Origin of the sequence: Methylobacterium gossipiicola (assembly GCF_900113485.1) — a bacterium.
Classification (GTDB): domain Bacteria; phylum Pseudomonadota; class Alphaproteobacteria; order Rhizobiales; family Beijerinckiaceae; genus Methylobacterium; species Methylobacterium gossipiicola.
Map to the genome: position 1 here is coordinate 1 of NZ_FOPM01000024.1, position 57,671 is coordinate 57,671.

General features: G+C 66.4%; 49 protein-coding genes, 1 tRNA gene and 1 riboswitch (1 of these 51 running past the window's edge). Of the genes, 24 read left to right on the forward strand and 26 right to left on the reverse strand.

The window, feature by feature from the left end:
* From BM249_RS17205 to BM249_RS17215, 3 genes are all read left to right on the forward strand, one after another.
* On the forward strand, window positions 1–354 hold a 354-nt coding region (locus BM249_RS17205), incomplete at its 5' end, for a transposase (RefSeq protein WP_143103788.1).
* Between the two features lie 120 nt (window positions 355–474).
* A complete protein-coding gene (locus tag BM249_RS17210; protein ID WP_091974314.1) occupies window positions 475–1,446 on the forward strand; it encodes a TIM44-like domain-containing protein in 972 nt (323 codons plus the stop codon).
* 398 nt (window positions 1,447–1,844) lie between these two features.
* Window positions 1,845–4,259 (forward strand): bifunctional diguanylate cyclase/phosphodiesterase, encoded by a 2,415-nt coding sequence (locus tag BM249_RS17215; protein ID WP_091974316.1) that lies wholly within the window; start codon window positions 1,845–1,847, stop codon window positions 4,257–4,259.
* 26 nt (window positions 4,260–4,285) lie between these two features.
* Here the strand turns inward: BM249_RS17215 and rsmA are convergent, their stop codons facing one another.
* From rsmA to lptF, 5 genes are all read right to left on the reverse strand, one after another.
* The gene (rsmA, locus tag BM249_RS17220) at window positions 4,286–5,149 is read right to left on the reverse strand and encodes a 16S rRNA (adenine(1518)-N(6)/adenine(1519)-N(6))-dimethyltransferase RsmA (protein ID WP_091974318.1); all 864 of its coding nucleotides are present in this window, start codon (window positions 5,147–5,149) and stop codon (window positions 4,286–4,288) included.
* The gene (gene pdxA / locus BM249_RS17225) at window positions 5,146–6,165 is read right to left on the reverse strand and encodes a 4-hydroxythreonine-4-phosphate dehydrogenase PdxA (RefSeq protein WP_091974320.1); all 1,020 of its coding nucleotides are present in this window, start codon (window positions 6,163–6,165) and stop codon (window positions 5,146–5,148) included. The genes rsmA and pdxA overlap by 4 nt, the downstream gene beginning before the upstream one ends.
* Window positions 6,166–6,247: 82 nt before the next feature.
* Window positions 6,248–8,776: an LPS-assembly protein LptD gene (locus BM249_RS17230; RefSeq protein ID WP_425284845.1), complete on the reverse strand. Its 2,529-nt coding sequence runs from the start codon at window positions 8,774–8,776 to the stop codon at window positions 6,248–6,250.
* Window positions 8,777–8,890: 114 nt separating this feature from the next.
* On the reverse strand, window positions 8,891–9,985 hold the full coding sequence (gene lptG / locus BM249_RS17235; RefSeq protein WP_091974323.1) for an LPS export ABC transporter permease LptG: 1,095 nt from the start codon (window positions 9,983–9,985) through the stop codon (window positions 8,891–8,893).
* Between the two features lie 4 nt (window positions 9,986–9,989).
* Window positions 9,990–11,147 carry an LPS export ABC transporter permease LptF gene (lptF, locus tag BM249_RS17240; protein ID WP_091974324.1) on the reverse strand — a complete coding sequence of 386 codons (1,158 nt, stop codon included), beginning with the start codon at window positions 11,145–11,147 and terminating at the stop codon, window positions 9,990–9,992.
* 215 nt (window positions 11,148–11,362) lie between these two features.
* On the opposite strand from lptF, the gene BM249_RS17245 reads away from it, so the two are divergent.
* The 4 genes from BM249_RS17245 (at window position 11,363) to msrP (ending at window position 16,395) form a co-directional block, all read left to right on the forward strand.
* Window positions 11,363–12,856 carry a leucyl aminopeptidase gene (locus BM249_RS17245; protein WP_091974325.1) on the forward strand — a complete coding sequence of 498 codons (1,494 nt, stop codon included), beginning with the start codon at window positions 11,363–11,365 and terminating at the stop codon, window positions 12,854–12,856.
* The gene (locus BM249_RS17250; RefSeq protein WP_177232444.1) at window positions 12,853–13,581 is read left to right on the forward strand and encodes a hypothetical protein; all 729 of its coding nucleotides are present in this window, start codon (window positions 12,853–12,855) and stop codon (window positions 13,579–13,581) included. Before BM249_RS17245 ends, BM249_RS17250 begins: the two co-directional genes overlap by 4 nt.
* Window positions 13,582–13,652: 71 nt before the next feature.
* Window positions 13,653–15,347 (forward strand): AMP-binding protein, encoded by a 1,695-nt coding sequence (locus tag BM249_RS17255; protein WP_091974326.1) that lies wholly within the window; start codon window positions 13,653–13,655, stop codon window positions 15,345–15,347.
* Window positions 15,348–15,444: 97 nt separating this feature from the next.
* Window positions 15,445–16,395, forward strand: a complete 951-nt coding sequence (gene msrP, locus BM249_RS17260) for a protein-methionine-sulfoxide reductase catalytic subunit MsrP (RefSeq protein WP_091974327.1) — start codon at window positions 15,445–15,447, stop codon at window positions 16,393–16,395.
* A gap of 21 nt (window positions 16,396–16,416) precedes the next feature.
* Here the strand turns inward: msrP and BM249_RS17265 are convergent, their stop codons facing one another.
* From BM249_RS17265 to carA, 8 genes are all read right to left on the reverse strand, one after another.
* The gene (locus tag BM249_RS17265; RefSeq protein ID WP_091974386.1) at window positions 16,417–17,307 is read right to left on the reverse strand and encodes a LysR family transcriptional regulator; all 891 of its coding nucleotides are present in this window, start codon (window positions 17,305–17,307) and stop codon (window positions 16,417–16,419) included.
* A 214-nt stretch (window positions 17,308–17,521) separates the two neighbouring features.
* A complete protein-coding gene (gene trxB, locus BM249_RS17270) occupies window positions 17,522–18,496 on the reverse strand; it encodes a thioredoxin-disulfide reductase (protein WP_091974328.1) in 975 nt (324 codons plus the stop codon).
* Between the two features lie 10 nt (window positions 18,497–18,506).
* The gene (locus BM249_RS17275; RefSeq protein WP_425284844.1) at window positions 18,507–19,541 is read right to left on the reverse strand and encodes a mitochondrial fission ELM1 family protein; all 1,035 of its coding nucleotides are present in this window, start codon (window positions 19,539–19,541) and stop codon (window positions 18,507–18,509) included.
* Window positions 19,542–19,587: 46 nt separating this feature from the next.
* The gene (locus BM249_RS17280; protein ID WP_091974329.1) at window positions 19,588–20,094 is read right to left on the reverse strand and encodes a hypothetical protein; all 507 of its coding nucleotides are present in this window, start codon (window positions 20,092–20,094) and stop codon (window positions 19,588–19,590) included.
* A gap of 7 nt (window positions 20,095–20,101) precedes the next feature.
* Window positions 20,102–20,578 (reverse strand): transcription elongation factor GreA, encoded by a 477-nt coding sequence (gene greA / locus BM249_RS17285; RefSeq protein ID WP_177232445.1) that lies wholly within the window; start codon window positions 20,576–20,578, stop codon window positions 20,102–20,104.
* Window positions 20,579–20,704: 126 nt separating this feature from the next.
* Window positions 20,705–24,190 carry a carbamoyl-phosphate synthase large subunit gene (gene carB, locus BM249_RS17290; protein WP_091974390.1) on the reverse strand — a complete coding sequence of 1,162 codons (3,486 nt, stop codon included), beginning with the start codon at window positions 24,188–24,190 and terminating at the stop codon, window positions 20,705–20,707.
* Between the two features lie 232 nt (window positions 24,191–24,422).
* Entirely contained in the window at window positions 24,423–24,800 is a 378-nt protein-coding gene (locus tag BM249_RS17295) for a hypothetical protein (protein WP_091974331.1), read from the reverse strand.
* Window positions 24,801–24,967: 167 nt separating this feature from the next.
* Window positions 24,968–26,227 carry a glutamine-hydrolyzing carbamoyl-phosphate synthase small subunit gene (gene carA, locus BM249_RS17300; RefSeq protein ID WP_091974392.1) on the reverse strand — a complete coding sequence of 420 codons (1,260 nt, stop codon included), beginning with the start codon at window positions 26,225–26,227 and terminating at the stop codon, window positions 24,968–24,970.
* 198 nt (window positions 26,228–26,425) lie between these two features.
* On the opposite strand from carA, the gene BM249_RS17305 reads away from it, so the two are divergent.
* From BM249_RS17305 to BM249_RS17345, 9 genes are all read left to right on the forward strand, one after another.
* Window positions 26,426–26,887: a GatB/YqeY domain-containing protein gene (locus BM249_RS17305; protein WP_091974333.1), complete on the forward strand. Its 462-nt coding sequence runs from the start codon at window positions 26,426–26,428 to the stop codon at window positions 26,885–26,887.
* Between the two features lie 375 nt (window positions 26,888–27,262).
* The gene (locus BM249_RS17310; RefSeq protein WP_091974335.1) at window positions 27,263–29,263 is read left to right on the forward strand and encodes a methyl-accepting chemotaxis protein; all 2,001 of its coding nucleotides are present in this window, start codon (window positions 27,263–27,265) and stop codon (window positions 29,261–29,263) included.
* 97 nt (window positions 29,264–29,360) lie between these two features.
* Window positions 29,361–31,280, forward strand: coding sequence for a DNA primase (gene dnaG / locus BM249_RS17315; protein WP_091974337.1), 1,920 nt, complete (start codon window positions 29,361–29,363; stop codon window positions 31,278–31,280).
* A gap of 227 nt (window positions 31,281–31,507) precedes the next feature.
* Window positions 31,508–33,505, forward strand: a complete 1,998-nt coding sequence (rpoD, locus tag BM249_RS17320) for an RNA polymerase sigma factor RpoD (RefSeq protein ID WP_091974339.1) — start codon at window positions 31,508–31,510, stop codon at window positions 33,503–33,505.
* 98 nt (window positions 33,506–33,603) lie between these two features.
* Window positions 33,604–34,854, forward strand: a complete 1,251-nt coding sequence (locus tag BM249_RS17325) for an adenylate/guanylate cyclase domain-containing protein (protein WP_091974341.1) — start codon at window positions 33,604–33,606, stop codon at window positions 34,852–34,854.
* A gap of 47 nt (window positions 34,855–34,901) precedes the next feature.
* A riboswitch (TPP riboswitch) is annotated at window positions 34,902–35,030 on the forward strand.
* A 75-nt stretch (window positions 35,031–35,105) separates the two neighbouring features.
* Window positions 35,106–36,317, forward strand: a complete 1,212-nt coding sequence (gene thiO / locus BM249_RS17330; protein WP_091974343.1) for a glycine oxidase ThiO — start codon at window positions 35,106–35,108, stop codon at window positions 36,315–36,317.
* Entirely contained in the window at window positions 36,314–36,526 is a 213-nt protein-coding gene (gene thiS / locus BM249_RS17335; protein WP_091974345.1) for a sulfur carrier protein ThiS, read from the forward strand. The genes thiO and thiS overlap by 4 nt, the downstream gene beginning before the upstream one ends.
* Before the next feature lie 4 nt (window positions 36,527–36,530).
* Window positions 36,531–37,322 (forward strand): thiazole synthase, encoded by a 792-nt coding sequence (gene thiG / locus BM249_RS17340; protein WP_091974347.1) that lies wholly within the window; start codon window positions 36,531–36,533, stop codon window positions 37,320–37,322.
* 248 nt (window positions 37,323–37,570) lie between these two features.
* On the forward strand, window positions 37,571–38,152 hold the full coding sequence (locus BM249_RS17345; protein WP_425284846.1) for a thiamine phosphate synthase: 582 nt from the start codon (window positions 37,571–37,573) through the stop codon (window positions 38,150–38,152).
* A 5-nt stretch (window positions 38,153–38,157) separates the two neighbouring features.
* Here BM249_RS17345 and BM249_RS17350 read toward each other — a convergent pair whose 3' ends face one another.
* From BM249_RS17350 to map, 6 genes are all read right to left on the reverse strand, one after another.
* Entirely contained in the window at window positions 38,158–38,910 is a 753-nt protein-coding gene (locus tag BM249_RS17350; RefSeq protein WP_091974348.1) for a proteasome-type protease, read from the reverse strand.
* 37 nt (window positions 38,911–38,947) lie between these two features.
* On the reverse strand, window positions 38,948–39,775 hold the full coding sequence (locus BM249_RS17355; protein ID WP_091974349.1) for a transglutaminase family protein: 828 nt from the start codon (window positions 39,773–39,775) through the stop codon (window positions 38,948–38,950).
* A gap of 36 nt (window positions 39,776–39,811) precedes the next feature.
* Window positions 39,812–40,756: an alpha-E domain-containing protein gene (locus tag BM249_RS17360; protein WP_091974350.1), complete on the reverse strand. Its 945-nt coding sequence runs from the start codon at window positions 40,754–40,756 to the stop codon at window positions 39,812–39,814.
* Between the two features lie 131 nt (window positions 40,757–40,887).
* A complete protein-coding gene (locus BM249_RS17365) occupies window positions 40,888–42,327 on the reverse strand; it encodes a circularly permuted type 2 ATP-grasp protein (RefSeq protein WP_091974352.1) in 1,440 nt (479 codons plus the stop codon).
* Window positions 42,328–42,544: 217 nt separating this feature from the next.
* Complete coding sequence (gene radC / locus BM249_RS17370; protein ID WP_091974354.1) at window positions 42,545–43,282, reverse strand: RadC family protein; 738 nt, start codon at window positions 43,280–43,282, stop codon at window positions 42,545–42,547.
* 10 nt (window positions 43,283–43,292) lie between these two features.
* Complete coding sequence (map, locus tag BM249_RS17375) at window positions 43,293–44,123, reverse strand: type I methionyl aminopeptidase (protein WP_091974355.1); 831 nt, start codon at window positions 44,121–44,123, stop codon at window positions 43,293–43,295.
* A 182-nt stretch (window positions 44,124–44,305) separates the two neighbouring features.
* Here map and BM249_RS17380 point away from each other — a divergent pair, with 182 nt between their 5' ends.
* The 3 genes from BM249_RS17380 (at window position 44,306) to BM249_RS17390 (ending at window position 45,891) form a co-directional block, all read left to right on the forward strand.
* Window positions 44,306–44,560 carry a zinc-finger domain-containing protein gene (locus BM249_RS17380; RefSeq protein ID WP_091974357.1) on the forward strand — a complete coding sequence of 85 codons (255 nt, stop codon included), beginning with the start codon at window positions 44,306–44,308 and terminating at the stop codon, window positions 44,558–44,560.
* Between the two features lie 32 nt (window positions 44,561–44,592).
* A complete protein-coding gene (locus BM249_RS17385) occupies window positions 44,593–45,768 on the forward strand; it encodes an FAD-dependent monooxygenase (protein WP_091974358.1) in 1,176 nt (391 codons plus the stop codon).
* Window positions 45,769–45,805: 37 nt separating this feature from the next.
* A tRNA-Leu gene (locus BM249_RS17390) sits at window positions 45,806–45,891 on the forward strand.
* 42 nt (window positions 45,892–45,933) lie between these two features.
* Here the strand turns inward: BM249_RS17390 and BM249_RS17395 are convergent.
* On the reverse strand, window positions 45,934–47,049 hold the full coding sequence (locus tag BM249_RS17395; RefSeq protein WP_244528839.1) for a tyrosine-type recombinase/integrase: 1,116 nt from the start codon (window positions 47,047–47,049) through the stop codon (window positions 45,934–45,936).
* A 240-nt stretch (window positions 47,050–47,289) separates the two neighbouring features.
* Here BM249_RS17395 and BM249_RS17400 point away from each other — a divergent pair, with 240 nt between their 5' ends.
* Window positions 47,290–47,577, forward strand: coding sequence for a hypothetical protein (locus BM249_RS17400; protein ID WP_143103789.1), 288 nt, complete (start codon window positions 47,290–47,292; stop codon window positions 47,575–47,577).
* 273 nt (window positions 47,578–47,850) lie between these two features.
* Here the strand turns inward: BM249_RS17400 and BM249_RS17405 are convergent, their stop codons facing one another.
* Together BM249_RS17405 and BM249_RS17410 are read right to left on the reverse strand one after the other, a co-directional pair.
* A complete protein-coding gene (locus BM249_RS17405; protein ID WP_091974361.1) occupies window positions 47,851–48,477 on the reverse strand; it encodes a recombinase family protein in 627 nt (208 codons plus the stop codon).
* Window positions 48,474–48,893 carry a hypothetical protein gene (locus BM249_RS17410; protein WP_091974364.1) on the reverse strand — a complete coding sequence of 140 codons (420 nt, stop codon included), beginning with the start codon at window positions 48,891–48,893 and terminating at the stop codon, window positions 48,474–48,476. The genes BM249_RS17405 and BM249_RS17410 overlap by 4 nt, the downstream gene beginning before the upstream one ends.
* 773 nt (window positions 48,894–49,666) lie before the next feature.
* Here BM249_RS17410 and BM249_RS21860 point away from each other — a divergent pair.
* From BM249_RS21860 to BM249_RS17430, 4 genes are all read left to right on the forward strand, one after another.
* The gene (locus tag BM249_RS21860) at window positions 49,667–50,659 is read left to right on the forward strand and encodes a hypothetical protein (RefSeq protein ID WP_210187003.1); all 993 of its coding nucleotides are present in this window, start codon (window positions 49,667–49,669) and stop codon (window positions 50,657–50,659) included.
* Window positions 50,656–50,940 carry a hypothetical protein gene (locus BM249_RS17420; protein ID WP_091974366.1) on the forward strand — a complete coding sequence of 95 codons (285 nt, stop codon included), beginning with the start codon at window positions 50,656–50,658 and terminating at the stop codon, window positions 50,938–50,940. The genes BM249_RS21860 and BM249_RS17420 overlap by 4 nt, the downstream gene beginning before the upstream one ends.
* Before the next feature lie 64 nt (window positions 50,941–51,004).
* Entirely contained in the window at window positions 51,005–51,760 is a 756-nt protein-coding gene (locus BM249_RS17425; protein WP_091974368.1) for a hypothetical protein, read from the forward strand.
* A gap of 217 nt (window positions 51,761–51,977) precedes the next feature.
* Entirely contained in the window at window positions 51,978–52,601 is a 624-nt protein-coding gene (locus BM249_RS17430) for a hypothetical protein (RefSeq protein WP_091974370.1), read from the forward strand.
* Window positions 52,602–52,704: 103 nt separating this feature from the next.
* On the opposite strand, the gene BM249_RS21380 is transcribed toward BM249_RS17430, so the two are convergent.
* From BM249_RS21380 to BM249_RS17445, 4 genes are all read right to left on the reverse strand, one after another.
* Window positions 52,705–53,211, reverse strand: a complete 507-nt coding sequence (locus BM249_RS21380) for a hypothetical protein (protein WP_143103790.1) — start codon at window positions 53,209–53,211, stop codon at window positions 52,705–52,707.
* A gap of 385 nt (window positions 53,212–53,596) precedes the next feature.
* Window positions 53,597–53,920: a winged helix-turn-helix domain-containing protein gene (locus BM249_RS17435; RefSeq protein WP_091974372.1), complete on the reverse strand. Its 324-nt coding sequence runs from the start codon at window positions 53,918–53,920 to the stop codon at window positions 53,597–53,599.
* A 37-nt stretch (window positions 53,921–53,957) separates the two neighbouring features.
* Window positions 53,958–54,719, reverse strand: coding sequence for a M48 family metallopeptidase (locus tag BM249_RS17440; RefSeq protein WP_091974374.1), 762 nt, complete (start codon window positions 54,717–54,719; stop codon window positions 53,958–53,960).
* Window positions 54,719–57,671 carry the 3' portion of a type I restriction endonuclease subunit R gene (locus BM249_RS17445; protein WP_091974376.1) on the reverse strand. 95 nt of this gene lie beyond the right edge of the window, so the window shows 2,953 of its 3,048 coding nt (coding positions 96–3,048); its start codon lies off the right edge, out of view; it ends in the stop codon at window positions 54,719–54,721. The genes BM249_RS17440 and BM249_RS17445 overlap by 1 nt, the downstream gene beginning before the upstream one ends.

Below are 57,671 nucleotides of genomic sequence, written 5' to 3' on the forward strand. Positions count from 1 at the left end.
CGTGCCATCGCCTTCCGGCTGGCGCCCGGTCAGGCCCATGAGCTGCCCCATGCGGTTCCGTTGCTCGATGGGCTGCCCGGCGTGCCCAAGTGGGTCGTGGGCGACCGTGGCTACACCAGCCACGCCTTTCGCGACCACATCTGGACCATGGGCGCACGGCCTGCGATCCCGCCCCAGCGCCATGAGGCGCCCGTCGCCTGCCCGGACTGGATCTACAATAACCGCAACCAAGTCGAGCGCCTATGGGCCAGGCTCAAGGACTGGCGGGCCATCGCCACGCGCTACGAAAAGACCGCCGCCAGCTTCACCGGCGTCCTCTGCCTCGCAGCCGCCCTCGATTGGCTCAAGCAATGACACGCCCTAGACGGATTCAAAAAATCGACAGACGCGGCGGACTAAAACCGCCGCCCATCCGTCACCATATGAGTGACCGGCGATTCCGCCGGACTCTAGTTTCGTATCAGGGGCGAATCCATGCTCACCTCCCCCACGCGCCGCAGGCGCGCGGCCACCATTCTCTCGCTCACCGCCGTCCTGGCGTTGGGGGCGACCATGGCCGAGGCGCGTCCGGGCGGCGGCAGCGGCGGCATGGGGTCCCGTGGCTCACGCACCTATGCGCCTCCGGCCGCCACCACGACGGCCCCCAGCACGGCGGCGCCGATCCAGCGTTCGCAGACCCAGCCCGGCATGAACAATCCCGGCATGAACCCGGCGGCGGCGCAGCGTCCACGCTTCGGCGGCGGCTTCATGGCCGGGCTCCTCGGCGCGGGCCTCCTCGGCGCCCTCCTGGGCGGCGGCTTCTTCGGCGGCCTCGGCGGCATCGCTTCGTTCATCGGGCTGATGCTGCAGGTCGGCCTCCTGGTGCTCCTCGTCGCCTTCGCCGTGCGCTGGTTCCGTCGCCGCCAGGGCACCCCGGCGGCGGCCGGGCACGCCCGCTCGACGCTGGACGGCAATGGCCCGGGCGGCAGCATGAATCTCGGCGGGGGCGGCGCTCCCCTCGGCGGTATGGGTCGCGGTCCCGCCGCCGTGCAGCCGGTTCAGGCCCGTCCGGTCCAGATCGGCCCCGGCGACTTCCAGAGCTTCGAGATCGCCCTCAACGGCGTCCAGGAAGCTTATGGCCGTGAGGACGTGGCGAGCCTGCGCAACCTCGCGACGCCGGAGATGGCCGGCTACTTCATCGAAGAATTGCGTGCCAACGAGGCCAAGGGCGTCGTCAACCGCATCTCGGACGTAAAGCTCCTGCAGGGCGACTTGTCGGAATCCTGGGGCGAGGGCAACGCCGAATACGCCACCGTGGCTATGCGCTACGCCATCAAGGACGTGACCCTCGACCGCCGCACCAACCGGGTCGTCGAGACCGGCGAACCGGAGGCCGTGGAGCTGTGGACGTTCGTGCGCGAGCGCGGCGGCCGCTGGATCCTCTCGGCAATCCAGCAGGGTCGCTGAGCCCTTCGCATCCGTGGACCAGACGGGCCGCCCGAGCAATCGGGCGGCCTTTTTCGTCCGGGGACCCTCATCGGGAGACACCCTCACCACGCCCACAAAAGTCGGGTCCGCACCGCTTCGCGCCCCTCCAATGAACGCTGCCCTTCACAGGGAATCGCCCAACGTTCTTATGAAACGCTCCTGAGTGTCTCCCTCGAAACTCCCACTGCACCGCCATCCCCACGGCGAGAACCGTTCAGGGGCAAGAAGTTTTGTGAGCACTTTTAACCATTATCTCCGTCGCCCCTCCTGGGATCGGGGCTCGAAGCGATCTTGAAACATTTTTCCTGACTAGTGAGGGACGAACACCCGGGATTTTTGTGAGTCATCCGATGACGAGGGCCGTAGACTGTACGACGATGGAGTACCGATACGGCTTCATCACGTTGTCTGTCGTCATCTGTTTCTTGGTATGCTTCGTCGTCACGACAGCGATTTCGCAGGAAGAGCGATCGACAAATCGTTCGAACGCCCGATCGGATCTTCCTCTATTCCGTTGGGTATACATTTCCAGCGCGATCTTCGGATGCTGCGTCTGGTCACTGCACTTCGTCGCCCTGCTGGCATTCCACAGGGCAACTTACGTCGCCTATGACCTGATCATGGCGCTCGGGTCGATCCTCGTCACCGTGTTCGGCATCATGGCGACGTTCGCCCTGCGCGATCGCCTTCCCCGCACCCGCACAGCCTCCGTTCTGCCTGGGATACTGCTCGGCCTCAGTATCGTCGCCATGCACTACCAGGGCTTGAGTGCGATGTACGCCTGGAGCCACATCACGTTCGATACGATCTCCGTGACGGCATCGGTCGGGCTGACCCTCGGTTTTGCGATTGCGGCTCTGATCCGGGGCCGCACGCTCATCGGGTTGATCCGCCGCATCGAAGTCGCGGCGTGGCTCGCCCTGGCGCTTTGCGGTCTGCACTTCACGGCGACCATCGACGAAGCCGCCCCAACCCCTGTCCCCGTGGACGACGCGGCGACGATCGTCGCATCGACCCAACTCGGCCTCGCCTTCGGCTCCGTCAGCCTCCTCGTGCTCTGCGCGGGTCTGATGACGCTGTTTCTGCAGCGCCACCTTTCGCAACGAAGCTTGATCGAGATGGACAGGATGCGCCTTCTCGGCGATCTCGCCCACGAGGTGCTGCTCATCCACCGCGATGGTCAGGTGCTCGAGGTCAACAGCGCTGGAAGCCGCCTGTTCGGCAGGCCCATCGAGGACATCATCGGACGGCCGATCCTCGATCTGTTTTCCGAGGCGGGTGCGCCAGCCCTGACCCGGCGCGCCCATCAGCGCTCGGAGGATCTGCAGCCGGAGGAATTCGAGGCCCAAACGGCGACCGGTCTCCTTGTCCCCGTCGAGCTGTCGTGCCGTCGCATCGAATTCGGTGGCGAGCCGGCCACGGCGGTCGCCCTTCGAGATCTGTCGGCCCTCCGGCGCGACGAGGCACGGATTCGGCACCTCGCCTTGCACGATGCCTTGACCGACCTCCCCAACCGCTACCTCATGGAGCAACGGATCGGCCACGCCCTCGACGTCGCGACCGCATCGGGCGAGACCATCGCCATCATCTACCTCGACCTGGATCGCTTCAAACCCATCAACGATCTCCATGGCCATGCGACGGGCGACGCGCTCCTGGTCCAGGTCGCCAAGCGCCTGCTGTCCGAGTTGCGCGCCAGCGACACCCTGGCGCGGATCGGCGGGGATGAATTCGTCGTCGTCTTGAGCCCGGTGCCGTCGCCGGCCCATGTCTCGGAGGTCACCGGGCGCCTCATCGCCGGCCTCGCCCGGCCCTTCCACCTCGATCTCCAGATCGTCACGATCGGTGCCTCGGCCGGGATCGCGTTGTATCCGCAGGACGGGCGCACGGTGGAAAGCCTGCTGCGTGCGGCGGACACGGCGCTCTACCGCGTGAAGGACGAAGGGCGCGGGGGATTGCGGTTCTTCGAGGCGTCGATGAACGCCCAGCTTCACGCCCGCCGACAGCTCGAACAGGAACTGAGCGGCGCCATCGACCGCGACGAATTGCAACTGTTCTACCAACCCATCGTGAATGCGAAGACCGGCGAGATCGAGACCTTCGAGGCCCTGATCCGTTGGCGACACCCCGTCCGGGGCCTCGTCTCGCCCGTCGAGTTCATTCCCCTCGCCGAGCAGGCCGACCTCATCGCGGCCATCGGTCAGTGGGTGATCGACACCGCCTGCGCCGCGGCGGCGACCTGGCCAAAGCCCTGGCGCGTCTCGGTCAACGTGTCGCCGAGCCAGTTCCGGCAATCGGACGTCCCGGCCCTCGCCGCCGCCGCCCTCGCCCGCAACGCCCTCGATGCGAACCGGCTGGTGATCGAGATCACCGAGAGCGTGTTCATCCAGGATGCCGCCAACGCCGTGGACGTGCTCTCGCGCCTGCGGCGGCAGGGCGTCCATCTGGCGCTCGACGATTTCGGCTCCGGGTATTCGAGCTTGAGCTACCTGCAGCGGTTCAAGTTCGACAAGATCAAGATCGACCAGTCCTTCGTGCGCCGCCTCGGCCAGAGCAGCGACACGCTCACGATCATCCATGCCATCGCGAATCTCGGACACAACCTCGGCCTCCATGTCACCGTCGAGGGGGTCGAGACCGCCGAGCAGCTGGCGATCCTGAAGGAAATCGGCTTCGACCAGATGCAGGGCTACCTGTTCGGAAAGCCGGCGCCGACCCTCACGGTCACGGATTTCGAGCAGGCTCGGCTGCGGGCGATGTTCCAGGAGCCGGATCTGCGGGCATGGGCCTGATCGAGGGTCGTCGTCGTGACGATGTTTCAGGCCCGCGACACCAGAGCCTGTGCCATGGCGACGAAGCCCGCCACCGGCACCTCCTCGGCCCGGGCGGTCTCGGGGATGCCGGCGGCCTCCAACAGGCGTGTGGGATCGGGTGTCGCTGCCTTCAGGCTCTGGCGCAGCATCTTCCGACGCTGGCCGAAGGCCGCGCGGGTGATTTGCTCAAGGGCGTCCACCGCGCAGGGCAGGGGCTCGGATCGGGGCGTCAGGCGTACCACGCTCGACGTCACCTTCGGCGGCGGCACGAAGGCGGACGGGGCGACGTCGAACAGGATATCGGCCTGCGTGCGCCAGCCGCACAGAACCCCGAGACGGCCGTAATTCGCCCGGTCGGCCTCGTCCGCCACGATCCGCTCGGCGACCTCGCGCTGAAACATCAGGGTCAGGGAATCCCACCATGGCGGCCAAGCCGCGGTGGTGAGCCAGCCCGTCAGCAGGGGTGTCCCGATGTTATAGGGGAGGTTGGCGACGATGCGGACGGGGCCGGTGCCGACGAGGGGCACGGGGTCGAACTGGAGGGCGTCGGCGTCGATGACGTCGAGGCGGCCGGGATAATGGGCCGCGATCTCGGCGAGCGCCGGCAGGGCGCGGGGATCGCGTTCCACGGCGACCACCCGGGCGGCTCCGGCACTGAGGAGCGCGCGGGTGAGGCCGCCGGGTCCGGGGCCGACCTCCACCACGGTGACGCCGTCGAGGGGCCCGGCCGAGCGGGCGATTCGACCCGTGAGGTTGAGGTCGAACAGGAAGTTCTGGCCCAGCGCCTTCTTGGGTTCGAGGCCGTGCCGGCGCACCACGTCGCGCAGGGGCGGCAGGCCGTCATCGGCGAGGGTGTCGATGTCACTCATGCCGAATGGCCAGCGAGGCGGGCCGCGAGGCGCAGGGCCGCCATCAGGCTGTCGGGGCGGGCGACGCCCTTGCCGGCGATATCGAAGGCAGTGCCGTGGTCGGGCGATGTCCGGATGAAGGGCAGTCCGAGGGTCACGTTTACGCCGTCGTCGAACGCGATGGTCTTGATGGGGATCAGGGCCTGATCGTGGGTCGGGGTCAGGGCGACGTCGTAGGTCGCCCGCGCCCGGGGATGGAACAGGGTATCGGCGGGGAGCGGCCCGCGAATGTCGATGCCCTCCGCCTGAAGCTGCGCCACCGCCGGCTCCAGCACGTCCCGGTCCTCAAGCCCCATGGTGGCGTTCTCGCCCGCGTGCGGATTGAGCCCGGAGAGGACGAGGCGCGGCCGGGCGAGGCCGAACCGCTGGCGCAGATCCCGCGCGACGATCCGGGCGGTGGCGACGACGCGGTCCTGCGTCAGGAGATCGGGCACGCTGCGCAACGGCACATGGATGGTCACCGGCACCACGGCCAGGGTCTCGCTCCACAGCATCATCACGGGGAGGGGCGGCGCCTCGCCGGGCGCGACACTGAGGGCGGCGAGGAACTCCGTGTGACCCGGATGCGCGAACCCGACCTGGGTCAGCACGTATTTGGCGATGGGATTGGTCACCAGGGCGGCGGCGGCTCCGTCCCGCACCAGGGCGACACCCGTGGTGATGGATTCGAGGGTGGCCCCCGCATTGAGGGGATCGGGCTGCCCGGCCACGGCGCCGACGCGCATGCCGCTCGGCAGGGGCATCACCGGAAGGGCGCGGGGAAACACCTCCGTCGCGGTGTCCGGGCCGACTTCCGCCACGGGAATCAGGAACCCGAGCTCGCTCGCCCGCCGCTCGATGAAATCCGGATCACCGATGAGGAAGAACGGCGGCAGGCCGGGACCCGTGTCGCGGTCCCGCCACGCCATCAGGGCGAGTTCTGGCCCGATCCCGGCGGGATCGCCGAGGGTGAGGGCGATCGGTGTGTGCTCGGTCACGCGGTTGGCCGTCCTTCCTCTGTCACCCCGTTCCGGTCGCAGGTCGCGGACGCGATGGCAAGGCTGACGGGAGAGAGGTGGATCACCGGACGGCGGCGATGCCGTCCGAGGTCGTGAGGGTGCCGACGTTCTGGCGCAGATCCGCCTCGCCGAGGGTCTTCAGCTCGACGCGCAGCAGCACCGTGCGGTTGCGTTCCGCAGTGCCGAGGGCCGTGGCGATGGGCGACACGATGTAGTTCAGGGACACCGTGGTGCACTCGTCCTGATAACCCGCCCCGAGGCTGATGCCGGACAGATACGACTTGCCTGGATTCACGTAGATCGGCGACGGGCCGACGGGGTTGGCGAGATAGGCGGTGTAGGCATCGGCGAAGTTGTCGCGCACATCGAGGTAGTGGCTGAGATCGACCAGCGCCGAGCCGGTGACGAACCAGTTCGGGGTGATGTGATAGGTGGCGGACGCGGTGACGCCCTCGCGGCGATGCACGAAACCCAGCGCCGGCTGCGCGTCGTAGTAGGAATAGAACACCGACAGATCCAACGGCATGAACGGCGCGAACCGCGCCGTCACGCCCGTCTCGAACCGGTTGACGGCGAAATCGCGCTGGTCGAACCGCGCCCGCGAGATGAAGCTGATGTTCTGGTTCGGCGACAGCTGGAAGCGCCCGACGAAATCAGAGCGGCGATTCTCGAGCCCCGAATCGAGGCCGACATTGGCGATATCGCCGCGCCGGAACGAGTTGACGCCCGCGATCTGAATCGACTCACCGAACAGGACGTTCGCGTACCAGCCGGCCGGGGTCACGACGGAGTATTGGCCACCGAGATTGGCCCGCACGCCGCCCTCGACACGGTCGTAGCCCGAGAACTTGTCCCATTCGAACAGGGAGGTGTCGTCGAACACGAGGCTCTGGGCGTCCTCGTTGGGCAGGCGGCCGATGCGGGTCTCGCTCGGCCGGGCGATCACCTGGGCGATGGGCTCCAGGGTGTGGACGCCCAGCGGCCCGAAATTCGAGACGAACGGATAACGGTAGTCGAGGCCGATGGCCGGCATCACCCGACCGGACAGGTCGGAATCCTGCGCCGTGAGGTTCTGCGCCAGGGCGTTCTGGTAGCCGGAATTGCGCGGGTCGACGAAGAACGCGTCGGTGCGCAGGTAGGCGAATGGCGTCAGAACCTGGCCGATGTCGTCGATGAAGGTCCGGCGCCAGGAGACCTGGGCCGAGGCGCGGGTGTTCGCGCCCGCCAGCCCCCGGATGAGACAGGTGGCGCGGGTGAAGGTGAGACAGGTCTCGTAGAGCGGATAGCTGACGCCGTTGGCGCTCGGGCTCAGGAGATACGCGCCCGTGCGCGGCACGCCCTGGAAGTCCGTGGCCTCGCGGGTCAGGCTCGTGATGTTGGCCTCGAACCGGACTTCGCCGCCGAGCGGCGCCGGGCCGTTGATGCGCTTGTCGTAGTCGATCACCGGCAGGACGAGGGGCTGCTCCTTCTGCCAGTCGAAGCTCGACAGGCCCTTGAAGTAGTAGCCGCGCGCCTCGAACCACGAGCGGTCACCCTGTCCGATCAGGTAGGCCGTCGAGACGGCCTCACGGAAATAATCGGTGGTGATGCTCTGGTTGCGGATGCGGTAATTGTCGAGGAACCATTTGTCGGTCACCCCGACGAGGTCCCAGCCCGTGCGCCAGCGGTCGTTGATGTAGAACTGGCCCTTCGATTCGACGGAGCCCCGGAAATCGCGGTCGCCGGCCCCGAGGGGGCCGGGCAGGAACGCGCTCGGCGTCGTCTGGAAGATGCCCGACAGGCGGATGTTGTAGAAGCCCGAATCGACGCGCTGCCGGAATTCGGCCTGGCCGAGCACGCCCTGATTGCTCAGGAAGGCCGGCGACAGGGTGAGATCGTAATCCGGCGCGAGGTTGAAGAAGTACGGCGTGGCGATGCCGCTGCCGAGCGCCGTGGAGGTGAGAAAGCGGGGCGTGAGGAAGCCGGATTTCCGCTTCACGCTCGGATCGGCCGTCTCGAAATACGGCATGTAGGCCAGCGGAATGCCGCCGATCTCGAGGGTCGATTCCTCGAACGCGATGGTGTGCGTCTCGTTGTTGTGGATGATCTTAGTGGCGCGGATCTGCCAGAGGGGCGGCGTCTCCGGATTGTTCTTGCACGGCTCGCAGGCAGTGTAGGTGCCGTATTCGAAACTGGTGCGGTCGCCGCCGATGCGCTCGGCGCGAGGCGCGGAGAACCGGGTGCGGACGGGCTGCCCCTTCACCTCGATGGTCTGCTGGATGCGCAGGGCGTCGATGAAGCCGTTCTTGAAATCGTCCGTCAGCTCCATCTTGGCGCCGGTCAGGACCGCGCCGGTCTCGTCGGTGAGGCGGACATTGCCCTCGGCGAAGACCCGGCTGGTGTTGCGGTCATAGAGAACGCGGTCGGCCTGAAGGGTACGCGGGCCGTAATGGAGTTCGGCGTTGCCGCGCGCCGTGACGGTATTCTTGTCGTTGTCGTAGACGAGTTCCGCCGCCTCGACGAGAAGGCGCTCGGCCGACTTGGTCGAAGCGGGCTTTCCGTTCGCATCCGCCTGCGCGGCCGGGCGCGATTCCGCCGCCGTGGGAACCACGGCCGGAGCCAACGCCAGCACGGTGGCGGCGAACACGATGTCGGCGACCTTACGCAACGCGAGTCCCAACTCCTGCCACGGCCCCGTTCCGTTTCCCGATCCGGCAGACCGACATCAGCCGTCCTCCTGATAGAGAAGCGTGAGCGTACCGAGAAGACTACCTACCACAGCCGGGAACCACGCCGCCACCGCCGGCGTGACGATCCCGGACGCACCCAACCCTTCGAGGAGCTGCCGCGCGACGTAGAGCGCGAACCCCGCGGCAACGCCGCCGAGCACGAGCTTTCCCACGCCACCAAAGCGGAAGAACCTTAAGGAAACGCTGGCCGCCACGAGCACCATGGCGACGAAGAGAACCGGCCGCGCCATGAGGACATCATACTGGAGTCGGTAACGCGTGGCATCCAACCCCGCCCGCTCGTTGCGCGCGATGGTCTCGGGAAGTTGCCAGAAAGGCACAGATTCAGGAGGGGTGAAGCGCTGGCGCACTTGGCCGGGGTCGAGAGTCGAGGCGATGAGATATGTGGAAAAGCTCTCGGGCGGCGCATCCGGCTTGAGGAGGCGGGCCTCCTGCAACTCCCAATAGCCATCGTGGAGGATGGCCCGGGCGGCGTCGACCTCGGAGACGAAGGCGCCCGCCGCATCGAAGATGTAGGCCGAGACACCCGCGAGCGTCGTGGTCCCCTCGATGGCGGTCTCGGCCCGCAGGATCGCTTGGCCATCGAGGCTGCGCTGCCGGATCCAGATGTCCTTGCCCGAACTGGCCTTGGTGGATTTGGCGAAGATCTTCGCCTCGATCTGCGTGGAGCGCTGCTTCAGTTGAGCCGAAACCGGGTTGTAGACTCCCACCGTGAAGGCCCCGATGGCCAGCGCCACGAACAGGCCGGGCTGGAGGAATTGCCAAGCCGAGATGCCGGCGGCCCGCGCAACCACAAGTTCGAGCTTGCGCGAAAGCTGGAGCAGGGAGGCCATGGACCCGAACAGGATCGCGAAGGGCAGCACACCCTCGGCTACGGCCGGGGTCCGGAACAGGGCGAGCTGGGCCATCAATCCGGCCGAGGCGCCCTCGGCGTCGCCGGCCCGGCGCAGGAGTTCGACGAAATCGAGGGTGTAGACGAGGGTGAAGACCGTGAGGAACACCCCCAGGATCGTGCGCAGGAAGCGCGCCGCGAAGTAACGCCCGAGGGTGAAGCCGATGAGGCCGCTCATGCGCTCAGGCCCGGCCGAGGCGCGGACGGCGCAACAAGCCACCGAGGCCGCGCATGGCCCTGGCGTTCCAGGCTCGCACCCTCGGCCCGTGGAAAATGAGGATGCTCGACCACGCGATGGCGACGAGGGGCACGGCGTAGATCGCCACCACGGCGCCCTGGCTGCGGGTGGCGGCCGAGGTGGCCGCGAACCCCGCGATTCGCAGGACCACCACGGCGAGCACCGCCCCGGCGACGGCGACGCCCCGGCCCTGGCGGGTGGTCCGGGGATCGCCCAAAGCCGCGAAGGCGATGAAGGTCAGCGCTAGGGGATAAAGCCAGGATGACAGGCGGTCGTGGAGTTCCGAACGGAAGCGGCCCTTCTGCAACTGATAGTAGCCTTCCGAGCGATCGGGGAAGAACAGCTGCGTCGTCGAACGCTCGCGCGGCTTATAGGTCACCTCGCCGTCCGGGGGCGTGAAGGCGGCGAGATCCACGGTGTAGCGCTCGAAGGTGATGATCGAGGAATCGCGCGAATCCTTCTGCTGGCGGTGCACGCTGCCCTTTTCCAGGGCGAGGTAGCTCTGGCCGCCATACTCCACGGCCTGACCGCGCTCGGCGAGGTAGACCACGGTCTTGCCCGGCTCGCGCTTGTCCTGAATGAAAAGGCCGAGCAGGGAGCCGCCGGGTCCGCGCTCGCGGAAATGGAAGGTGATGCCGCTGTCGAGCTGCGTGAACTGACCCTCCTTGACCACGTTGGCGATGAAGTCACCGCGCACGCGGGTGAGGACGTCGCGCAGCTCCTGGAACGACGACGGCATCACCTGGATGGTCAGGAACGCCACGGCGAAGCTCACGGCGAGGCCGAGGGTGAGGAACGGGCGCAGGATACGGCGCGGCTTCATGCCCGCCGCCGACATGACGATGAGCTCGGAATCGCCGTTGAGCTTGTTCAGGGCGTAGATCACGGCGATGAACAGGGCCACGGGCGAGATCACGGTGATCAGGGTCGGCAGGGACAGGCCGGTGATGAGGAAGAAGATCACCAGGGTCTGCCCCTTGGCCGTGATGAGGTCGAGTTCCCGCAGGGCCTGCGTCACCCAGATCGTGCCCGTGAGGCCGACGAGGCAGGCCAGGAAGGCTCCGAACGCGATTCGGAAGATGTAGCGCTCGATCTGCGTCATCGATTCTCGCGGCGGAATCGCCGGCCGGGCTCGGCGCGACGATCCGGCCGATGTAGCGCGGGCGCGCGGGGCGCGTCGAGCCTCGCCCTGTCGCGGGAGCGCCGGCCTCGCGTTGCGTTCCACGGCTCAACGGGTACACAGGAAGCCGATACGGGGCGCCCTGCGACGGGCCGCGCCGAGAACGGCTTCACGCACGATTCTGGAAAGCTGCAGGTATGGCGGACGATATCACGATCGCATTCGGCCCCCTCGGCCCGGTGGGCCGGGGCGACCTCGTCGTTTTCGTCGGGGACGATCTGGCGCTCGCTCCCGAGGTGGCCCAGGCCGTCGGGCGCGGGGCCACCGATCTCCTGGCGCGGGCGGCGGCGAGCGAGCGGTTCAAGGGCAAATCCCAATCGGCTTTGGTGCTGCCGGCCCCGGCCGGTCTCGAGGTCGACCGCCTCGTGGTGATCGGCCTCGGCTCCGAGAAGGATCGGGCCAAGATCGATTGGACGACGCTCGGCGGCTTCACCGCCGGCAAGGTCACGGGCCGCACGGCGAGCCTCGCCCTGATCCTGCCGGGCGTCGCCGCCACGGGTGCCAACGCCGCCGAGTTCGCCCTCGGCGCGCGCCTGCGCCACTACAGCTTCGACCGCTACAAGACGAAGAAGAAGCCCGAGGGTGAAGAGGCGCGCGGCACCGCCCTGACCGTGATGGTGGCCGATCCCGCCACCGCCGAGGCCGCCTTCCCGGCGACGGAGGCGGTGGCCGAGGGCGTCATCCTCGCCCGCGAGCTCGTCAACGAGCCGCCGAACGTCCTCTTTCCCGAGGAATTCGCCCGCCGGGCCGAGGCGCTGACGAAGCTCGGCGTCGAGGTCGAGGTGCTCGGCCCGGCCAAGCTCGCCGCCCTCGGCATGGGCGCGCTCCTCGCCGTGGCCCGGGGCTCGGTGAAGGAGCCCCGCGTCGTGGTCATGCGCTGGAACGGCGGCGCCGCGGGCGAGGCCCCCATCGCCCTCATCGGCAAGGGTGTGTGCTTCGATTCCGGCGGCATCTCCATCAAGGGCGCGGCCGGCATGGAGGACATGAAGGGCGACATGGGCGGAGCGGCCTGCGTCGTCGGCACCCTGCACGCCCTGGCGTCGCGCAAGGCGAAGGTGAACGTGGTCGGCGCCATCGGCATCGTCGAGAACATGCCCGACGGCGACGCCTACCGCCCCGGCGACATCGTCACCTCCATGTCGGGCCAGACCATCGAGGTCATCAACACCGACGCGGAAGGACGCCTCGTCCTCGCCGACGTGATCTGGCACGTCCAGGGCGCCTACAAGCCGAAATTCATGATCGATCTCGCCACCCTCACGGGTGCGATCATCGTGGCGCTCGGCCAGGACGTCGCCGGCCTGTTCTCCAACGACGACGCGCTGGCCGCCAAGATCACCGCCGCCGGCGAGGCGACGGGCGAGGCCGTGTGGCGGATGCCGCTGATCCCGGCCTACGACAAGGCCATCGATTCGAAATTCGCCGACATGAAGAACACCGGCGGGCGCCACGGCGGTGCCGCCACGGCGGCCGCCTTCCTCAAGCGTTACACCAACGACGTGCCGTGGGCGCATCTCGACATCGCCGGTGTGGCCATGTCGTCCTCCTCCTCGGAGATCAACCGCAGCTGGGGCGCCGGCTGGGGTGTGCGCCTCCTCGACCGTCTCGTGCGCGACACCTGCGAAGCGTGAGCCCTTTCCCCGCCGCCATCCGGGCTTTCGGCCCGGTGGCGGTCACGGTCCTGGCCGTCGGGCTGGCCTGGCTCACGGGCCTCAGCCAACGCACGGTGCTGCCGGCGGCGATCGAGGCGCGCTTCTACGGCTTCTTCCTCGACCGCTACCCGCTATTCTGCGCCGCCCTCGTGTACGGAGTCGCGCGCCTTCTCCTCGGCGCGGCGCGGCCCGGCCCGGCCGGTCCCGTGCGGCGCCTGGTCGGGAGCGCCATCGCCATCGTTCTGCTTCTTGCCGTCTGCCTCTATCCCACCTTCGGGGGAGGGGTCCTGCGGGCCGGCTTCGCCACGGGCGGCATGGCCTTCCTCACCGGCCAGACCATGCCGATCGCCTACGGCCTCGGCGCGGCCGCCGTCGCCCTGGTGTTCGGCCTCGCCCTCGGACTCGGCGGCCTCCTCGCCATCGGCGCCCCGCGCGGGAACGCCCGATGGGCACGACGCCTGCGCCTCGGCGTGGGACGGATGCTGACGCGGACGCTGGCGCTGTGGTTCGCCTTCGGGATACTCGGCCTCGCCACGGCGACCGGACTCGGCCCCTGGCCCCGTCGTCCGCTCTCGGCCGGCGAAGCGGGCCTCGCCGTCGCCCTGGTTCTCCTCGCCTTCCTGCCCCACGCCAGCCTCGACTGGCTCGACAGCCGGGCGGCGCCTCAGTCACATGGACGGACACAGCTTGATCCCGGCCCCTGAATCCGGGAAGATAGTTTAGATGTGAACGAAAGCGGCACCAAGCCGCTGCGCCACATCACAGGGAGGTTCCAATGGCCCGACTCCGTGGCGCCGAGCACCCGTGGTTGTCCGCCTATCCGCCGGGCGTTCCGGCCGAGATCGATGTCGCGGGCCTCGGGACCCTCGTCGATCTGTTCGAGGACTCCCTGCGGAGCCATTCCGACCGGCCGGCCCTGCAATGTTTCGGCTCCCGCATCACTTACGGGGCGCTCGGCGAATCAGCCCGGGCCGTGGCGGCGTGGCTCGCGAACCAAGGCTTCGCCAAGGGCGATCGCATCGCCCTGATGATGCCGAACGTGCCGGCCTATCCGGCGGCGATCCTCGGCGTGCTGCTCGCCGGCTGCACCGTGGTCAACGTCAATCCGCTCTACACCCCACGCGAACTGACGGCGCAACTCGTCGATTCCGGCGCTCGCGCCCTGTTCGTCCTCGAAAACTTCGCCCACACGGTCCAGGCGTCCCTCGCCGAGATGAGCCTGGAGCGCATCGTCGTTGTGGGGCCGGGCGACGGCCTCGGCCTCAAGGGGCGGGCCATCGGTTGGGCCAGCCGCCACCTGAAGAAGGCCGTACCCCCCTATGCCCTGCCGGCGGACCGGACGGTTCGGTTCGAGCAGGTGCAGCGCCTCGGCCGGACCCTGCCGCGTCCCGCCGTCACCGTCGCGCCCGACGACCTCGCTTTCCTGCAATACACCGGCGGCACCACGGGCATCGCGAAGGCCGCGATGCTGACCCATCGCAACATCTTCGCCAACGTCGTCCAGTCGCAGACATGGTTCAATATCGACAAGACGGACGCCAGCGGGCGGGTGATGATCACGGCACTGCCCCTCTATCACATCTTCGCCCTGACCTGCTGCTTCTTCCTGTTCTTGAAACTCGGCGGCTGCTGCCTGCTGATCCCGAACCCGCGCGACGCCGATGGGTTCATCAAGACCCTGAAGGCCAACCGCTTCACCCACCTGTCCGGGGTCAACACCCTGTTCAACCTGCTGGTGAATCATCCGGGTATCGGCGACGTGGATTTCAGCCACATCGATTTCATCATCGCCGGCGGCATGGCGGTGCAATCACCCGTGGCGGCGAAGTGGAAGACGGTCACCGGCACCACCATCGTGGAGGGCTACGGCCTGTCAGAAACCTCGCCCGTGGTCTGCGTGAACCCGCCGGGACTGACCGAATGGTCCGGCACCATCGGGTTTCCCCTGCCGTCGACGGACGTCGCCATCCGCCTCGCGGACGGGCGGGACGCCGCCCCCGGCGAGGCCGGCGAACTCTGCGTGCGCGGCCCCCAGGTGATGGCCGGCTATTGGGGACGCCCAGACGAGACCGCCCGCGCCACGACGACGGACGGATACTTCAAGACGGGCGACGTCGCGGTGTTCGAGCCCGACGGGCAGGTCCGCATCGTCGACCGGATGAAGGACATGATCCTCGTCTCCGGCTTCAACGTCTATCCCAACGAGATCGAGGAGGTGCTGGCCGGGCATCCCGGCGTCGTCGAATGCGCCGTGGTCGGCGCGCGCAACGACGAGACCGGCGAGATGGTGGTGGCGCACGTGGTCCGGCGCTCGGGCGAGACCACGCCCGAGGATCTCAGGGCCTTCGCCCGCACCCAACTCACGGGCTACAAGGTGCCGCGCCGGGTGGTGTTCCACGACACTCTACCGAAGACCAATGTGGGCAAGGTTCTAAGGCGAGCCCTGCGCGACGATCCGCCGGCATCGTGACGCAGGCCGGCTTGTAACCAACCGGCCGTCCGCTCCGTATGGTACGGCATGGGCTGACCGGTGCGCGCACCGGCGGCCTTCGCGGAGGGACCCCGACATGCACATCAAGCGCCCGCGCGGCTGGGAAATTCCCGAGAGCCACGCCACTCCCGAAAGCATCTTCCTCAACCGCCGCGCCCTCATCGGCGCCGGGGCGGGCCTCGCGGCCGCCTCGCTCCTCGCCCCCCGGATCGCCCACGCGGCCCCGGGGGCACGACTGTACCCGGCCCAGCGCAATGCGGCCTATACCCTCGACCGCGCCGTGACGCCCGAAAAATACAGTGGTGACTACAACAACTTCTATGAATTCGGCATGTCCAAGACGGTCCTGCCGGCTGCCAACGCCCTCAAGACCGATCCCTGGACCATCGCGGTCGACGGCTTGGTCGAGAAGCCGTTTCAGATCGGCTTCGAGGATCTCGTCCGCAAGGTCGAGCTCGAAGAGCGGCTCTATCGCCACCGCTGCGTCGAGGCATGGTCCATGGCGGTGCCGTGGACGGGCTTTCCCCTGTCGAAGCTCGTGGCGCTGGCCAAGCCCACCTCAGGGGCGAAGTACATCCGGATGGAGACGTTCAACGATCCGGCGATGGCACCGGGTCAGCGCTCGTTCCTGTATCCGTGGCCCTACGTCGAGGGGCTGACGATGGCGGAGGCGAACAACGATCTCGCCTTCGTGGTCACGGGCGTCTACGGCAAGCCCCTGCCGAAGCAATTCGGTGCGCCGATCCGCCTGGCGGTGCCATGGAAGTACGGCTTCAAGTCGGTGAAATCGATCACGAAGGTCTCGTTCGTCGCCGAGCGGCCGAAAACCTTCTGGGAGGGCCTGCAGTCGGCCGAATACGGCTTCTGGGCCAACGTGAACCCCGCCGTGCCGCATCCGCGCTGGAGCCAGGCGACGGAGCGGGTGCTCGGGACCGAACAGCGGGTGCCGACCCTGATCTACAACGGCTACGGCGAGCAGGTGGCCGGGCTCTACAAGGGGTTGGAGAAGGAGCGCCTGTTCGTGTGATCGACCCTCAAGGCGCAGTGCTCAGTAGGTCCAGCGCTGCGCCTTGGCGACCAGGAAGTCCCGGAACGCCTGGACGCGGGCCACCGTCCGCATCTCCTCGGCATAGACGAGGTAGCTCTCCATGTGCGGCATCTCGCTGTCGCGCATGACCTGGACGAGGCCGGTGCCGCTCTCCACGGCGTAGTCGGGCAGGATGCCGATACCGGCGCTCGTCTCCATGGCCTGCTGCAGGGCCGAGATGTTGTTGACGGTGAAGTGAATTGTCCGGCGCTCCTGGCCCTCGCGCCCCACCGTGGCGAGCCAGTGGGTGGCCAGGAGATAGGACGGCTCGTTGCCGCCGAACGAGATCAGGCGATGATTGTCGAGGTCGGCGATGCTTTTCGGCTCGCCGAAACGCTTGACGTAATCCTCGGACGCGTAGGCGTGGTAATGCACCGTGAACAGCCGACGCTGAATGAGATCCGGCTGGGCCGGGCGGCGCATGCGGATGGCGACATCGGCCTCGCGCATGGCGAGATCGAGTTCCTCGTTGGTGAGGATCATCTCGACGCGCACATCCGGATAGAGATCGAGGAATTCGGCGACGCGCTGGGCGAGCCACGAGGTGCCGAGGCCCACCGTCGTCGTCACCTTGAGGTCGCCGGAGGGGCGTTCGCTCGTCTCCACGAGGCGGGCGCGGGTGTTCTCCAGCCGCTGTTTCATGTCGCGGGCGGCCCGGAACAGGAGATCGCCCTGCTCCGTGAGAATGAGCCCGCGGGCGTGGCGATGGAACAGGGGGGCCTTCAGCTCGCGTTCGAGGGCGCTGATCTGACGGCTCACGGCCGATTGGCTCAGGCCGATATCGTCACCGGCCCGCGTGAAGCTGCCCGCCTCCGCGACGTTGAGGAAGATGCGGATCTTGTCCCAGTCCAAGGCGTCCACTCCCGTACGCACCCAGGACGGATCCCGCCAAGCCGTTCCCGGCCCGGAACCCGCCACGCGCCGCACGGGAGGCGCGGCGACGTAGCCACGATACCGTCCTCCCATGCAAGAAGCGCCGACGACTCATGCCGTCAGCGCTCAGGTTAGGACTTCGATCTTGCGATTGTGTTGCCGCTCCGCGCAAGTCGCGGTGGACAAAAAACCGCTATTCGGCCGCAGCTTGCTGTGGGGTTTCGCCGACCTCGAGGGCGGCGAGGAACTTTTCGGCGTCGAGGGCCGCCATGCAGCCCATGCCGGCCGCCGTGATCGCCTGACGATAGACGTCGTCGGTGACGTCGCCGGCCGCATAGACGCCCGGGATCGCCGTGTGCGTGGTGCCGGGCTTCGTTTCGATATAGCCGCCCTCGCGCAGGGCGAGCTGGCCCTCGAAGATCGCGGTGGCGGGCTGGTGTCCGATGGCGACGAATACCCCGTCGGCCTTGCGCTCGACGATCTCGCCGGAGCGCACGTCCTTGAGGCGCAGGTGCGTCACCGATGGCGGGTTCTGCGTGCCGCAGACCTCCTCGACGGCGTGGTGCCACAGCACCTCGACGTTCGGGTGCTTGAAAAGGCGCTCCTGCAGGATGCGCTCGGCCCTGAACTCGCCCCGGCGGTGAACCACCGTGACCTTGGCGGCGAGGTTGGCGAGGTAGAGCGCTTCCTCCACGGCGGTGTTGCCGCCGCCGACCACCACGACCTCCTTGCCCCGGAAGAAGAAGCCGTCGCAGGTGGCGCAGGCCGAGACGCCGAAGCCCTGGAACGCCGCTTCCGAGGGCAGGCCAAGCCATTTCGCCTGGGCGCCCGTCGCGATGATGAGGGCATCGCAGGAATAGGTCTCGCCGGAATCGGCTTCGAGCCGGAACGGACGCACCTGAAGATCGGCCTTGGTGATGTATTCGGACACGATTCTGGTGCCGACATGCTCGGCCTGGGCCCGCATCTGCTCCATGAGCCACGGTCCCTGGATCGCCTCGGCGAAGCCCGGATAGTTCTCGACGTCGGTGGTGATCATGAGCTGGCCGCCGGGCTGGAAGCCGGAGATCATCAGGGGCTCGACCATGGCGCGGGCGGCGTAGATGGCGGCGGTGTAGCCGGCCGGCCCCGAGCCGACGATGACGAGCTTGGAATGCGTATGTGCCATGCTGTCTTCCTTATGGTTGGCCCGGGGCCTCGGCGGTGAACTGCGCCATATGGACCGCGTAAGCCCGCGCCATCGCGTTGGCGATGGACGGCGTCGCGTCGATGGGTTGGTAATTCAGGGTCTCCAAACGCCCGATGAAAGGCTTCAGAGCCCCCGCCATGGCGAGGCCGGCGAACATCCGCCGATGCCGGATATAGGTCTTCGGCAGATCGAACAGGAGGACGGGGGCGCCGGTGCTCACCGCCTCGCCGACCATATTGGCCGAATCCGAGGTGACGACGATGGATTCGGCGAGCGCCAGCATGGCGACGTAGGGGTTCTCGCCGGTTCCATCCCAGAAGAAACCGCCCTTGGCCGCCACCAGGCGCTCCAGGGCATCGCGCAGGGCCGGCGGCGTCCGGCGTGACACCGTCAGCATCAGCGAGCATCCGCCCTCTGCGAGCTTGGTGAGGTCGCGCACGAGACGACGCATATCTGCATTGCGATAGCTGAGGTGACGGCTGTCGCCACCGACGAGCACGGCGATGCGCGGCCAGGGCAGGCGGGCGAGGCGCGGATCGGGCGCGGCCCGGGCGGCGGCGAGGCGCGCGGCCGAGACCTGATGCGGTGCGGTCAGCGTGGTGAAGACGTTCGGTCCGCGCAGGTCGTCGTAATCCGGAACCCAGACGAAGTTGGCCGTCTCCGGCCCCGTGCGCGGGTCCTTCAGGAACGCCGTGAAGGTCCGTCCGCCCGAGGCATCGCGCACGGCCCGCAGGTAGGGTACGGCGCGGCGGCCCGAGGCGATCAGCAGGTCGGGGAGGGGGCCCGACAGAATACCACGGGCGCGACCGGGCCGGTCGCCGGGGTCCACCGGCCCCCAGGGGGCCATCCAGCCGAAGGGCGGTCGCGGCGCGATGCGGCGAACTTCGAACGGAAGGCCAAGGACCTCGGCGAGGCCAAGGCACTGGTTCTCGTCCCCGGCCTTGCCGTCGGTGACGATCCAGGTCCGGGCACGGGTGAGGTCGGGGAGGGGGGCGGACACCGGACGGTCGGGCATTGCGGTCATGGCGCAGGCTTTCGCCATCGGCGCCGCCACGTCAATGCACGGACGTTCAGTTCGACGGCAGGGCGCGGCGCAGCCAGCCGGCATAATGCGCCGCGATGGCCGTCACGCGACGACGCTCCGAGTCCGCATCGTACCAGGCGCCGCCGGAACTCGCCGGCACCACGGAGAGCTGCGGGTGCCGGGCCAGAACTTCGCCGCGCCGCCCGATCAGCAGGGCTTCACCGTCGAGGTAATCGGAATCCATGCTGCCGCCGAAACCGCCGCGTCCCTGATTGCCGACGTAAGGATTCATGGAGAGGCTGCGCAGGCGCACCACCAGGGTGGGGCCGCGCCCCCCCAGGACATCGGCGAACTCCGACCGCAGGGCCTTGGTGAGATCGGCCTGGAGCGCCTGCGCCCGGGGACCGTCGCCCTGCGCCACGAGGCCCCCGACCTCGACACGGATGCCGGACAGGCGCTCGCCGTGAAGGCTCGGCAAGCCCTCGGCCGAGACAGTGAAGGAGAGCAGGCCGATGAGACCCGCTCCCACGATCCGGCGCAGCAGACGGCGCATCCCGGTTTCAGGCGCCGTACTGGACGGCAACGACCTCGTAGGACTTGCCGCCGCCAGGCGTCGTGACCTCGACGGTGTCGCCGACGCCCTTGCCGATGAGGGCACGGGCGATGGGCGAAGTGATGGAGACCAACCCGGAGCGGACGTCGGCCTCCGGCTCGCCGACGAGCTGATAGGTCTTCTCCTCCTCGGTGTCCTCGTCGACGAGCTTCACCGTGGCGCCGAACTTGATCTTGGTACCCGAGAGCTTCGTGACGTCGATGACCTCGGCGCGCGCGATCATGCTCTCCAACTCCATGACGCGGCCCTCGTTGTGGGACTGCGCCTCCTTGGCGGCATGGTACTCGGCATTCTCGGAAAGATCGCCCAGGGCCCGCGCCTCGGAGATCGCCTGGATGATGCGCTGACGCTCCACCTGCTGGCGATGCTTCAACTCCTCCTCCAGCGCCGCGTATCCGCGCACGGTCATCGGAACCTTGTCTATGCTCATCGTCTCGCGCCACAATGAAGAGGCCCGAAGAGAGCGAAACCGCTCCCCCCGGGCCAGAATAAGATCGTCTGGAACCTAAGGCGCCGTGGCCGTGACACAAGTCACGCGCACGGCGGAGATTCAGGCCGCGAAGTATTCCTGCAACGCGCGAACTTGGAGATCGCCTTCGAGATAGGCCTTGATCCCCTCGGCCGCCGCCATCGCGCCCGCGAGAGTGGTGTAATAAGGCACTTTATGCAAGAGGGCCGCCCGGCGCAGGGACCGCGAGTCCGAGAGGGCGCCCGCGCCCTCGGTGGTGTTGAACACGAGCTGGATGTCGCCGTTCTTGATGGAATCGACCACGTGCGGCCGACCCTCCAGAACCTTGTTGACCCGCTCCGTCACCACGCCCTCGTCCGCGAGGTAGCGCTGCGTACCACCCGTCGCCACGATGGTGAATCCAAGCTCCACCAGGAGCCGGATGGAGGGCAGGATGCGGGCCTTGTCGGCATCCCGCACCGAGACGAACACCGCGCCCCCCTTCGGCACCTGGGTGCCGGAGCCGAGCTGGCTCTTGGCGAAGGCGACGCCGAAGCTCGAATCGAGGCCGATGACCTCGCCGGTGGACCGCATCTCGGGTCCGAGGAGCACGTCCACGCCCGGGAAGCGCGCGAACGGGAACACCGCCTCCTTGACGGCGACGTGGTCGAGGGACTTCGGCACGAGGCCGAAGCCAGACAGCGGCTCGCCGGCCATGATCCGGGCGGCGATCTTGGCGATGGGCTCGCCGATGACCTTGGCGACGAACGGCACCGTGCGGGAGGCGCGGGGGTTCACCTCCAGCACGTAGATCGTGCCGTCCTTGATGGCGTATTGCACGTTCATCAGGCCGCCGACCTTTAGCGCCAGGGCCATGGCCTTCGTCTGCCGCTCCAACTCCGCGACAATCTCGGGCGAGAGCGAGCGGGTTGGCAGCGAGCAGGCGGAATCGCCCGAATGGATGCCCGCCTCCTCGATGTGCTCCATGATACCGGCGATGAACACATCCTTGCCGTCACACAGGGCGTCGACGTCGATCTCGATGGCGTCCGAGAGGTAGCGGTCGAACAGGAGCGGATTCTTGCCCAGCACCGTGTTGATCTGCCCCGTCTTGTCGTTGGGGTAACGGGCCTTGACGTCGGACGGGATCAGGCTCGGGAGGGTGTCGAGGAGGTAATCGGCGAACTGCGCCTCGTCGCGGATGATCGCCATGGCGCGGCCGCCGAGCACGTAGCTCGGGCGCACCACGAAGGGTAGGCCGAGATCGGCGGCGACGAGGCGGCTCTGCTCGACGGAATAGGCGATGCCGTTCTTCGGCTGCTTCATCCCGAGCTTGTCGAGGAGACGCTTGAACTGGTCGCGATCCTCGGCGAGGTCGATGGCGTCGGGCGCGGTGCCGAGGATCGGCACACCGGCGGCCTCAAGGGCGCGGGCGAGCTTCAGGGGCGTCTGGCCGCCGAACTGCACGATGACGCCGTGGAGGGTGCCGGCCTGCCGCTCCGTCTCGATGATCTCGAGGACGTCTTCCTCGGTGAGGGGCTCGAAGTAGAGACGATCGGAGGTGTCGTAGTCGGTGGAGACCGTCTCGGGGTTGCAGTTGACCATGATGGTCTCGTAGCCGGCTTCCGTCAGGGCGAAGCAGGCGTGACAGCAGCAATAGTCGAACTCGATGCCCTGGCCGATGCGGTTCGGACCGCCGCCGAGGATCACCACCTTCTTCGCTTCCGTCGGCCGGGCCTCGTCCACGACGGTGCCGGCGAAGGGCGCGACGTAGGTCGAGTACATATAGGCGGTGGGCGCCTTGAACTCGGCCGCGCAGGTATCGATGCGCTTGTAGACGGGGCGCACACCCGCGCTGCGACGCAGCGCCCGAACGGAGGCTTCGTCGGTCTTCGCCAGCACGGCGAGGCGGGCATCGGAGAAGCCGGCGGCCTTGAGCTGGCGCAGCGCCCCCGGCGTCGTCGGCAGGCCGTGGGCCTTCACGCGGTTCTCGAGGTCGATGATGGCCTGAAGCTGCTCCAGGAACCACGGGTCGATCTTGCACGAGGCGTGAACCTCCTCGTGGCTGATGCCGAGACGAAGGGCTTGGCCCACCTTGAGGAGGCGGTCGGGCGTCGGGGTACCGAGCGCCGCCTTGATGGCGTTGTGGTCGTCCCCCTTACCGAGGCCCTCGATCTCGATGTCATCGAGGCCGGTCAACCCCGTTTCCAGGGAACGCAGGGCCTTCTGCAGCGATTCGGCAAAGCAGCGGCCGATGGCCATGGCCTCGCCGACGGACTTCATGGCCGTGGTCAGGGTCGGCTCGGCGCCGGGGAACTTCTCGAACGCGAAGCGCGGAATCTTGGTGACGACGTAGTCGATGGTCGGCTCGAACGAGGCCGGGGTGGCGCCGCCGGTGATGTCGTTGGCGATCTCGTCCAGGGTGTAGCCGACGGCGAGCTTGGCCGCGACCTTGGCGATGGGGAAGCCCGTCGCCTTGGAGGCGAGGGCCGAGGAGCGCGAGACGCGCGGGTTCATCTCGATGACGATCATCCGGCCAGTGGCCGGATCGATGGCGAATTGCACGTTCGAGCCGCCGGTCTCGACGCCGATCTCGCGGAGCACCGCGAGGGATGCGTCGCGCATCACCTGATATTCTTTGTCGGTGAGGGTGAGCGCCGGCGCGACGGTGATGGAATCGCCCGTGTGGACGCCCATGGGGTCGATGTTCTCGATGGAACAGACGATGATGCAGTTGTCGTTCTTATCGCGAACGACCTCCATCTCGTATTCCTTCCAACCGAGGACCGATTCCTCGATCAGCACCTCGTTGGTCGGAGAGGCGTCGATGCCCCGCTCGACGATGTCGAGGAATTCCTCGCGGTTGTAGGCGATGCCGCCGCCGGTCCCACCCATGGTGAAGCTCGGTCGAATGATCGCCGGCAGGCCGACTTCGGCGAGCGCGATGAGGGCCTGGCCGAGGGCGTGCTCGCCGTAGCGCTTGCGCCGGTCGGACTCGCCCCGGTGCCAGCTCTTCTCGAAGGCGGCCAGCGCGGCCTTGCGGCTCTCGCCGGGATTGGCGGCCTCGATCCGGGCGATCTCGGCGAGGTACTTCTCGCGGTCCACCTTCTTGGCGGCGGAGGCGTTGGCGACGGCCGATTTCGGCGTCTCCAGGCCGATTTTGGTCATGGCATCGCGAAACAGCTGCCGGTCCTCGGCCTTATCGATGGCCTCGGCCGTGGCGCCGATCATCTGGACATCGAACTTCTCGAGGATCCCGAGGCGCTTCAGGGACAGGGCGCAATTCAGCGCCGTCTGTCCGCCCATGGTCGGCAGCAGGGCGAAGCCGCCCGGCACCGCATGGCGCTCCTTCTCGATGATCTTGGCGACGACCTCCGGGGTGATCGGCTCGACATAGGTGGCATCGGCCATGTCCGGGTCGGTCATGATCGTGGCCGGGTTCGAGTTGACCAGCACGATCCGGTAGCCCTCCTCACGCAGCGCCTTGCAGGCCTGCGTTCCGGAATAATCGAACTCACACGCCTGTCCGATGACGATCGGCCCCGCACCGATGATGAGGATCGTGGAGAGGTCGGTGCGTTTCGGCATCGGGCGCCTTGGCTTGCGGGCGCGCGCCCAGGCGAACACGGCGTCCCATCGGGGCTGCCATGAGCGGGCGCGAGCGGCGTGGATTGTCGTTAGGCTTCGCGTCTACACGCCGCCGTTCGGTTTTGGAAGGGCGCAGCGTCGGCCCTGGGGACGCCCAGGCATGAACCGTGCCCGGACGGACGAAAGTTCCCTGTGAACATCGTGTCCCCGGTCCGAGCGTCGCTTTTCCCGCTCACATCCCGGCGTAGAGCGCGGCCACGGCCCGGTCGATGGAAAGTGTGAACACCCCGAAGGCCACGACGGCCGCGGCGGCGAACTCGAGGGTCGCGTTGGGGAGGGTCTGGCTGCGGCGCAGGATTTCACGGCCGAAGAACAGGCTCACCCATGCAACGGTGAGGAGGACGGGCAGGACAAACAGGAACGACAACGTGCTCTCGATCCGGTCGAGGCCGGCGGCGGGATCGATGAGCGGACGGATATTGCGCACCCACGGGGCGTAGCAGGCCGCGGTGAGCGTCGTCATCCAAGACAGGCCGACGGCGACACCGAAGTGAAAGGTGAACAGGCGGTGCAGGCGCGAGAAATCGTCGCGCGCGTCGTCGAACGTCATGTGGATATCCCCGAAAGCATCCTTGAGGGGCGCCGGAACGCCGTCCCGAACGCGCCGCCAACGGGCTTGGGGATGCCGGGAAATGCCGGACTTTTTGTGACCCGCCCCGGCCCCAATCGGGGCGGGGACGGGGCGAAAGCGCGGAGACCGCGCCGGGTTTCCCGCTGTCAGTCGAGAACGGCGTGGATCGTCTCGGGCTTGCCGGCGCGCATGAGGGCGACGAAGCGCTCGAACAGGTAGTGGCTGTCGCGCGGCCCCGGCGAAGCCTCGGGGTGGTGCTGAACGGAGAAGGCCGGGCGGTCCGTGAGCGTCAGGCCGCAATTCGAACCGTCGAACAGGGAGATGTGGGTCTCCACCGCCGTCTCGGGCAGGCTCGCCGGATCGACGGCGAAGCCGTGGTTCATCGACACGATCTCGACCTTGCCGGTGGTCTTGTCCTTCACCGGATGGTTGGCGCCGTGGTGGCCCTGCGCCATCTTCACCGTGCGGCCGCCGAGGGCCAGGCCCATGAGCTGGTGCCCGAGGCAGATGCCGAAGGTCGGCACCTTCTCGGCGAGCAGCTCGCGAATCACCGGCACAGCGTATTCCCCCGTGGCCGCCGGATCGCCGGGACCGTTGGAAAGGAAGACGCCGTCGGGCTTCATCGCCATGATCTCGGCCGCGCTCGTGGTGGCCGGCACCACGGTGACGTCGCAGCCGGCTTCCGCGAGCAGGCGCAGGATGTTGCGCTTCACACCGTAATCGATGGCCACCACCCGCAGCCCCTCGCCGGCGGGGCGGTTGCCGTAGCCGGTCTTGACGCCCCACGTCGTCTCGGACCACGCCGACTGCGTCCGGCTGGTCACCGGCGGCACGAGGTCGAGCCCCTCCATCGGGGCGAGCGCCGCGGCGCGGGCCTTGAGGGCATCGCGATCGAACGTACCGTCCGGGCTGTGAGCGATGACGGCGTTGGGCATGCCGTGGTCGCGGATGAGGGCGGTGAGCGCCCGCGTGTCGACCCCGGTGATGCCCACGATGCCGCGCGCCTCGAGCCAGGCGTCGAGGTGGCTCGACGAGCGCCAGGACGACGGGTTCGTGACCGCCGAGGCGATGACGGCGCCACGCACGCCCGAGGCCGGAGCGGCGTCGAGGCTTTCGAGATCCTCGTCGTTGGTGCCGGTGTTGCCGATATGTGGGAACGTGAAGGTGACGATCTGGCCGGCATAGGACGGATCGGTGAGGATTTCCTGATACCCCGTCATCGCCGTGTTGAAACAGACCTCGCCGTCGGCCGCGCCAGTCCGGCCGATGCCGAAGCCTTCGAGGATGGTGCCGTCGGCGAGCACCAGCAGGGCGGTGGCGACGGGCTCGGCCCAAGGAGCAGGGTGCGGGGCGGACTGGCTCGCGGGGCGGGCGGCGCGCGCGCGGGCGCCTTCATCTTGCAGCATCGGCGTGATCTCGCTTATGTCCGGCCGAACCCGGCGCCGCGACACGGCGATGCCGTGCGACACGGCGCACGCGGGTGGCTTGTCGTGCGGCGCTCATACCGAGCGGGCGGCGATGGGGTCAATGTGGCTCCGGCGCCCGTCCGGCTCAAGACGCGCGACCCACTCAGCAATTCACAGACCAGTCTTCAGGAGAGTCCCATGCTGCGCGCCCGCCTCACCACCGAGATGAAAGAGGCCATGAAGGCCGGCGACAAGGCCAAGCTCGCCACCGTGCGGATGATCCAGGCCGCCTTGAAGGACAAGGACATCGAGGCGCGCGGCCTCGGCAAGGAGCAGCTGTCCGAGGAGGACATCCTCGCCCTCCTTCAGAAGATGATCAAGCAACGCAACGAATCGGCCGGTGTCTACGACCAGGGCGGCCGCCCCGAACTCGCCGAGAACGAGCGCGCCGAAGCGACCATCATCGCCGGCTACCTGCCGCAGCAGATGGACGAGGCCGAGACCCGCGCGGCCATCGAAGCCGCCGTCGCGGAAACCGGTGCCGCCGGCCCGAAGGATATGGGCAAGGTCATCGCCGCCCTGAAGGCCGCGTATGCGGGCCGGATGGATTTCGGCAAGGCGAGCGGCTTGGTTAAGGATGTGCTCAACGCCAAGGCATAATGCCGCCCGACACACCGCGCGCGAACGGCATCGTCGGACGCGCGCGGTGTTCGGCGCCCGCCCCACCGATCACGACACCCGGTCGTCACGGGAACGAGAATAAGCATTCCCTATAAGACGCTTGAAGCCCGATCGAGCCTCCCCCTCGGCAAGCTCTTGATATATCTTACTTCACCAATACCATTTCACATGTTTGGAACGCGAAAATCATCGCACAAGAAGACCGACACACGCCGCACACATCAAATGGGGAACGACCGATTGATCATAAAATATTAATAGATTTTAATGTCCTGAGACAAGAAATATTAACGTATTTTTAGGCGCACATTCAGCATCGTCCGCCACAATTCTCTGACAGTGCGGTCGATATCCATGAAATTTGGCATCCGGTCCCGTCTCTACGGTGGCTTTGCGACCCTCATGGTGCTGGGGGGACTGCTCGGCGGGTTCTCGAACCTGCAACTCGGTCAATTGAGCGAGCAGAACGATCTGAAGAACCGGATCCAGCACAATGCCCTCAACCTCTACAGCTTCAATGGCCTGACCGAACGCTTCATCGCCCAGAGCGGCGCGTTCCGCGCGAACCCGACGCCGGAGGCCACCTCGGGCATGCAGGCCAGCCTCACCGAGATGCGGGCACTGGCGGCGGAACTCCATGATTCGGCCGTCAATCCGGAGCGCCGCGCCCTCTACGGTGAGCTTCTCGCGCAAACCGACGCCCTGTCGGCGCAGGTGCCGGTCATGATCGAACTCGGCACGCGCATCCGCGAGAACAAGGCCGGGGTGTTCACGGGCGGCGACGCCCTGACCAAGGCGGCCGCGACCCTCGCGACCCTGCTTCGCTCCGGCGACGAGGCCGCCGCCCTCGCGCCGGCGGCGGCGGAAGTCGAGCGGACCGTCCTCCTGTTCCGCGTCATGAACTGGCGCTTCCTCGCCACCCGCGATCCGAAGGGACGGGCCCTTTCGGCGACGGCGTTCACGAATGCCGAGGCCGCCGTCAACGCCCTCAAGACCGCCGACCTGACCGCCGCGCAGCGCCAGGGCCTGAAGGCCGTCGAGGAAACCATGAAGACCCTCAACGTGAGCTTCAAGGGGGCTTCGAGCGCCATCATCGAGGGTGAGGACCTGTTCGAGCAGTCCCTCAAGGGCAGGGCGAACGCCATCCATCAGACCGGCCTGCAGGCTCGAAGCCAGCTGACGGCCGCCGTCGACGCGATGACCGCCGAGAGCCGAAGCACCATGGGCGTGGCGCGGACCGTGCAATCGAGCCTGCTCGTCCTGCTTCTCGCCGTCGGCGCCGCCGCAGCCCTCCTCATCGCCCGCAGCATCATCGGCCAGATCGAGGGCATGACCCGGGCCATGACGCGCCTCGCGGCGGGCGAGACGGCCCTGACGGTTCCGTCGCAGGACGCCGCCGACGAGATGGGCGAGATGGCCAAGGCCGTCGAGGTGTTTCGGCAGAACGCCGTAGCGCGCGATGCCCTGGAGGCGGATCAGGTGGCCCAGCAGAGCGCCCGCCAACGCCGCGCCGACCGCGTCGACCAACTGGTACGAAGCTTCCAGCAGAACGTCGCCGGCTCCCTCGACATCGTGTCGTCCGCCACGGCGGAACTCGATGCCACGGCCCGGTCCATGAGCCAGGTCGCCGGCGAAACCAACAGTCAGGCCGTGGCATCGAGCGCCGCCGCCGAGGAAACTTCCGCCAACGTCCAGACCGTCGCGGCGGCGGCGGAGGAGATGGTGTCGTCGCTCCAGGAGATCGAGCGTCAGGTGATCCATTCCCGCGAGGTGGCCACGGGTGCGGCCCGCGAGGCGGAGGCGACCAACACGGCGATGGCGAGCTTGGGGACCGCCGCCAACCAGATCGGCGCGGCCGTCACCACGATCGCGGCCATCGCCAGTCAGACGAATCTCCTGGCGCTCAACGCCACCATCGAGGCGGCGCGGGCCGGGGAGGCGGGCCGCGGCTTCGCCGTCGTCGCCGCCGAGGTGAAGGAACTGGCGAATCAGACCGGCCGGGCCACGGAGGAGATCAGCGGACAGATCGTCGCGATCCAGGCCGGAACCGAGCGGGCCAGCGCCGCCATCCGGCAGATCGCCGACACCATCGCGACCATGAACGACATCAGCAGCATGATCGCCGAAACGGTGGTGCAGCAGACCGCCGCCACGAGCGAAATCTCGCGCAACGCCAGCGAGGCCGCCCACGGCACCCAGGACGTCTCCGCCAACGTCGCCCGGGTCCTGAACTCGGCCGACCAGACCGGCCTCGCCGCCACGCAGGTCCTGGCCGTGGCCAGCGAGGTGGCGGCCCAGTCGCGCAACGTCAAACGGGATGTCGACAGCTTCCTCGGCGAGATCCGGGCGGCGTGATCGCGTCGCGGGGACCGGAGACCGAGCCGGGCTGCGACGCGCCCGGTTCGGGACTCCTTAAGCCTCCTGCGCTAGACTGGGCGGCCGCGGAGGTCCCATGCGCTACCCGCCCCATATTCTCGAAGAGATCCGTGCCCGCCTGCCCGCCTCGGACGTGGTCGGGCGGCGCGTCCGGCTGAAGAAAGCCGGGCGCGAATGGCGCGGCCTGTCGCCGTTCAACGCCGAGAAGTCGCCGTCCTTCTACGTCAACGATCAGAAGCAGTTCTATCACTGCTTCTCGTCGGGCAAGCACGGCGACGTGTTCACCTTCCTGATGGAAACGGAGGGGTTGAGCTTTCCCGAGGCCGTCGAACGGCTGGCCTCGGAGGCGGGGGTCAGCCTGCCGACCCCGAGCGCCGACACGCGCGAAATGGAGACGAAGCGCGCCGGCGCCCTCGAGGTGATGGAGATGGCCGCCACCTTCTACGAGGCGCAGCTGACGGGCAAAGCCGGCCTCGAAGCCCGCGCCTATCTCGACCGACGCCAACTCGGCCTCGACATCCGGGCCCGCTTCCGCCTCGGCTATGCACCGAACGACCGTTACGCCCTGCGCGATCACCTCGCCGCCAAGGACGTCTCCAAGGAGATGATGGCCGAACTCGGCCTGCTGGTGACGGGCGACGACATCAGGGTGCCGTACGACAAGTTCCGCGACCGGGTGATGTTTCCCATCACGGATTCGCGCGGACGGGTCATCGCCTTCGGCGGCCGGGCGATGCAGAAGGATGCCAAGGCGAAGTACATGAATTCGCCCGAAACGCCGCTCTTCCACAAGGGGCAGCTGGTCTACAACCTCCACGGCGCCCGCAAGGCCGCCCATGATCGCGGCACGATCATCGCGGTGGAGGGCTATGTCGACGTCATCGCCATGACGCTCGCCGGGCACCCCAACGCCGTGGCGGGCCTCGGCACGGCGCTGACCGAGGAGCAGATCGCCCTTCTCTGGCGCCACGGCGACGAGCCGATCCTATGCTTCGACGGCGACGGCGCCGGACAACGCGCCGCGTTCCGGGCCCTCGACGTCGCCCTGCCGGGGTTGACCCCGGGCAAGTCCCTACGCTTCGCCATGCTGCCCGAGGGTCAGGACCCGGACGATCTTCTGCGCTCGGAGGGCAAGGCCGCCATCGACCGGGTGCTCGACGGCGCCCGCCCCCTCGTCGAGGTGCTGTGGTCGCGGGCCACCGAGGGCGCGCCCCTGGATACGCCGGAGCGCCGGGCGGGCCTCGCCAAGACCCTGCGCGAACTCGTGGGCGGCATCCGCGACGAGACAGTGCGGGGGTTTTACCGCGACGAGATCGAAGCGCGCCTGCGCGCCCTGTCACCCCAGGGGAGCCAGGGCCGACGCGGGCCGTGGGAACCGCGCCAGGGTGGCGCCGGTGGCGCCGGTCGCCCGCCCTTCCAGCGCACGCCGCGCCCCGGCGACCCGCCGCCCTCGCCGGTGTTTCACGGCAAGGCCAGCAATCACCTGGCGCAATCGGCCGGGTTCACCGGCGCCGAGGCCCTGCGAGAGGGGATGATCGTCGGCACGCTCCTCACGCATCCCGCCCTCCTCGACGACTGGGCGGACCCCTTCTCGGAACTCGACTTCGAGACCGAGGACGCACGGGCGATCCAGGCGTTTCTCCTCGACACCGTGGCGGAAACGTCACCCGTCGACGCGGCGGTCTTGAGCGCGCGCCTGGAGCGGGCCAGATTGACCGAGGCGGCGGAACGCGTCCGGGCCCTCGGACGCCGAAAAGACCCGAAAGCCCTTGACGTGCATGCCGATCCTATGCGTCTCGAAGACGCGTTGCGTCAGGCCGTGATCTTGCACCGGAAGTCGGGCGCGCTAAATAGCGAACTCCGCCTCGCCGAGCGGGCGCTCGCCGAGGATTTCACCGAGGCGAACTTCGCGTGGCTGTGCGACGTGAAGCAACGCATGGCCGTGGTCGCGGGCGCGGAGGAGGACGAACCGGCTGCCGAAGAGGCTGCGGGCTAGTGGCCAGGGGCGAGGCCCGAGCCGCGCGGATCGCGAGGCCACGACATTCGCGCGCCGAAAGCGGCGCATGGTTAACATTCGGTCAAGCGTCTCGCTTGCATACCGAAATCTGAGATCGACGCGGGCGCCTTCTGGCGCTCCGCACACCATATGATTTGCAGCGTCGGCGACGCGGCGTGAGCCCCACGCTCCCCGCGCGACACGGCTACGACAACCATAGGCGGACCATGGCGACGAAGGCAACGGAACGGGACGAGACCGATGCTGCCCCCGAGGCACAGACGGACGGGCCGCTCCTCGATCTGACGGATGCCTCCGTCAAGCGGATGGTGAAGCTCGCCAAGAAGCGTGGCTATATCACCTACGAAGAGATCAACGAGGTCCTGCCCGACGGCCAGTCCGACCCCGACCAGATCGAGGACGTCCTGTCCCAGCTCTCCGAGATGGGCATCAACGTCGTCGAGGCCGAGGAGACCGAGGAGACGACGGAGGCCAAGGCCAACGGCGAAGCCGGCGACGACGAGGACGCCGCCGAGGGCAGCGAGGTCGCCGAGATCGCGCCGACCAAGGCCCCGGCCGTGCGCGAGACCACGGCCAAGGAGCCCACCGACCGCACGGACGATCCCGTGCGCATGTACCTGCGCGAGATGGGCTCCGTGGAGCTCCTGTCGCGTGAGGGCGAAATCGCCATCGCCAAGCGCATCGAGGCGGGCCGCGAGGCGATGATCGCCGGCCTGTGCGAGAGCCCGCTCACCTTCCAGGCCATCATCATTTGGCGCGACGAACTCGTCGACGGCCGGGTGCTCCTGCGCGAGATCATCGACTTGGAGGCCACCTATGCCGGCCCCGACGCGAAGAATGCGATGCAGATCGCGGAGGGCGCGGAGGAGTCCGAGGACGGCGAGGGCGATGCGCCGACGCCGCCCGAGGGCGACGACGAGGACGACATGGAGAACAACGTCTCCCTGGCGGCCATGGAGACCGAGATCAAGCCGCGCGTCCTCGAGACGTTTGACAACATTGCCAACAACTACAAGAAGCTGCGCAAGATTCAGGCCGAGCACGCCGAGGTGAAGGCGGCGGGCGGGACGCTCACCGACGCCCAGAGCGCCAAGCGCGATGAGCTGAAGGACATCGTCGTCACCGACGTGAAGTCCCTCTCGCTCAATTCCAACCGTATCGAAGCCCTCGTGGAGCAGCTCTACGACATCAACAAGCGCCTCATCTCCCACGAGGGTCGCCTGATGCGCTACGCCGAGACCCACGGCGTCGCCCGTGACGAGTTCCTGCGCCATTACCAGGGCTGGGAGCTCGATCCGAACTGGATGGAGCGCGTCGGCAAGCTCGGCGGGCGTGGTTGGAAGAACCTCGTCGAGAAGGGCCAGAAGGAGGTCGTGCGCCTGCGCGAGCAGATCCTGACGCTGGCTTCCGAGACCGGCCTGGAGATCGGCGAATATCGCAAGATCGTCAACATGGTCCAGAAGGGCGAGCGCGAAGCCCGTCAGGCCAAGAAGGAGATGATCGAGGCCAACCTCCGCCTCGTGATCTCCATCGCCAAGAAGTACACCAACCGCGGCCTGCAGTTCTTGGATCTCATCCAGGAGGGCAACATCGGCCTGATGAAGGCGGTGGACAAGTTCGAGTACCGCCGCGGCTACAAGTTCTCGACCTACGCCACGTGGTGGATCCGTCAGGCGATCACCCGCTCCATCGCCGATCAGGCCCGCACCATCCGCATCCCGGTGCACATGATCGAGACGATCAACAAGATCGTTCGCACCTCGCGCCAGATGCTGCACGAGATTGGCCGCGAGCCGACGCCGGAGGAACTGGCCGAGAAATTGGCCATGCCCTTGGAGAAAGTGCGAAAAGTTCTGAAGATCGCCAAGGAGCCGATCTCCCTCGAAACCCCCATTGGTGACGAGGAGGATTCGCATCTCGGCGACTTCATCGAGGACAAGAACGTCGTTCTGCCCATCGACGCGGCGATCCAGTCGAACCTGCGCGAGACCACGACCCGCGTGCTCGCTTCGCTGACCCCGCGCGAAGAACGCGTCCTGCGCATGCGCTTCGGCATCGGCATGAACACCGACCACACCCTCGAAGAGGTCGGCCAGCAATTCTCGGTGACCCGCGAGCGCATCCGCCAAATCGAGGCGAAAGCCCTGCGCAAGCTCAAGCACCCGAGCCGTTCGCGCAAACTCCGGAGCTTCCTCGACAACTGAAGCATTCACCACCACCGGTCGCGACTTCACGGGGTCGCGACCGGCTCGCGGACGATGCCGAATACACGGCTGCCGATCCTGCGCTCAACCGAGGCTTCATGCTCGATCGCGGCCCGCCCCAGTCTGCGCCCACCGCCGAAGCCGACGGCTCCGAGGCCAACGCCGTGCCGTTCGGCGCCCTGCAGCAATGCGTGGCCCTGCGAGACTGGCTGCTGAGCGAGGGTGCGCGGATGCCCAATGCCGAGGACCTGCTGTCGGGCCTCGCTGAGCGGCTCATCGACCTCGGCGTTCCGGTGGACCGGGCCACCACGGCCATCGATGCCCTGCATTCGGAGTATTCCGGCGTCGGCCGGTTCTGGACCCGCGAGACCGGCTCCACGGTGCGGCTGTTTCCCCATGGGGAAGCCTCCGACAAGGCCTATCGCGAGAGCCCGTTCCAGGCGGTCCACGAGACCGGTGAGTGGCTGATTCTCGACCTGTCCGAGACACCCGACCACGCCTTCGCGGTGATCCCGGACCTCAAGGCCGAGGGCTACCGCCACTACATCGTGGCGCCGCTGTTCTTCACCAACGGCACCCGCAACGGCATCACCTTCGCCACCCGGTCCGAGGAGGGATTTCGCGACGAGGACGTGGCGATCCTTCGCTTCGTCATCCCGACGCTCGCAGCCGTGATGGAGATGCGCAGCATCAACAAGCAGCTCGACCACGTGCTGCGGATCTATGTCGGCGACGAGCCGCACAAGGCGATCCTGGCGGGCTCGATCCGGCGCGGCCATGTCCAGCGCATCCGCTCGGCGATCCTGTTCGCCGACATGCGCGACTACACCAGCATCTCCGCCGAGATGACGCCGGAAGAGGCCGTGGACCTCCTCAACATCTTCTTCGACTGCCTCGTGCCCGCCATCGAGCGCGAGGGCGGCGAGGTGCTGAAGTACCTCGGTGACGGTCTCCTGGCGATTTTTCGCGAGCGCGGCGACGACCTCGGCGGGGCGGCCAAGGGGGCGCTCACGGCGGCCCAGAGCGCACTCGCGGCCCTCGACGAGGCCAACGATCTCAGGCGCTTCGCCCAGCCCGTGGCGGCCGGCATCGCGCTCCATCACGGCGAGGCCGCCTACGGCAATGTCGGCTCCGGGGCGCGCCTCGACTTCACCGTGATCGGCCGCGACGTGAACCTGGCGAGCCGGCTCGCGCGGCTGAACCGCACGCTGGGCGAGCCGCTCCTCATGTCGAAGCCCTTCGTGGACTTTCTCTGGGGCGATCCGGTCTCCCTCGGGCAGCACACCCTCGACGGGTTCACCGAGCCCATGGGCGTGTTCCGCCCCGGCCGCCCGCCCGCGGCGGCGTGAACTTGTGAGCCGGGTGTTGACCCCGGCGTGATCCCGGCCCACATCGGAGGTGTTCAAGGGAGATCCCCGGCAAGGGGCTGAGAAACCGATGAGTCGCCCGAGGCCGGGCGGCGGCGCGGAAATCCTTCGAACCTGACCCGGTTCATACCGGCGTAGGGATTGGACCGCCGCGTTCCGCGAGGAGCCGGCACGCTGCGTGACCGGACGCGCACTGGCCCGCCAACCCCGAGCGCCCTGTCGCGGAGGTTGCCTTGGCCCCGAGCCCCACCCGTCCCATCGATCTCCGGCGATCCCCCGCCGCCCCACGGGCGCCCGTTGCCCCGCCGGCCCGCTGCGACGTCGCCATCGTGGGCGGCGGCCTCATCGGCCTGTCCATCGCGTGGCTGCTCGCGCAGACGGGCCGCGCCGTCACGGTGGTGGAGCGCGAGACGTTCGGCGCCGGAGCGAGCCTGGCCGCCACCGGCATGCTGGCCCCCACCGCCGAGCACGAACCCGGCTCCGATCCGCTCCTGCCCCTGGCGCTCACGAGCCTCGCCCGCTGGCCGAGCTTTCGCGATGCCCTCCAGGCGGCGTCCGGCCTCGACATCGACTACCGGGAGGAAGGTACCCTGGTCCTGGCCATCGGCCGCGACGAGGTCGAGCGCCTGCGCTTCCGCCACGATCTCCAGATCCGCTCCGGCCTCGCGGCGACGTGGCTCAGCGGGCCGCAGGTGCGCGCCCGCGAGCCGGCCCTGCGCCCCTCCGTCACCGCCGGCCTGTTCTGTGCAGCCGACCACCAGGTCGATCCGGCCCGCGTCATGGCCGCCCTGGTGCGGGCCTGCGAGGGAGTGGGCGTCACCCTGGTCGAAGCCTGTCCCGTCGATGCCCTTGATTGGCAGGCCGGCCGGGTCATCGGCCTCACGACCGGACAGGGCCGGATCGCGGCCGAGACCGTGGTTCTCGCCGCCGGAGCCTGGAGCGGGCAAGCGGGGCTCCTACCCGACCATCTCAGCCTGCCGGTGCGGCCCCTGCGCGGTCAGTCCGTGGCCCTGCGCACCACGGCCCGCACGGGCACGCTCAATCACATGGTCTGGACCGAGCAAGTCCACATGGCGCCGAAAAGCGACGGACACCTCATCGTCGGCGCAACGGTGGAGGATTGCGGCTTCACCCCCGGCGTCACGGCGGGCGGCCTCTATGCCCTGTTGGAAGGGGCGCGGCGCGTCCTGCCGGGCATCGAGGAGATGGCCTTCGAGGCGGTGTGGAGCGGCTACCGCCCGACCTCCGACGACGACGCGCCGATCCTCGACACCCTGGCCCCCGGCCTCGTCGTGGCGACGGGCCACCACCGCAACGGCTACCTTTTGGCCCCGGCGACGGCCGACGCCGTGGCGGCGCTGCTGACCGACGGCGCCCTGCCGGACTACGCCCGGGCCTTCGGCCACGCCCGCTTCACCCCCCCGCCCCAGAGGGCAACCGCATGAAGCTCACCGTCAACGGGCGCCCGCACGAGAGCGACGCCCCCGACCTCGACACCCTGTTCCGCCGTGAGGCCGAGGAAACCGGGATCGACAGTCCGCAGGGCATCGCCATCGCGGTCAACGGTGCCGTGGTGCGCCGCCGGGACTGGGCGGCGACGCCCCTCGCGGAAGGCGACCGCGTCGAGATCGTCCGCGCCATGCAGGGAGGCTGACACCATGACCCAATTTCCCGACGATCGGCACGACGACCCCCTCGTCATCGCCGGTATCTCCCTCGGCTCGCGCCTGTTCATCGGCACCGCCGGCTACCCGACGCAGGCCATCATGGCCGAGGCCGTGGCGGCGTCGGGGGCCGAGGTGGTCACGGCCTCGATCCGCCGGGTTTCGCTCCAGGGCCACGGCTCCGACACGGTGCAGAAGCTCAAGGGCTATCGCTTCCTGCCCAACACCGCCGGCTGCGAGACGGCGCGCGACGCGATCATGACCGCCGAACTCGCCCGCGAGGCCCTCGACACCACTTGGATCAAGGTCGAGGTCATTGGCGACCGCGAGACCCTCTATCCCGATGTCGCCGAACTCCTGGAGGCCTGCCGCCACCTCGTGGAAGAGGGGTTCACGGTGCTGCCCTATTGCAACGACGATCCGGTGGTGTGCCAGCGCCTGGCCGATCTCGGCTGCGCCGCCGTGATGCCCATGGGGTCGCTCATCGGTTCGGGCATGGGCATCGCCAACCCGGCCAACCTCGAACTCATCTGCCGACGCTCGCCCGTGCCGGTCATCGTCGATGCGGGCATCGGCACGGCCTCGGACGCGGTGATCGCCATGGAGCTGGGTGCTGCGGGCTGCCTCCTCAACACGGCGGTGGCGAAAGCTGACGATCCCATCCGCATGGCTCGTGCCATGGGCCACGCCGTCGCGGCGGGCCGCCTCGCGCAGCGGGCCGGGCGCATCCCCCGGCGCGGCCGGGCCGAACCGTCGAGCCCGCAACTCGGCCTCGTCGGCTCGTGAGGCCGCTGCCGTCGCGCGTGCTGGTGGTGACGGATCGGGTGTCCGTCCGGCTGCGCGGTTCGGTCGATATGGTGCGTGGGCTTCCCCACACGAGGCACGACCGTCTCATATCATCACACGAGTATCGCTGGTCCGCTCTCCTGGGAGGAGAGGGACAGGGTGAGGTGTGTGACCTCTCCGGAGATGGACCACACCTCACCCCAACCCTCTCCTTCCAGGAGAGGGAGCCTGTTTCAGCTTGTTCGACGATCGATTGCGCCACTGAAGAGTTCGCCCTCCTCGCCCGTATCGACACCCTGCTGGCGGGAGGCGCCCGCTGGGTCTGGTTCCGCGAGCGTGACATGGCGTCGGGGCCGCGCGAGATCCTGGCCCGAACGACGATGGAACGGGTCCGCGCCGGGGGGGGCACCTTCAGCCTCGGGGGCGACGCCAGTCTGGCCGCTCGCCTCGGCGCCGATGGGGTGCACCTGCCCGGTGGGACGACGCTGGAAGAGATCGGCCAAGCGCGTCGGCTCCTGCCGAACGGCCTCATCGGCGTCTCGACCCATTCCGTGGCGGAGGTGGAAACCGCGGCCCGGCACGGCGCCGATTACGCGACCCTAAGCCCGATCTTTGCCACAGTGAGCAAGCCGGGCTACGGCCCTGCCCTCGGGCCGGAAGCCATCGCGGCGGCGCATGTCCACGGCCTGCCGGTCCTCGCCCTCGGGGGCATCACCCCCGAGACGGCCCACGCCTGCTGCGAGGCGGGGGCCGCCGGAATCGCCGTCATGGGCGACCTCATGCGCGGCTCCGATCCCGGACCGACCTTGCGTGCCCTCTTGTCGGTCTAAAAAAACTATTTCGGCTCGGCGGGGCCGTAGGGCGGGCGCGGGATCGCCCGGTGGGCGGCGCGCAGGGCCGCCGACCAACGCTCGCGCAGATCGTGGAAGTAGCTCTCGCCGGCCTCGATGCGGTGGTTCACTTCCAGGACCAGGGCATTGCGGCGCGCCACCGCGAGATCGATGGGCAGGCCGACGCCGAGGTTGGAACGCATGGTCGAATCCATCGACACGAGGCCGACCTTGAGGGCGTCGTAGAGGTCGGTCTCGTATTTCACCGCCCTGTCGAGGATCGGCTTGCCGTATTTGTGCTCGCCGATCTGCAGGAACGGCGCGTCGCCGCTGCACTCGATGAAATTGCCGGCGGAGTAGATGAGATAGAGCTTCATCGGCTCCGTGCCGATCTGGCCGCCGAACAGCAGCGACACGGAGAAGCGGAGATTCGCCGCCTCGAAGCCGGCCTTCTCGATCTCGCGGACCCGGCGGATGGCGCGGCCGACGAGCTGCGCCGCCTGGAACATGGTCGGCGCCTCGACGAGGCGCATCTTCGGCTCGCCGGCCTCGCCCTCGACGCCTTCGGAGAGCAGGCTGAGCACCGACTGGGTGATGGAGAGGTTGCCGGCCGAAGCCAGCATCATCACGCGCTCGCCCGGCACGTTGAAGTGGTGGAGCTTGCGGTAGGTGGAGATGTCGTCGAGGCCCGCGTTGGTGCGGGTATCGGCGATCATCACCAAGCCGTCCTCGACCAGGACACCGACGCAGTAGGTCATCGTCTCAAGCTTTCCTCGCGTCCGAGCCCCCGGGGAATCAGGACTGGACCGTCGCCTGTGCTTGCTCGACGCGGAGCGTCACGTCGAGGGTTTCCGTGCCTCCACCCAAGCGGCTGCCACGGATCGGAGCAGCCCCAAGATAGTCGAGGCCGATGGCGACCCGGATATGCGCCTCCGTGGTGGCGATGCCGTGAGCCGGATCGAACCCGACCCAGCCGAGATTCGGCACCAGGGCTTCGACCCACGCATGACCGGCCTCCTGGCCGGTGATCCCGTCGGCGTGGTGATAATACCCCGACACGTAGCGGGCCGGAATTTCGAGGTGGCGGGCGGCGGCGATGAAGACGTGCGCCACGTCCTGACAGACACCGGTCCCGGCCTCGAAGGCCCTGGGCGCCGTGGTGCTGGCGCTCGTCGGCCCCGGCTCGAACACGACCCGCTCGTGCACTGCTGCGAGGAGTCGGTGCAGGCAGGGCAGGGGCGTGGGATCGCCGGCCGACCTGACCTCGTGGGCGAAGGTTTGGATCGCCTCGCTCGCCAGGGCGAGGTCGGAATCCCGTAGGTAGAACTCGTCGGGCAGGCGCTCGACGGTGCCGCGCACGACGCCGTGCATTTCGTTGGTGTCGACCTCGCCGGTGACCCGGATGGTCAAGGCTTCAGCCGGCTCGTCGGCGGTGAACCAATGCACCACGTTGCCGAACCCGTCCTCGCGCTCACTGATGCGGCCGTCGACGGACGGCTCGATGCGCCAACGCCGAACATATTGCCCGTCATGGTCGCGGGGGCGCAGACGTAGGACCTGGATCAGGTTCCGGGCGGGCTGCTCGTAGGTGTAGTTGGTCTCGTGAAAGACGCGGATTCGCATGCGGCGACCTTTTCGCGGGTTCCGGCCGGAAAGCCCCTACACCAGATATTGCTCGATGACCGCTGCCCCGAGGCGATTGTTCTCGGCGATGAACGCCGTGACGAACTCGTGCAGGCCGGAGGTGAAGATCCGATCGATGTTCTCGCCCTCCAGCCGCGCCAGGGTGTTGCTGGCGAAACGCTGGCTCGCGCCACGTCTGCCATAGGCGTCGGCGATGAGGTCGAGGTTCTCGACGAGCATGCTGTAGCAATTGGTCAGCGACCGCGGCATCTGCCGGTTGAGGATGAGGAGATCAGCCACCAGCAGGGGCTTCACGCTCTCGCGGTAGACCCAGTGATAGGCGTTGAAGGCCGAGACCTCGCGCAGGATCGTGGTCCACTGGAAGTAATCGAGGCTGCCCCCCACGCGCTCGTTGGCGGGCAGGAGGATGCGGTACTTCACGTCGAGGATGCGGGCGGTGTTGTCGGCCCGCTCAATGGCCGTGCCCAGCCGGGTGAACCAGTAGGCGTCGTTACGCAGCATCGTCCGGTAGGCCGAGCCGTCGAAGGCCAGGGAGACGCCCTTCACCCATTCGAGGAAACGCGAGAACTCGTCTCGGTTGAGATCGCGCCCCTCGTAGTTGCGCAGTTCCAGCCACGCGCCGTTGATGGCGTCCCACATCTCCGTAGTCAGGGCCGTGCGAACGCTGCGGGCATTCTCGCGGGCGGTCTCGATGCACGAGCGGATCGAAGAGGGGTTGTGCCGGCTGAAGGCAAGGAAATCGCAGACGGTCGCTTCCGTCACCCCGTTGTACAGGGGCTTGAACACCTCCGGGTCCCCGGCGGAAGCGAGCGCCGAGGCCCATTCGTTGGTCTCACCGCCGCCGTAGCTCGACGGCAGGGCCGCGAGCCGATGCGCCGCATCGAGGATGCGAGCGACGAACTCGGCCCGTTCGACGTAGCGGGAGAGCCAGTAGAGGTTGTCTGCGGTCCGGGACAGCATGGGCTTCCGTTGAGACGCCGGACACCCGCGCGACGCGACGGGGCCGTTGGGCTGAGGGGAGGGACTATGCGAAGGGGGAAACGGGTTGGAAAGCGGACCCGGACCGGCCCGCTATCGAAACGGTCGCGCTGTCAGGCGTCGAGGACCCAGGTGTCCTTGGTGCCGCCGCCCTGGCTCGAATTGACCACGAGCGAACCCTCCTTCAGGGCGACGCGGGTGAGGCCGCCCGGCACGATGCGGATCTCGTCGGAGCCGCACAACACGAAGGGGCGCAGGTCCACGTGCCGGGGTGCGACGCCGGAGGCGACGAAGGTCGGGCAGGTGGAGAGGGCCAGGGTCGGCTGGGCGATGAAGCCGTCGGGCGCGTGGCGCAGCTTGCGTCCGAACTCCTCGATCTCGCGCTTCGTCGCGTGCGGCCCCACCAACATGCCGTAGCCGCCCGAGCCGTTGACCTCCTTCACCACGAGATCGGCGAGGTTGTCCATGACGTAGGCGAACGCCTCCTTCTCGCGGCAGCGATAGGTCGGCACGTTGTGCAGGATCGGCTCCTCGCCGGTGAAGAACCGCACGATTTCCGGCATGTAGCTGTAGACCGCCTTGTCGTCGGCGATGCCGGTGCCCACCGCGTTGGCGAGGGTCACGGTGCCGCGCTCGTAGGCGTTCATGAGGCCGGGCACGCCGAGCACCGAATCGGGGCGGAACACAAGGGGATCGAGGAAGTCGTCGTCGAGGCGGCGATACAGAACGTCGACCCGGCGCGGCCCCTCCGTGGTGCGCATGTAGACCACGTCGTCCTTGGTGAAGAGGTCGGAGGCCTCCACGAGATCGACGCCGAGCTTGTCCGCCAAGAACGAGTGTTCGTAGAACGCCGAGTTGTAGCGACCGGGCGTCAGCAGGGCGACGGTGGGGTCGCGGGTCGCCGTCGAGGGGGCGAGCGACCGCAGGGTCGCCAGGAGCGCGTCGGGATAGTTCTCCACCGGCGCCACGCGGTGCCGCGAAAACAGTTCGGGGAACAGCCGCAGCATCACCTCGCGGTTCTCAAGCATATAGGAGACGCCCGACGGGGTGCGGGCATTGTCCTCCAGCACGAAGAAATCGTTCTCGCCGGTACGGACGATGTCGATACCGGCGATGTGGACGTAGAGGTCGTGCGGCACCCGGAAGGCGCGCATCTCCATCCTGTAATGCGGGTTGCGATAGACGAGATCGGCCGGGATGATGCCGGCCTTGATGCAGTCCTGCGCCCCGTAGATGTCCTTCAGAAAGGCGTTGATGGCGGTGACGCGCTGCTTCAGGCCCCGCTCGAGGAAGCCCCATTCGGGCTTGGTGATGACGCGGGGGATGATGTCGAAGGGAATCAGCCGCTCGGTGGATTCGTTGGCGCCGTAGACCGCGAAGGTGATGCCGATGCGGCGGAACAGCATCTCCGCCTGGCTGCGGCGGGTGTTGAAATGCTCCGGCGGCGTGGTGTCGAGCCAGGTTTTCAGGCTGCCATAGGCCTCGCGCACGGAGGCATCGTCGAGCGCCCCCTGGGGCAAACCCGTCATCTCGTCGAACGCAGCGAGCGCCATCCGCGCCTCCCTTAAACGCCAGGCTTCAGGCAAGAGGCGCGCCAGGGGCGGGCGACCGGCCGTGCGGGATCTCGATCGGACCCCTTGGACCCACGCTAACACGCCCGGCGCGAGGGGACATCGGATCTCTCCGAAAACGCGCGGCTCGCGCGGGCAACGTCTTCGTGTGCGGTTGTGCGCCCGAACGTTAAGTCCCACTGAACGGCGCGAAGGGCGGTCAGATCAGCTTCAGGCCCTTGAGACTCGCATGGCCCTCGCGCCCGAGGATCACGTGGTCGTGGACGACGACGCCGAGGGGATCGAGAACGCCGACGATCTCGCGGGTCATGCGGATATCGGCCGCCGAGGGCGTCGGGTCGCCGGAGGGATGGTTGTGGGCCAGGATGATGGCCGTGGCCGACAATTCGAGGGCCCGGCGCGCCACCTCGCGCGGATAGACCGGGGTGTGATCGACGGTGCCGCGCCCCTGGATCTCGTCGGCGATGAGGTGGTTGCGCCGGTCGAGGAACAGCACCCGGAACTGCTCGCGGGCAGCAAACGCCATGGTGGCGCGGCAATAGTCGAGCACCGCGCTCCAGGAGGACAGTAGCGGCCGGTCGGCGATGGCGCCCCGGGCGAGGCGCTGACCTGCCGCTTCCATGAGCTTCAAATCGGCGATGACGGCGGCACCGATGCCTTCGATTTCAGCAAGTCGCGCCGGTTCGGCCGAGATCACCTCGGCGAAACTTCCGAATCGGCGGATCAGTGCCTTCGCGAGAGGCTTCACGTCGCGCCGGGGAATGGCGCGAAACAAGGCAAGCTCGAGGAGTTCGTAATCCGGCAGGGCGTCGGCGCCGCCTTGCGCGAAGCGCGCCCGCAGGCGGTCGCGATGGCCGAGATAATGCGGCTCGGTCTCCGTCGGCCCAGGTGCCTCGCCGGCCAACAGGGAAGGGTCGGGAGGTCGGCGGGCGCCCATGGCGGCGGTCTCAGGCGGCCGGATTGACCGGCTGATGCAAGCCCTTGGGTGAGAACGTGAAGATTTCCACCCCCGTCTCCGTCACCCCCACGGTGTGCTCGAACTGAGCCGAGAGCGACCGGTCCCGCGTCACCGCCGTCCAGCCGTCGGACAACACCTTCACGGCGGGGCGGCCGAGGTTGATCATCGGCTCCACGGTGAAGAACTGGCCGGGCTTGAACACAACGTCGTAGCTCGGCTCGGCGTAGTGCAGGATGGTGGGGGCGTCGTGATAGGTCCGCCCGAGGCCGTGGCCGCAGAAATCGCGCACCACGGAGCAGCGCTCGGCTTCGGCGTAGGCCTGGATCGCCCGGCCGATATCCGTGGTCGAGCCGCCGGGCTTGATCGCCGCGATGCCACGCATGAGGCATTCGTGAGTGATCTCGCACAGGCGCTGGGCCTTGCGCGGCACCTCGCCGACATAGGCCATGCGGCTCGAATCGCCGTGCCAGCCATCGACGATGAGGCAGATGTCGAGGTTGACGATATCGCCCTCGCGCAGGGGCTTGTCGTTGGGGATGCCGTGGCAGACAACGTGATTGATGGAGGTGCAGATCGATTTCGGATAGCCGCGATACAGCAGCGAGGCCGGGTACGCGCCGTGGTCCATGGCGAAGGTGTAAGCGAGGTTGTCGAGGTACTCGGTGGTCACGCCCGGGGCGGTCGCTTCCATCAGCACGTCGAGGGCCTCGGCCGTGAGGCGTCCGGCCTTGCGCATGCCCTCGAAGCCCTCCGGCCCGTGGATGGGCGGCTCGGGCGAGCGGCGCCCGCTGTCGGAGACGGCCTGATCGTTCTGGGTCATGGGCGGGCGTTTCGTGGCTGGCCGGGAAAGGCCCTCTGTACGACCCCACGCGCGGGAGGCCAACCCTGCGCGGAGGCCGGCCGGACCTGGTTCACCCCTAGGCGCCGGGGCGGGGAGGGGTTAGACAGCACTTCGATGAACGCCCGCGCGGGTTGCGACGGGCCGGCAGGCAGGACGGGACGATGGCTGACAAGGCGGTGCCGCACTTCCATAACGATGCGGGCGTGGCGGTGATCCATGTCGGATCGCGGGAATTCATGTGCATCGGCGCCCGGCCGCCCTTCGATCATCCGCATGTGTTCCTCGACATGGGTTCGGACGACGAAATCATCTGCCAATATTGCTCGACGCTCTACCGCTACCGGCCGAGCCTGAAGGCCGGGACCGCCGATCCGGCGGCCTGCATCTGGGACGACCGGACCCCAGCGGCCGCCTGAGCCTCCGCTTGGCCCCCGCGCAGCCTTCCCCGATGGTCCACCACGTCGCCATCGTGGGTGCCGGAATCGGCGGCCTCGCGGCGGCGTTGGCCCTGGATGCCGCCGGGCACACCGTCACCCTCATCGAGCGCCGCACCGGGTTCAGCGAGGTCGGGGCGGGGCTGCAGCTCTCCCCGAACGCCAGCCGGGTCCTCATCGGCCTCGGCCTCGGCGCCGCCCTACGCCGGGCCGCGAGCGAACCGCCGGGCGTGACCGTGCGCGCCCTCGGCACCGGACGGACGCTCGGGACGGTTCCCCTTGGGGCGACCCATCGCGAAGCGTTCGGCGCGCCCTATTACGTGATCCACCGGGCCGACCTGCAGACCCTGCTCCTCGACGCCGTGCGGAGCCGGACCGGTATCCGCCTCCTCATGGGTCGTGACGTCGTCGGCCTCGCCGAGACGACCGAGGGCGTCGACCTCACCTTGGAGAGCCACGACGGCGCCCGCTCCGAGACCTTCGCGGCCGACCTCGCTGTGGGCGCCGACGGTGTACGCTCGCGCCTGCGCGGCCACCTCGACACCGCGCCCCTGCGCCCCTGGAAGGCGGCGGCGTGGCGGGCTCTGGTGCCGCGCGAGGCGCTGCCACCGGAATTCGATTTCGACGTCACGGGCCTGTGGCTCGGCCGCGACCGCCATGTGGTGCATTATCCGATCCGGGGGGGTAGCCACCTCAACGTCGTCGCCGTGGTGCCGGAGCGGGCCGGCACCGACGACTGGGGCCAGCTCGGTGAGACGGCGGTCCTGCGCGCGCGCTTCCCCGATGCGGCGCCTCCCTTGGCTGCGGTCCTGAGCCAGCCCGATTCCTGGCTGGTCTGGTCCCTCGTCGACCGCCCCGCCGCCGATCCCCTGGCCCGTGGCCGCCTCGCCCTCCTGGGCGACGCCGGCCATCCGATCCTGCCCTTCCTGGCCCAGGGCGCGGCGCTCGCCATCGAGGACGCGGCGGTTCTCGCGCAGGTCCTGGGCACCGCCCCCGTACCGGCGGCACTCGCGGCCTACGCCGAAGCCCGTCGAAGCCGCGTCCGAAAGGTCCGCGCCGCCGCCCGCGCCAACGGCCGCAGCTACCACGCCGGCCCCCTCGTCGGCGGCGTCCGCGACGTCGTGATGCGCCGCCTCGGCCCCGCCGGCATGACCCGCCGCTATCGCTGGCTCTATGGCTGGATGCCTTGATCTCAGAGCCCGCGCCCGCTACCGCAGATCCCGGAATGCGGACGTGGCGAAATCGGTAGACGCACGAGACTTAAAATCTTGCGGCCTTTGGCTGTGCGGGTTCGAGTCCCGCCGTCCGCACCAAACTGCCGATCCAGGCTAAGCCCCTGCTCTCGATGATCTTTCTTAGCCATATCGGTACGGTTCATCGCTGTCGCCTACCGGCTCGGTAGCGGCAGTCTGGCGATCTCGTGTCCGTTTTTGTGCCACGCGTTCGATCTCTTCGTGGAGGTCGTCAGTTCGGAGGTGACCGTAGCGGGCTGTCATTTGCAGTGTTGCGTGGCCAAGAATGCGACTCAACCGGTAGAGGTCGCCGCCGTCCTGCACCCACCAGGAGGCGAAGGTGTGCCGCAGATCATGCCATCTGAAGTCTTTGATCTTCGCGCGTTCACAGGCGCCCTCGAATGCCTTGCGTGGATCGCCGACACGACGGCCGTCCGATCTGCACAAGAGGTACGGCGACCGTGGGCGTGAACGTTGCTCCAGCATCTCTCGAATCACGACGAGCGCCGCCCGCGATAGAGGCACCAGTCTCGGACGGCCCGACTTGGTCACCTCCAGATGCAGTTCGCGGCGTCGCAAGTCGATACTCGTCATCGTGAGGCTGAGCAGTTCCTCCTTACGCAAGCCAGTCTCGACGGCTAGCACTAGGATCGGCTTCAGGCTGGCGGACGCGGCATCGTGCAGGCGGACGAACTCGTCACGCGTCAGATAGCGAGTACGCGGGCGGCTTTCCTTCAGGGCTTTCTTGACCGCCTTCGTGACCGGTGATGTGACCACCCATCCCCAGCGTTCAGCCATCGTGAACACCGACCCCAAAAATGCGAGGTCCCTGCGGATGGTCGCGTCGGCAACCTCTGTACGTTTGCGGATCGTCACGAACTCGGCGATCACCCGCCGGTCGATCTCGTCGAGGTGCAACGGGCCAAGAATGCGAGTCAGGGTCCTGGCGTTATAGCGGTACGTCTCGATCGTCCCTGTTTTGAGCCGAACTTCCTCAAAGAAACGCTCTATGGCCTCAGTCAGTAGGTGCCGGGGCAACACCTCGCCACGAGCGGCCTGGGCGTGCTCCTCCATCAACTTCGCCAGGAGGGCTTGGGCCTCGCTCTTCTTCGAGGTTTTGGCCGACCGCCGGATGTGAGCGCCGCCCATGCGGAAGCGCACCCACCAGACATCACCACGTCGGTAGACCGTCGCCATTCCACCCTCACCGAGATCATCGTCGAGGACGGACCCCAGCACGATCCCGGAATCCCGCAAGCGAATGGTGGGGCCAAGGCTGGGTGCCGATCGCCGGTCAGGCTCGGCAGCACTGCATCGCGGCGTCAAAGCTCGTTCAAACTGCGGAAACGGCACAGCAAGCTGTCAATAAATCTTTTGCTAAAAATCTAGCAAAAAAATAGTGAGGTCTCATCAGACGGGATTTATGTTGATCATATCAGCCGCTGTGGCCGATTTTGATTTGTAGGACTATAATTTTACATGGCAAATAATTACACTTACATTGTTCATTCCAATGATAAGCAGTCTCTGGAAGAGCATATCTATTTTGCTCGCGTGTGGATGGATGTGGCAGATATTATCACGAAGGGTCAGGATAATCGCTGGACATTCAAGACCGATTGCAAAGACCTTGAGTTCGCGTTCAAGAACAAGCTTCATCGCGACCGCTTCGCCAAGCGCGTCAATGATATCCACATGGCGATCCGTAAAAAAAATCATGCATTCGCCTGCGCGCTGCTCCCACCAAAGGCATACAGCCGCTCCTGAACTGGCTAGCCTGCCAGCCTCGACGGACAGGCAACAGGGTCGTTCCGGGCAACAGGTCTGGAGCGGCCCGGCTCCTTATCACCACGTGGCGAACGCTATCGGTTTTGAGTGTCGCCGCCAGTCGGTGTGCCAGCGAACGGCAAGCGTTCAAGTTGATGATGCCGAAGGCGCTGGAGAAGAAAAACGTCCGGCGCCGGACGTTCGATATGAGCGTGCTGGTCGGGAGGGGCGCTAGTAGGAACGATCGCAGCACGATCGACGCCAGACCCGACGTCAGGCTGCCTCGACGATCTCGCCTTGTCCCTGCGCGGCCAGCATGGCGGTCCTGATCCGCTGCACGGTGGCCGTCCCTGCGCCCGTCCGGCGGGCCGTCTCCCGAACGCCAGTGCCTGCGATCAGCAGTGCGCGGATCGCCTCGACCTTGGCAGCATCCATCGGCGGGCGGCCCAGGCGAGTGCCCTTAGCCTTCGTGCGCTCAAGCCCAGCCAGGACCCTGTCGCGGATCATAGCTCTCTCAAACTCCGAGAACACTGCGATCATACCGAACAGCGCTCTGCCCGAAGGGGTCGTCGAGTCGAGCGCCTGCGTGTGGCAGTAGATGCCAACGCCCCGAGCTTGCACCTCCGCCAGAAAGCCGACGAGGTCCTGGAGCGAGCGCCCAAGGCGGCAGATCGACCAGACCGCAACGAGATCGAACTCTCGACGTGCGATCCCTCGCAGCACCGCGTCAAAGCCAGGACGTCGGTCGCGCCCCTTGGTGCCTGAAACGCCCTCGTCGGTGTGAACCGCCACGATGGTCCACCCGAGCCGCAGCCCCACTTCGTTCAACTGCCGCAGTTGGTTCTCGACCGTCTGGTTCTTCTCGGTCGATGTCCGGGCGTAGATCGCCACGCGCATCATGGACGGTCGTCCAAACCGAGGGTGGTCAGGAGGACAAGACCTGTCGCGGTGATCCGGAACCGCACAAGGCGATCGTCTTCCAACACAGGAGCGAGATAGGCGTGCCGCAAGCCCTGCTTGATGATGTCCTTGTCCGGCCTACCCCAGCCATCTCGGAAGGCGAACTCGACCGGGAACTCGTCGTGTGGGAGCGGCTCAACAGCATGCTGTGCGAGATCGCGGTAGGTCGCCAGGGCAGCAGCATCGCGCCGTCCGCGCCATCCTCGGTCGCCTCTACCCCCGCGATCCGACCGCCACCATGCCTCAGAAGCTGTGTTCTCGACTGCCGACCGACTCACGGTCAGCACGTCACTGTCGCCGTCATAGCGTCCATGGGCCAGCGACATCGCCTGCCGGAGTTCAAGAGTGATCTGCATGCCCTCAGGCTCTCACGTCCCGAAGAACCGTCAAGCCAATCCTGTCCCACAAACAGATGGTTCTGGATCAGCCGGATTTGGGCGACCGCTCGAAGGGAAATCGGGGCGAATGACGGAAGGGTTTTTGGGACAGGGCGAGTGGCGGTCGCCGATACCCCTGCCACCCGCAACCCTCATCCTGATCGTCGATCAGAATCAGCGAAGCACGGACTGGAGAAGGCGCAAACGAATGGTGGGTTTGGATCGGAGAACTTCACGCGGGATGGTCGAGGCGAAGGGCGAGCCGGAACGTCACGAGAAGGTCCTGCCTGATCTTCGACAAGGCAGCTTGAAGGCGTTTGACTCAGTATCTCGGTGGCCCCCGGAGCCTGCGCATGGTCGAGCCCTGACTCAAGGTCTACGCGGTCATCTCCGATGATGGACGCCTCGTCACCGCTGCGCGGCGACAAGGACACCACCGTCGATGAAGGTTCGGCGTGATAGTGGCGACCGTTGGCCGACGAGACTGATGGATCACTGACTGTCACCAACGACCCCCGCTCGTTCGCCTGCTTCTGGGTCAAACGTCCTCTCCAACGCATCACTCACCCCTAAGTCCGATGGGTGTGTGAATGAAGGTGTCGCGTCTCATTCCCCCTCTACCCCCCGATCCGCTTTCGCTTCGCCAAAAAACGGGACAAATTTCATCCTTTCATCATCGATGTTGACTCAAACGCAGCGCTGTGCGAGTTAATGGTCATGGCGCTGGGACGCCTTTTGTCACGGGGATTGAAATGGACGCGGATTACAAGGCACGCCAAGAGGAATACGGCGCAGGGTACGAGGGCGGTGAGCCCCGAGAAATGAACGATCTCATCGTCGCGACGGGCGAATGGTTGGAGAAGCTCGTCTGGTCGCCCACCGCCGCCGATGCCGCGATGAAGGCGCTCTATGCCGAGATCGTTGGCTCGGAGGACATCGACGCCGATCCGAGCGCCTCCTGGCGTGATCTCTGGCGCGATGGGGTCGAGCGGCATTGGGACAGCGTCACCCTACAGGTGGTGATCGAGCTTCACGCATTCGCCTTCTGGGGCCTGCGGCCGGACCTGAACTTTCTTGAAGTGCAAGAGAGCGACAGCCTCGCCGCCTCCATCGAGCGGACAATCGCGAAGCTGCGCGCGCTCCTCGACGCGGCGCCGCCCGGATGGGCGAACCTCGCGGAGATCGAGCGGACGGTCGCGGCGGCGGAAGCGCGCATTCGCCTTGATACGGGCCATGACGTGACCCTGGAACAACTCGCGGCCCTGGCGGAGGTTAGCGTCAAGAGCATGAAGAACCTCCTCGCCCCCAAGGGAGGGTCCGGCGACCTCAAGCTCGATGCCAAGGACGAGATCGCACGCTCGGCGGCCCTTCACTGGCTGGGTCAGCGTCCGAAGTTCAAAAGCTCGCTCTGGAATGCGGCGGGAGACCTCCCCGATACGTCATCGGCGTCCGAGGAGCCCCTCGACGAGGTGGTCTTCGTGCCCGTGGCCAAGGATGGCTCGTGCTTCGATCCCGCAACCTGCCGGACGTCGCGCGGCTACACGATCGGCGCCAAGGGGGCCGAAATTCACGTCAGCGACTATCGCGAGGCGCTCGACCAACTCGCCCGGATGAAGACGCCGCGCTGGCGGCGGCTCAACGCGGCGGGCGGCTGGGGGCTCGTGACCGGAACGACATGGCAGCGCCGGGAGCTTCGCGAGCTTGCGCTCCTCAAGTCCCCCTACGCCGGGAGCGCGTCCGCATGATCGCGAGCACCTTGACCCTGCACGCCGAGGCCCGCCTCCAGCAGCGGGCGATCCCGCTCTACGTGGTCGAGCTTCTGGAGCAATTCGGATCGGTCGCGCGCTGCGGTCAGGCCGAGCGTCTGACCTTCGACAAGCAGGCCAGGAAACGCCTCGCGCGTCATCTGGGCGGCCCGAGGAGTCTCCGCGTGATCGACCGCTGGCTCGACGTCTACGCCGTGATTGGCGACAGCGGTCATCTCATCACCACCGCGCATCGCACCGGTCGGTTCCACCGGCCCTGACACCGGCAACGCCGGTTCGGTCCTCCCTCCGTTCATCTTCCAAAAAATCGAGGCATCAAAACCAATGGACACTCAGTCCACGCTTCCGCACGCCCCATTCCCGGCTCACGGCCCCATCGCCTGCCGGAAGTGCTTCACCAACGCCGCGCCAGAACAAGACTTCGGCCCCTGGCGCGCCGTCAACGATCCCGGCGCCTGGGGCGCGGCCTCGCCCGAAGTCCTGGTCCTGGGATTTTCCAAGGGGTTCACCCAGGCACAGGCCGTCCAAAGCGGTCCCTTCGAGGCCATTCCGTTCAAGCGAATGCGTCCGCGCCTCTCGGAGGTCCTTCAGGTGCTTGGTGTTCTCGAAGAGGATCAGCAGGTCGATACCCGGATGGTCGCGGAAGAGCGGACCATCGCGTTCGGCTCGCTGGTACGATGCAGCCTTTCCCGGTTCGACGCCAAGGCTGGGAAGCACGCCTGCACCGGGCCGATCATGGCCAAAGCGTTCACGGAGGCGGGCGCGGCGCCAATTGTGAAGCGCTGCGCCGAGACCTACCTCAATCATCTGCCGCGTAGCGTGAAGCTAGTGGTCATGCTCGGGACGGGCGACAACTACATTCAGGGCTGTCGAGAAACGGTTCGACGCCTGCATGGGATGAGCTTCGGGTCCATCAACACCGTCGCCTATCGAACAGGCGAGGTAACTTGGGTCCATGCCAGTCACCCCTCTGGGATCAATGTCTCCCATCATAAAGTTTGGATGGCCGGTGATCCAGCTACAAAGCAGGGGCGGAAGCGTCTTCTCGCCATGGACGCGGCTCGCGGCGCTGGGTTTTAGTCCTGCGTGTCGAAACTCTGAACAGGCCCACCCGCTACGTCCCTAGCCGGAACGTCGATGGCATGTATTCACGCCCGCAACATCACCGACTGCCTGCAAGCGTATCATCACCAAAATCTCAACGCGTTGAGAAAATGCGAAGGAGATCGTTGCTTGGGGAGGGAAGAGTTAACGTTTAGGTTTGTACGCCAACATCACTCTTAATGCGATGTGGAATATGCGCAAACCCGGTTCGGTCAGTAGCCTAGAAACCCTCGGTCGGGTCCGGCTATCGAAAAACTTCTTCATGCGTGATTTTCTCTACTCAGAGATCGCGAACCTTCACGGCATCCCAAATATTCCTGACGATCCAGACCTTGCTGTCAAATCCGGCAAGCAACTCTGTGAACAAATCCTCGAGCCGCTTCAGGCGACGTTCGGACGGATCGGAATACGTTCGGCCTACCGTTCGCCAGAGGTGAATGAGTACGGCAATCAGCATGGCTACAACTGTGCTTCAAACGCTGCGAATGCCGCTAGTCACATCTGGGACGCACTCGACAAGAACGGATGCATGGGGGCAACTGCTTGCGTTGTCGTGCCCTGGTTTGCCGATTGCTACACGGGCGAAGGTGACTGGACGCGAATGGCATGGTGGATTCACGACCATCTACCCTATTCGACGATGTGCTACTTCCCGACACTTAGTGCGTTCAATCTCTCGTGGCACGAGCGCCCCGAACGCACCATATCCAGCTACGTTAAGCCGAAGGGCTACTTGACGAGGCCAGGAATGGCGAACCACGAGGACGATCATAGCGCCGAGTACGAAGGATTTCCCACGCTATTTCGTGAAGGTTGAAGACCAATGGCAAAGGCCATTACCGGTCGAAGCACTCTTCATCCAGCTTCTGGATCGTCAAATTTGGTTCAATTCACCATACAACGCGATGCCAGATCATCGTCTATAATAGATCGAACCATTTCTTGAATGGAGTCCATTCAGTAATGGTCGCAAATTTCCTGGCGTCGAATGTGGGAACGCTCAATGTAACGGGCGCCACCTTTTCCATGTCGAAGTAGGAAAATTTGACAGCAGAACTGTCCGTGAGCTTTATCCAAACAAGCACACCCGGTAAAGGAAGCTTGTCTTTGATAAGGCTCGTTTCGAACTTTCTACCAGTTCGCAGGTGTTCAATCTCATGGCGGAACGACTTCGTTCTCAGAATTCGAAAAATCTTCCAGCCACCTTTTTCATCAGGTAGCTTTGGCTTCGCCTTAGCTTCGTACTTCGTTCGAAACTCATCCATGCGCAGTTGATTATAGAACGTGGATGTCGTTTTTGCTCGATCCGTGCAACGATGTTTGGGCCATGGCGGGCCAATATCATCGAAGAAGACACGGCTGCCAAACGAATTCGAGTAAAAATACACTTTGACACCGCAAACAGGACAGTTTGCATTTGGTGTCATGAAGGACGTAGACACCTCGGGAGAGAAAACATACTCGTTTTTCGATGGAGCAGAGGCAACGTAAGTTCTATTATTTTTGGTTGAACCCCATGCAGTGTTTCCGTGCCACTTTCCTCCCCAGCCGCAATCACAGCCAAAAGAGTGATTACTGGCATTACAAGGCATGACACAAACCTAAGCAGACGCAATCTTAGATGAGGTAGCGCGCGCCCATTCTCCGCGTAAATGCCCTAATCGCGTGCGCGCGATTGAACGCGGCTTTGGACGAGCTTTGGTGTGGATAGGCAGACACCCCGTGCTGCTTCGTGAAGTCGGCCGTCGTGCCATTCGACCCAGCCGTGCCCTCAACCTGCTCATCGGGGCCGTCCTGCACAGAGCGGAACGCCTAAAACTCTGGGAACCGCGTCAGGTACTTGATGTCGATGCGATCGGGCGGCTGAGCCAGGACCTCGCGCCCACGTGCGGTGATCCGGAAGTGTGCCCTACGAGTGAGTTCGACGATTCCAGCCTTCCCCAGATAGCTCTTGGCCCAATGGACGCGATTGGCGAAGGTGGTCTGGCGTCCGGATGGCAGGAGGTGCGAGCGCTCCTCGGAGGTGAGGTGGAAGTTGTTTGTGAGACGCTCGACAACATCCCCGATTCTTACCTCGTCCGCTGCGGCCTCTCGCAAAACCGGCAGCATCAAAGTCTGGACGTCCCGGATTGCCATCGTGTTGGTCTCTTGATCCGGCAAAAATGCGGGCGCTTCACGTTGCCTTATCTACAGGCTGCTTTGAGGTGAAAACCTCAGCATCCAAGCTGCTCTGATTACGATCAAGCCAGTTTTTGGATCGCGCGTAATCTGGCATCAACGTCGCCATAAGTGCCCAGAATTCCGCCCCGTGCGATCGGATAGAAAGGTGAGCTAATTCGTGGGCGACGACGTATTCCATCACCGCCTTTGGGGCGAACACGAGCCTCCAGTTGATCAGGATCGAACCGGTCGGGCCACAGGCGCCCCAGCCGGTCTTCATGTCGGCGACGCGGATCGTGCGGGGCTTCAAGGCGAAGCGACGCTGGTAGGTGCGGGCAAACGCTATGACGTCGCGTCGGACCCGCCGCTTCAGCCAAAGCTTGATCTCGGCTGCAACAACGCCGTCCTGATCCTTCTCGCGTACCCATGACGGTAGGTCCACGAGGAAGCCGTTCTGGTAGCTGATGTCGATGTGCGGCCCATCATGGCGGCGCACGGTGAGCCGAGCCATCCGGCCGCGATAGGGAATTTTAGAGCCCGTCATGAACCGGGGCACGACGGCGCGCTTGGCGGTCGCGGTCTCAAGCTCGCGCAGTGCATTGAACAGCCACTGCCGTTTGCGATTCAGAAAGTTATCGATTTTGGCGTCGTCGTCCGTCGTGAGAGCCAGTACCTCCACAAGGCCCGGCGTGACCGTAATCCGTCGTTCGGACGCGGCGGCAGACCGCCGAAGCTCGTAGACGACCTCGGTCTGGCCGATGCGAACGACGCCCATCAATGCGCCTCGGCGTAGGCGTGAACGGCGTAGTCTTCGATCTCGTCGCGGACGACGTTGGCGTCGTCGAGGTCGAGCGGGCGCAGCAACTTGCGGACCTCCCGTCGAAGCTCTTTCTTGTAGCCGTCCATAAAGAACCACGACGGCTGGTTGGCCTGCGCCCTGGCGTAGAGACAGCCCACCTCAATGGCGACACCTTGAAGGACTGTGTGGTCCGCATCCGACACGTGCGGCTCCATGATCCGAAGGATCGCGAAGGCACGCTCGTCCATGCCTAGTTTGTCGTGGGCGCCCGCCTCCGCCTCGATGCCGCCGGTTAGGTCCTCCAGGTCCTTCAGCCCCTCGGCGGCGGCGATCTGGCCCTGCTCGAAGCGGCGGATAATTTCTAGGACCCGCTCGGAGAAACGACCGTACTGGGCTGGGTTCTTATCAACCGCTTCGCGGGTCACACGCTTCAATTCGGCGGCTTTTCGAACGAACGCCTCGTGAAGCTCCTCCTCCGACTTCCCCTCGGTTTGGAAGTCGTCCTTGAAGTCCGGGTCGGTGATGTTGCGAAGGCGGACGGTCGTGGTCAGGCCGGTTGCGCGAACGTGGACCTCCAGCATGTCCCTGATCTTGCCGGAGTAGGTCAGGTGATCAAGGCTTTCGTCCTTGGTGATTGCCTGCTGGGCTAGCCGAAGGAACGTGGCGGTCCATTTCATGTCCACGGTGAAGTCGAGTATCGCTGGATCGGGGGACAGGTCGCTATAGGTTCGCACGAAGTGACGACCCAGCCGCTGAAGCTCAAACCAGTCGTCCTCCCGGCCATCAGACACCAATTTCTCCACAGCGTAGGCAGCGCCCTTCTCGTCCATGCCGCCGAGACCCATCAACCGACGCTGGCGCGTGAAGCGGGCATGGGTCTCGCGCAGGTCGCGGCGCAGCAGGTCGAGGTCGCGAAGTGCATTCTGGACGTCTTCGGCACGATAGGATGACAGGGCGTCATCCAGGTGCTGAGTGACGCCGATGTAGTCCACGATCCGGCCGTGCGGTTTATCGACGTTCGTGCCGTCTGACTGCTTGATCGAGCAAGTGCGGTTGGTACGAGCTATAGCCTGGAGCAAGCCATGCTCACGCAGCGGTTTGTCCAAATACATGACATGCTCATTCGGCGCGTCGAAGCCGGTGAGCAGCTTGTCGCAGACAATTAGGAAGCTCGGTTCATCGATGTTACCCTTGAAGGCTTTCTTGACGTCCTTCTCTTCTTGGTCGTCGAGGAAGTGGGCGTTCAACTGCTGACGCACGCTTTCCACTGCCGGGTCTTCGGAAGGATAGCTATCCGTCTGAGCCTTGGAGAAAACGCAGGCAATCAAGCGCTCGGCCTTCGCCATCGCGTCTACCTCGGCAATGCCGTTCTTGGTCAGATCAGCAGCGATCACATCGGCTAATGCCGCGCGATAGAGAACGATAGACTCGCGGTCGATGGCAACGATCTGAGCCTTGAAGCCATCCGGGCGGCAGGTCTGTTTGAAGTGCTCCCAGATATCGCGGGCAATCAGCCGGATGCGCTCAGGGTGTTTGGCGATCAATGCGAGACTGACGCCTTTCTGCTTTAGCTTCTCGCGCTTTTCATCGGACAGATCGACAAACCAGCGGTCGAACAGGATGTCGATCTCGGCTTCGTTGATCGACCATTCGGTTTTCCGGCCTTCGTAGAGGATCGGCACGGTAGCGCCATCGCGCACCGCATCATCAATCCCGTACTTGTCGAGGTAGGTCTCCCCCGGCTCGCTAAAGCGGGCGTAGGTATCTTTATCGCTCTTCTTGATCGGTGTTCCAGTGAAACCAAAGTAGCGCGCAGCGGGCAGTGTCGCCCGAAGGAAGCCGCCGAGGTCTTTATCCTGCGTGCGGTGGCATTCGTCCACTAGCACAATCCAATTCCCCGAGTTCGGGATGGGCTTCTTCGAGCCTTGAAATCTGAAAATAGTCGAGAGCAGAATTCGGCCCGAACCGGCTCGCGCTACTTCCGCGCGGAGTTCAGCGACCGTTGCGGCTTGCTTAGGATTGGGCAGGCCGCAGGCAACGAAGGTCTTGGAAATTTGTTCGTCTAAGTCGATGCGATCGGTAAGGACGAGGATGTTGGGATTCTGAAGCGTTGGAGCGTCCAGCGTCAGATGAGTCTTCAGCTTCAGGGCGAGGAAAACCATCGTCAGGCTCTTGCCGGAGCCTTGCGTGTGCCAGATCAGGCCCTTCTTCTTGGTCCCCTCGGCGACCCGGTCCACCGCCTTGTTGACGGCCCGGAACTGCTGATAGCGGCAGACCTTCTTAATCCGCCGCCCGCTGTCGGGATCGGTCTCGAAGACAATGAAATGTGCCAACAGGTCCAGCAGCCGCGACGGCTCCAGCAGGCACCAGAGGTCTTTGGTCAGGTCGTCGCCGAACCTATCGCGGGAGCGAGGCCACGGATCGGGCCACGGCGCATAGAACTTCGACGGGGCACCAGTCGCGCCATACAGCGTCGCCATGCCGTCCGTGACGATGCTGAAGGCGTTGGGATAGAACAGGCGCGGGATGTCGCGTTCATATTGCTTGATCTGCTCAAACGCCTGACCAGAACGATCCGCAGCCTTCAGCGGGCATTTGGCCTCGATCACGACCAGCGGGATGCCGTTCACGAACACAACGATATCGGCGATGCGCGACCTTTGCGCCTCGACCCTGACCTGACGCACGACGTGGTAACGGTTCCGATCGGGATGCTTGAAGTCGATCAGCGCGACCGGCCTATCCTTGGCCCCGCCCTTCAGCCGCCGGGAATAGGCGCCACGTAGGCGCCGCTGCCATTTCTCGTTGTCCGATAGAGTGGAGAGGTCGTTGTAGATCGCCTCGGCGTCTTCGATGCCCAGCCCCGCGTTCAGAGCCCGAAGAGCCTCGATCAGGACCGACTTCAACAGAACGCGATTCGCCTCCTGG

What these genes read in the sequence shown, in the direction of transcription:
- BM249_RS17210 (WP_091974314.1), top strand. Translation starts at nt 475, where the DNA reads ATGCTCACCTCCCCCACGCGCCGCAGGCGCGCGGCCACCATTCTCTCG.
- BM249_RS17215 (WP_091974316.1), top strand. Translation starts at nt 1,845, where the DNA reads ATGGAGTACCGATACGGCTTCATCACGTTGTCTGTCGTCATCTGTTTC.
- rsmA (WP_091974318.1), bottom strand. Translation starts at nt 5,149, where the DNA reads ATGAGTGACATCGACACCCTCGCCGATGACGGCCTGCCGCCCCTGCGC.
- lptG (WP_091974323.1), bottom strand. Translation starts at nt 9,985, where the DNA reads ATGAGCGGCCTCATCGGCTTCACCCTCGGGCGTTACTTCGCGGCGCGC.
- lptF (WP_091974324.1), bottom strand. Translation starts at nt 11,147, where the DNA reads ATGACGCAGATCGAGCGCTACATCTTCCGAATCGCGTTCGGAGCCTTC.
- BM249_RS17245 (WP_091974325.1), top strand. Translation starts at nt 11,363, where the DNA reads ATGGCGGACGATATCACGATCGCATTCGGCCCCCTCGGCCCGGTGGGC.
- BM249_RS17255 (WP_091974326.1), top strand. Translation starts at nt 13,653, where the DNA reads ATGGCCCGACTCCGTGGCGCCGAGCACCCGTGGTTGTCCGCCTATCCG.
- msrP (WP_091974327.1), top strand. Translation starts at nt 15,445, where the DNA reads ATGCACATCAAGCGCCCGCGCGGCTGGGAAATTCCCGAGAGCCACGCC.
- trxB (WP_091974328.1), bottom strand. Translation starts at nt 18,496, where the DNA reads ATGGCACATACGCATTCCAAGCTCGTCATCGTCGGCTCGGGGCCGGCC.
- BM249_RS17275 (WP_425284844.1), bottom strand. Translation starts at nt 19,541, where the DNA reads ATGACCGCAATGCCCGACCGTCCGGTGTCCGCCCCCCTCCCCGACCTC.
- BM249_RS17280 (WP_091974329.1), bottom strand. Translation starts at nt 20,094, where the DNA reads ATGCGCCGTCTGCTGCGCCGGATCGTGGGAGCGGGTCTCATCGGCCTG.
- carB (WP_091974390.1), bottom strand. Translation starts at nt 24,190, where the DNA reads ATGCCGAAACGCACCGACCTCTCCACGATCCTCATCATCGGTGCGGGG.
- BM249_RS17295 (WP_091974331.1), bottom strand. Translation starts at nt 24,800, where the DNA reads ATGACGTTCGACGACGCGCGCGACGATTTCTCGCGCCTGCACCGCCTG.
- carA (WP_091974392.1), bottom strand. Translation starts at nt 26,227, where the DNA reads ATGCTGCAAGATGAAGGCGCCCGCGCGCGCGCCGCCCGCCCCGCGAGC.
- BM249_RS17305 (WP_091974333.1), top strand. Translation starts at nt 26,426, where the DNA reads ATGCTGCGCGCCCGCCTCACCACCGAGATGAAAGAGGCCATGAAGGCC.
- BM249_RS17310 (WP_091974335.1), top strand. Translation starts at nt 27,263, where the DNA reads ATGAAATTTGGCATCCGGTCCCGTCTCTACGGTGGCTTTGCGACCCTC.
- dnaG (WP_091974337.1), top strand. Translation starts at nt 29,361, where the DNA reads ATGCGCTACCCGCCCCATATTCTCGAAGAGATCCGTGCCCGCCTGCCC.
- rpoD (WP_091974339.1), top strand. Translation starts at nt 31,508, where the DNA reads ATGGCGACGAAGGCAACGGAACGGGACGAGACCGATGCTGCCCCCGAG.
- BM249_RS17325 (WP_091974341.1), top strand. Translation starts at nt 33,604, where the DNA reads ATGCTCGATCGCGGCCCGCCCCAGTCTGCGCCCACCGCCGAAGCCGAC.
- thiS (WP_091974345.1), top strand. Translation starts at nt 36,314, where the DNA reads ATGAAGCTCACCGTCAACGGGCGCCCGCACGAGAGCGACGCCCCCGAC.
- thiG (WP_091974347.1), top strand. Translation starts at nt 36,531, where the DNA reads ATGACCCAATTTCCCGACGATCGGCACGACGACCCCCTCGTCATCGCC.
- BM249_RS17350 (WP_091974348.1), bottom strand. Translation starts at nt 38,910, where the DNA reads ATGACCTACTGCGTCGGTGTCCTGGTCGAGGACGGCTTGGTGATGATC.
- BM249_RS17355 (WP_091974349.1), bottom strand. Translation starts at nt 39,775, where the DNA reads ATGCGAATCCGCGTCTTTCACGAGACCAACTACACCTACGAGCAGCCC.
- BM249_RS17360 (WP_091974350.1), bottom strand. Translation starts at nt 40,756, where the DNA reads ATGCTGTCCCGGACCGCAGACAACCTCTACTGGCTCTCCCGCTACGTC.
- BM249_RS17365 (WP_091974352.1), bottom strand. Translation starts at nt 42,327, where the DNA reads ATGGCGCTCGCTGCGTTCGACGAGATGACGGGTTTGCCCCAGGGGGCG.
- radC (WP_091974354.1), bottom strand. Translation starts at nt 43,282, where the DNA reads ATGGGCGCCCGCCGACCTCCCGACCCTTCCCTGTTGGCCGGCGAGGCA.
- map (WP_091974355.1), bottom strand. Translation starts at nt 44,123, where the DNA reads ATGACCCAGAACGATCAGGCCGTCTCCGACAGCGGGCGCCGCTCGCCC.
- BM249_RS17380 (WP_091974357.1), top strand. Translation starts at nt 44,306, where the DNA reads ATGGCTGACAAGGCGGTGCCGCACTTCCATAACGATGCGGGCGTGGCG.
- BM249_RS17385 (WP_091974358.1), top strand. Translation starts at nt 44,593, where the DNA reads ATGGTCCACCACGTCGCCATCGTGGGTGCCGGAATCGGCGGCCTCGCG.
- BM249_RS17400 (WP_143103789.1), top strand. Translation starts at nt 47,290, where the DNA reads ATGGCAAATAATTACACTTACATTGTTCATTCCAATGATAAGCAGTCT.
- BM249_RS17405 (WP_091974361.1), bottom strand. Translation starts at nt 48,477, where the DNA reads ATGATGCGCGTGGCGATCTACGCCCGGACATCGACCGAGAAGAACCAG.
- BM249_RS17410 (WP_091974364.1), bottom strand. Translation starts at nt 48,893, where the DNA reads ATGCAGATCACTCTTGAACTCCGGCAGGCGATGTCGCTGGCCCATGGA.
- BM249_RS21860 (WP_210187003.1), top strand. Translation starts at nt 49,667, where the DNA reads ATGGACGCGGATTACAAGGCACGCCAAGAGGAATACGGCGCAGGGTAC.
- BM249_RS17420 (WP_091974366.1), top strand. Translation starts at nt 50,656, where the DNA reads ATGATCGCGAGCACCTTGACCCTGCACGCCGAGGCCCGCCTCCAGCAG.
- BM249_RS17425 (WP_091974368.1), top strand. Translation starts at nt 51,005, where the DNA reads ATGGACACTCAGTCCACGCTTCCGCACGCCCCATTCCCGGCTCACGGC.
- BM249_RS17430 (WP_091974370.1), top strand. Translation starts at nt 51,978, where the DNA reads ATGCGCAAACCCGGTTCGGTCAGTAGCCTAGAAACCCTCGGTCGGGTC.
- BM249_RS21380 (WP_143103790.1), bottom strand. Translation starts at nt 53,211, where the DNA reads ATGACACCAAATGCAAACTGTCCTGTTTGCGGTGTCAAAGTGTATTTT.
- BM249_RS17435 (WP_091974372.1), bottom strand. Translation starts at nt 53,920, where the DNA reads ATGGCAATCCGGGACGTCCAGACTTTGATGCTGCCGGTTTTGCGAGAG.
- BM249_RS17440 (WP_091974374.1), bottom strand. Translation starts at nt 54,719, where the DNA reads ATGGGCGTCGTTCGCATCGGCCAGACCGAGGTCGTCTACGAGCTTCGG.